Genomic DNA, 57,671 nt, shown 5'->3' on the forward strand with positions numbered 1-57,671 from the left:
CAGTCAGGCGTGTGAGCACTTCTCCCGAGCCCCATTCCTTACTTCTTTCCGGGTTAGAGAACCACTCTTTTACAGCCAATATCTTATAAATGTACTTGGCCGTTTCTGAGTTCAGACGTAGTTTGAAGAAATCGTCTTTGTTCTGAGAATCCATTCTGTTCTGAATGTGTGTTGGCCCCGCATTGTAGGCAGCAGCTACAAGCGTCCACGAGCCTAATTGGCGATGCAATTCTCGCAGGTATTTGCCGGCAGCATGCGTGGATTTCACGAGATGCTTGCGGTCGTCCCTGGTTTCATTTACTACCAGACCAAGATATTTTGCTGTGGAAGGCATAAACTGCCAGTATCCTCCGGCGCCTTTATGTGAAGTAACCTGGTTACTCATTGCGCTCTCGATGAGCGGGAGGTATTGAAAATCGGCTGGTACTCCGTACTTTTTAAGAATAGGCTCAATAACGCGCATTCTTTTTTGGGTCTTTGTCATCAGCTTACGAAAGGTAGGATTATCGTAATTTCTGATCATGTTCTGGTATCGCTCAGCAATCCGAAGCTCCGATAACGGGATGGCTTCTCCACAAAAGTCAATAGCAAGAAGATCTGAATCAATGATTGTTGTTTCTTTCAGCTCCTTCTTTTCCACTTCCACCTCGCTCACAGGATCTGGCCCCATTAATGCGATTGAGAAAGCCATAAAGATAAGTTTAATCATTCATTTTGTATTTCGTGAAACATATTACTAGGCTGTAAGCCGGGGTGCAAAGATAACGGAATAGAATTTAAAATATTTGATTGCTGGGTAAAAAACTGATTTTCAGCATCTTAAACATTAAAATATAGTACAAAACAAAGGAGGCTGCATTTTGCAACAACCCGCGTTATCAATCTATTTACCTGTGAATCGGCCAACTCCTGAAATTTTAGTCGGCTAATGCAGGTGTACGCAAAACGTAAAATTCTATGCCAGATATAATTTTAGTAAGGGGCGTAAATTTAAAAGTGCCATTTCGGGTCTGATTTTCAACTATTTAGGCAAATAATAGCCTATGTAGAATTAGTACTAAACAGCTATAAAGTTCAGTTTTTGAAGATTTTGTACACAAACTGCCCACCAAAAAGCTTTTACAGGGCCTAATATTTTAACTTGCATTTCTTCATTCTAAAGATATGGTTACAGTAAACGAGGCGAAGCATTTAATCGTTACCCAGGCGGCGATTCTACCAACGGAAACCCGCAAATTGGGCGATTCTGTGGGGTATGTGCTTGCTGAAAATCTCAATGCGCCTCTTTCCTTGCCAGCATTCCGGCAATCTTCCATGGATGGTTACGCGATACTGCACTCGGACATCACTGCTTTGGGTACCGGCTTGAAATTGAAGGGTGAATCCAAAGCCGGCCAAACGGACCTGGAAATCCTCGATTCCGGTCTTGCAATGCGCATTTTCACCGGCGCCCCTGTACCCGACGGTGCCACTGCGGTGGTGATGCAGGAGCATACCCGCATTGAAAACGGGATGGTTTTTATCGATGAATTTCCGGTGCCTGAGGGTAAGAATGTGCGACGGATCGGTCAGCAAATTATGGCCGGGACTGTTGCATTAACTGCCGGAACATACCTTTCTCCCGGCGGTATTGCGTTTTTACAGGGATTGGGGATTACTGATATTCAGGTATGCAGAAAACCCAAAATCGGCCTCTTGATCACAGGAGACGAACTTTTGAAACCCGGGGAAGTGATGGTGCCAGGGAAAATATTTGAATCTAACTCAGGAATGCTCGCGGCGGCTTTGAAGCAGGAGGGGCTCGGGGAGGTAGAAATAGGCTATGCTGCCGACGATCTCCACGCAACCATTGAGGCACTTGAAAAACTTGTAGAAAAAAACGACATAGTGCTCGCTTCCGGCGGAATTTCGGTAGGCGATTATGATTTTGTAGGCGATGCGGTAAAAGCAGTTGGCGCAGATACCGTTTTTTACAAGGTCAGACAAAAACCAGGCAAGCCGCTGCTCTTTGCAAAAAAGCATGAAAAGTTATTTTTCGCGCTGCCGGGGAATCCTGCATCCTCTCTGGTGTGTTACTATGAATACGTGCTGCCGGCGATCCGTAAAATGACGGGCAGGACGGATTTATTTTTAAAAGCATTGCAACTGCCGATTAAATACGGATATGCATTCGATGGCGAGCGGGACGAGTTTTTGAAAGCGTCAATAGCAGACGATCATGTAATTCCGCTCGACGGACAGGAATCGTTTTCCATTCGTTCATTTGCGCTGGCAGATGCGATAATTTATTTGCCTGTAACTCAGAACAAGGTGGCAGCGGGGGATTTGGTAGAGGTGCATTTGCTGCCTTTTTAAGATATTCAGATTAGATATTGAACAGAAAATATATGGGTTTGCACGTGCAGTATTACGGAATGTTGGCGGAGGTAACCGGGCAGGCAGAGGAAAACTGGCTGGAAAGCGGTCGGCTCACAGTAGGCGAATTTCGCAAGCTGGTTACCGATAAGTATCCCGAACTTCTTGGGAAAAAATTTAAAATTGCAGTGAACCGGCGGATATCCGAAGATCTTGCGCCCATTGATCCACAATCAGAAATAGCACTTCTTCCACCGTTTGCAGGAGGATAACAGCAGGTATGGAAAAAGAACACAAGCCCAGGAAAGTATTTGTCGAAGGGCCGATCAGCCCCGATTTTATAGCGAAATCAATCGCAAGTCATCAATCCAAAACAAACATAGGCGCTCACGCTATCTTTCTGGGGCAGATCCGCGCCGACGAAAAGGAGGGCGGTGTGGTTTCAGGGATTGAATATACTGCCTACGAAGAAATGGCGAACGACGTTTTCTACGAGATCCGCGAAGCCGCGTTCTCCAAATTTGAATTGACTTGTCTGCACATTTACCACAGCCTGGGATTGGTACCAACCGGAGAGATCAGCCTGTTTATATTCGTTTCATCCCCACACCGCCGCGCCGCATTCGAAGCGTCGGAATTTATAGTTGAGGAAATCAAAAACAACGCCCCGATTTTCGGGAAAGAGTTGGTGGGAGAAGGCGGGGACTTTCAGTGGAAAGAGAATAGGTAAAAGGGGAGGAAGGAGGAAAGGGAGGAAGGAGGAAGGGAGGAAAGGAATATTATTCACTCATTCACCGTTCCACGGCGGCTCATTCAATCATTCAGTCATTCAATCATTCAATCATTAACAATGGTCGATATTACGCATAAGGCTAGTACACTTCGGGTTGCGACGGCGCAGGCGGTTGTTCAAGTGAGCAAGGTTGAGACGATCGAGGCGATTACTAACCGGACTGTCCCGAAGGGTGATGTATTTGAAATGGCGAAAGCGGCTGGTTTTCTGGCCGTTAAAAAAACGCCCGACCTGCTTCCCGATTGTCACCCGATTCCGATTGAATATACTGCGGTTAATTATCGCGTTGAAGGTTTGGAAATTGTGATCGAGCTGATCGTCAAGACGATATACAAAACTGGCGTGGAAGTGGAGGCAATGCACGGCGCGTCAGTAGTCGCATTGACGATGTACGATATGCTTAAACCGATCGATAAGGGTGTTGAGATTAAAAATATTCGTCTACTCGAAAAGAAGGGTGGAAAAAGCGATCGTAAAGCCGCTCCTGGTGATTTAAAAATTGCGGTACTGGTTTGCTCAGACAGTATTTCAAATGGAAATGGAGAAGACAAATCCGGGAAAAAGATCATTGAAAAACTGGAAACGTTCCATCTTTCCGTCGCAGATTATGTAGTGGTACCCGACGACAAGATCACAATCCAGCAGCAGATATTGCAGTGGACAAACACAGGTTATCAAATGATCCTGATCACCGGCGGAACCGGTTTGTCACGCAGGGATGTTACACCGGAGGCAGTGGCGGAATTGATTGATCGCGAAATACCCGGAATCGCCGAAGCGGCGCGTAGTTATGGTCAGGATCGAATTCCTACTGCCATGCTTTCACGTTCAGTTGCAGGTTTTTCAGGAGATACGCTGGTTTTGACGATGCCGGGAAGTACCGGCGGTGTTACCGAATATATTGATGCGCTGTTTCCGCATATTTTGCATGTTTTCAGCGTATTAGAAGGCGCTAAGCATTGATTTTTTAATATAAAATCTAAATGTCACAACCTATTATAGATACTTTCGGGCGCAAGCATACTTATCTGCGGATTTCGCTGACGGATAAGTGTAACCTGAGATGTACCTATTGCATGCCGCAGGAAGATATGCAGTTTATGCCTTCCAAATGGTTGATGCAGGCAGACGAGATTCGCACGCTCGCGGAGATTTTTGTCGAAATGGGTGTGGAAAAGATCCGGCTGACAGGCGGGGAGCCGCTGATCAGGAAAGACGCGCACCGGATTATTACAGAGCTGGGCCAGTTACCTGCCTCGCTTACTCTCACAACCAATGCAGTTTTCATCGATCAGTTCATTCCTGTCTTGAAAGAGTCTGGGGTTAAGTCGCTGAATGTGAGTTTGGATACTTTGCGCGAAGACCGGTTTAAGGCAATTACAAAACGCGAGCATTTTGGAAAAACGCTAGGTCATATCCGCATGCTTTTGGCGCAGGGTTTTGTGGTAAAGATCAATATGGTCGTGATGCGCGGGATTAATGATGATGAGGTCAATGATTTTGTGAGATTAACGATCGATGAACCTAATCTCCACGTCCGTTTTATTGAATTTATGCCTTTTAAAGGTAATCAATGGGATATGTCAAAGATCGTGTCGCACGCGGATCTGTTAACGCAGATCAGCACCGAATTTGATTTTGACGCCATTCAGCCGGAACAAAATGATACTGCTCGTCGCTACCACGTAAATGGAGCCGGCGGGACTTTCGGCGTGATCAGTACCGTTACCCAACCCTTTTGCGATGGCTGCAACCGAATCCGGCTTACTGCTGACGGTAAGCTGAAAAATTGCCTTTTTGATACGACCGAGGCCGATTTACTCACTCCGCTTCGCCAGGGAAAAGATGTGCGCGAACTGATCCATCAGCATTTCTATAAAAAGCATTTCGCCCACGGCGGTCACGCCGGCTTCTCCGAACAGCAGGCCAAGTCTGAATATGAAACCAACCGCGAGATGATCGCGATCGGCGGCTAACCATTCAACACGTAATTTTTCCGTTCAAATAACCCGTGCAACAATGCCCGGGGGGCGATACTCATTGGGAAAACTCAACCAATTTATCACCCACATTCAAACCTTCGGAAAGCCATGAAAAACGTTTTGAAATGCATTGCCGCGCTGACATTCAGCATTTGTGTCCTAAACCAATCCGCATTCGCGATCGATCCCGTTGAAGCCAAGACGGAATGTAAGAACAATACCTGTGAAACATTCAGAATAGGAATGTACCGCGTTCGCAACACAGAAACGATGAACCTGCTTCTTGAAAAGGAAAAAGGCGAACGTTTATCGATTAAGATAATGGATGTAAAAGGGAAAGTCCTGCACGAAGAACTTGTAGGCAGGTGGGCGACCAAGTTTGGCAAAAAGCTGAATTTTGCCGCTATGCAGGATGGAACGTACACAGTGGAAGTGTCCAGCGATCGCGAGAAAGTAGTCAAAAATATATTTCTCTCAACCGACGAAGTTCGTGAGGTTAATCGATTATTAATGAGTGCAAATTAAGGTTCCGACTGGCGGGGTTGCAGCTTCCCCGCCAGCAGATCGTAAATCATTTTACCCCAAACTAAAATACAGGGCACCACCTTCACCACGTACGGTTTCATCCATTCATTCCGGATAAATCTCGGAAACAGATCGGTAGGTGAGAGGATTGTGAAAATAAGGGTCAATATCAGTAAAATGTAATTGGCCCGAGACGGAACCTGGGCATAATACCAGAGCGCGACGCCGGTTACTGCAATGATAAACGTGGGCGATTCGGCGCGGTGATTAAAAATTACTACCCAGATCAGCACGGACGCCAGCATCAATATCCGGAAAGTAAAATTTGAGTAAGCTTTTATTCTTAATAGCGGAATGCAGAAAAGCAATGCGCCCGCGACACTCACATAAGTTTTATTCATTTCAAGGCCAAACCAAGTTCTCAGCCAGCCTATTACGGAGATTCCATCGGAGATCGAATGGTCGTTGGAAAGCAGATTTCCCCAGCTTTTATACAAAAATAAAAACTGCTCCCAGTCAACAGCTACCAGCGGGAAAATCGTGAAAATGACGACCCAAAAGGCTGTCGTGTAGGTCAGTTTCAGTTTGTCCGGGTACAATAAATACAGCGCCAGTCCCACTATTCCAAACAGCTTGATGTAGATCGTCGATACCAGGCAAAATGACGCCAGCCAGTAACTCCTGCGTTCAAGTGCGCCGAAAGTGAATAGGAGCAATCCGGCGATCAATGCATTACTCTGTTCATTCTGAGTGGCTGTGAGCATTTCTACCGCCACAAAAACGAGTATCAATCCTTTGGTCCGAACATCAAATTTTGGAAGATAATACACTGAATACAGGAGCACGACCACATTGAGGATGTTCCAGAGCGAAAGTCCGAGCACGTCGGGCATCAGTCCAAAAATGCCGAAAAGGATCGCGAACGTCGGGCTGTATTTAAACAGGTCTCCCTGCTCGTCGAGGTATTCAATGTACAGGTCTTTTCCTTCCAGGAAGTGAAAAAACGACTGTTTGAAAATGATATAGTTATTATAAGCTGTGTAATGCCTCCCGCCTTCCGTAAAGGTTTTTAATGGCGAAAAGTAAGATTGCAGGCTCGCGAAAACGGCGATCGCAAGGAACAAAAACAGCAGGTATTTCTGATTGGATAAAAAACGGTTGAATGCGGTCATTTCAAATATACTACTTCATATAGCCCATCGCTTTCAGCCAGCCTTCCATGGCGGCGGGCCAGTTGGCAAGAGAACCTTTTCCTTCGGTGCGCATACCGTAACCGTGGCCGCCTTTTGGGTAAAGGTGCATTTCAGCAGGGATTTTTTTGTTTTTTAATGCAAGATAATATTGAATACTGTTTTCAACGGGCACGCCGGTATCGTCCATCGCGTGCACCAGGAATGCGGGCGGCGTTTGGTCACTTACCTGCATTTCGTTGCTGTAATATTTGATCAGCTCTTCCGATTTTTCCGAACCCAGCAAATTATCACGCGAGCCGCCGTGGGAAATGGTCGGCTGGAAAGAAATCACCGGATAAAGCAAAATAGAAAAATCAGGTTTGGCGTCGGGAGAAGCTTTCGGGCCCATATTATGGTGAGTGGAAAGCGTCGCCGCCAAATGTCCGCCGGCCGAAAAGCCCATGACACCGATCTTATTTTTGTCGATATTCCATTTGCCTGCGCCTTCGCGGACCAGTTTCATTGCCTGCATTGCGTCCATTAAAGGTACTTCGTGCTGGTGTTCCATCGCTTTTGCATTGGGCAAACGGTATTTTAATACAAATGCTGAAATACCGCGGTCGTTGAACCATTTGGCAAAATCGCTTCCCTCGTGTGAAGCCGCAAGGATACCGTAACCGCCTCCCGGACAAATCACAACAGCTGCGCCGGTGGCTTTTTCTTTCGGGGCAATGTAGGCGGTCATCGTAGGTACCGTCACGCCGCTGATCCGCAGAATGCCACTTGCATCCGTCTCCGATTTTTCCTGAATATCGCTGGATTTAAAGTTGGGGACTTTGCCTTCCGGCCAAAGATTGATCGTTTCGTTTTGTGCCATGGATTGATAAGAAAGTGCGCACAGGCTCAGGGAGGCAATACTATGGAATATTTTTTTCATATGAGGTTTTTATATCTGTTAAAAGGTCAGGGCTTGGCCGGGTTTATCATGATATGTGCCCGGTGGGTACCTGGGTCCATGATCCAGGGCATTCCCGGAACATCCGGTTTGAGTGGTAGGCCGGAGCTTTCAGCAGTCGCAAACGGGATATACACTACGTAGCGTAAATAGCTGTTTTTGAGCGTTCCCGCTGCTTCATCGTAATTGTCTTTCGTCCCCGAAAGCACAAAAAGTGTCGAAGATTGTTTCGGCATTTTCAGTGTACCGTCTTTTGCTTCTTTTTCTCTTATATCAAAAATCGCCTTCGCATTCTTGCCTTCTTTGGTCAGTACGCGGCCGCGTTCCATGAATGGTTCGAGATCAGCGTGGTAGCAGGAAACGCCAATATCGTCCTTTTTCGGATCGTCGGCAATGCACACGTAATCATTTGTACCATCCCGCAATACCTTGAACGTTCCGTCAGCCGAATAGCCGTAGACCTTCGCGCCGGCCTGTTTTTCCGACGGAGCAGCGAGTACCGCCGTCTTGATCTGAATATCAGGTGAAAGGATTTTCTGAGCCGCCGCCGGAAGTGCCAGTGCGACAGCTATTAAGGAAAAAAAAGTCTTGTTCATGATAGTAAATGACAGGTGGATTGGCTCTTATTACTTTAAAAATAGCAATCTTTAATTTAAGAATAGCACAATTCGGTCCTGCTTTCCCGACCTATATTATTTCACCTCATGAACTTCAAAAAATCACTGATGCTATTTCCGGCAGGCTGCCTGCTGGCTGGCCTGTTGGTCGCTACTTACCAGCGTACCAATCCAAGTACTTTACAGAGTGCCGCACTCGACAGTCTTTATAAAGATCTGACCGAAGAGCAAAAAAGGTCTCCTAAATATGCAGTAGCGGGACTTTCCGTGACAAATGGGTTAGAAGCGTCCCTTTTTGCATCAGAACCCACTATTACAAACCCTACCAATATTGATGTGGATCATTTGGGCCGTGTGTGGGTGTGTGAAGCTTATAATTATCGACCCGCTATAAACGGGAATCCTACTAATAATGAAGGCGACCGGATTGTGGTGCTGGAAGATACCGACGGCGACGGAAAGTCCGATAAGACCAATGTTTTTTACCAGGGAAAAGAAATCAATGCGCCGCTTGGGATCTGGGTGATGGGCAATAAGGTAGTGGTTTCCCAGAGTCCGTATGTGTGGCTTTTTACGGACGAAGACGGTGATCTAAAGGCAGATAAAAAGGAAGTGATATTCGAAGGACTGGGCGGCGAGCAGCACGATCACGGCATGCACGCATTCGTTTTTGGACCAGATGGAAAGTTGTATTTCAATTTTGGAAATGAAGGCGGCCAGTTGCTCGACGGAAAAGGCAAGCCGGTTGTTGATAAAAATGGTCAGGAAATTGATTTCAAAAAGCTGAAACAGGGAATGGTTTTCCGCTGCGATCCTGATTTCAAAAATATTGAAGTATTGGGTAACAATTTTAGGAATAACTACGAAGTGGCCATTGATAGTTACGGTACCATGTGGCAGTCAGATAATGACGATGACGGAAACAAAGGCGTGCGGATCAACTATGTAATGCAATATGGTAACTACGGCTACACCGACGAAGTTACCGGCGCAGGCTGGCGGGCCAACCGGACCAATATGGAAGATTCCATTCCGCAGCGTCACTGGCATTTAAATGACCCGGGAGTGGTACCGAATTTGTTGCAAACCGGCTCGGGTTCACCCACGGGTATGGTCGTTTACGAGGGTAAGTTGCTGCCAAAAGAATTTCATGGTCAAATGATCCACTGTGAGCCAGGGTACAATGTTTTGCGTTCCTATCCGGTTGAAAAATCAGGCGCAGGCTATACAGCTAAGATCGTCAATATCGTCGATGGAAAGAGAGACCAGTGGTTTAGGCCGAGTGACGTTTGCGTCGCTCCCGACGGTTCGCTAATCGTTTCGGATTGGTACGATCCGGGCGTGGGTGGTCACCAGGCTGGCGATCAGAAAAGGGGAAGAATTTACAGAGTTGCGCCTGCAAATGCACCTTACCGGTTCAAAAAGGCAGATTACTCAACCACTGCCGGCGCTGTGGAAGCATTGCAAAGTCCCAACTTATCGGTGCGTTATCAGGCTTGGAATGCATTAAATGCAATGGGCGAAAAGGCAGCTCCGGCTTTGGAAAAGTTATTTAAAGATAAAAATACAGATTACAGAATGCGGGCCCGGGCTCTCTGGGTTTTGAGTAAATGGCCTTCATCTGCCAAAAAGAACATTGATCTGGCTGTAAAAGACACGAATCCTGACATGCGCATTGCCGGGCTGCGCGCTGCGAGCGAGGCGAAGGGAGTGGACATTTTGGCTTATATTAAATTATTGGTAAAAGATACGGAGCCGCAGGTTCGCCGGGAATGTGCATTGCTATTGCATCACAACAAAGCTACCGTTTCTCCCGAACTATGGGCAGAACTCGCCAAACAGTATGACGGAAAAGACCGCTGGTATCTTGAAGCACTCGGTATTGGTGCTGATAATCAGTGGGATTCGTTTTTTAGCGCCTGGGTAGCGAAAGCAGGTAGTAACCCTATTGCCACGCAAGCGGGAAAGGATATTGTGTGGCGGTCGAGAGGAAAAGAATCTTTACCGTTGCTCGCCTCGCTTGCGGGGGATTCCAAAGCAGATTTGAAAAGCAGGTTGCGCTACTTCCGTGCATTTGACTTTAACCCCGCAGCTAATGAGAAATCACTGGCGCTGCTTCAAATCATGAAAGGTTCGGGTAAGGATCAGGACAAAGTGAACGAACTCGCACTGAGGCATTTGGATCCGGGTTTTGTAAAACAAAATGCAGAAGCGATGGCGTCGCTCCAAAAACTACTTGATAGCAACTACGGAACGCCGGCGTACCTGGAACTCGTAGCGAAATACGAGCTGAAATCCGAAAATCAGCGTCTGCTCGATCTGGCAATCAAAGAGACTTCCGGCCGCACAGGTCCGGCCGCCGCTGCCCAGCTGATGAAACAGGGCGGGGGAGAGTTGGTCTGGAAGACGATCAAAGGGAGCGATACCACGAAAAGCGAAGCGATCCTGGCTGCACTCAGATCGGCCGGAAGTAAGGAGTCGCTGGATATATTGAGAGAAGTAGCCACCACAGAAAGTTACCCGATCGCACAGCGTACAGTGGCGGCACGGTCACTTGGGGGCACGATGAGCGGCGAAGATCAGGTTCTGGTCTTGCTGAAAGAAGGGAAATTGACGGGTGATGTGAAGGTCGCCGCGGTGAAAGGACTGAGCGGCGCGTGGCGGAAAGCGGTTAAAACAGAAGCCGCTAAATACCTGGAAGGCAGCGTAACCACAGCCCGCCGGCACCCTGAAATGAAGGAGCTGATCGGTATGAAAGGTGACGCGGCAACAGGCAAACAGGTATTCGGTACCTATTGTGCAGTATGTCACCAGGTGAATGGGGAGGGAATGGATTTTGGCCCGAAACTGTCGGAAATTGGTAGTAAGCTACCTAAGGAAGCTCAATATGCCGCTATTTTCGAACCAAGTGCTGGTATTGGTTTTGGTTACGAAGGTTTCGAGGTCACATTCAAAGATGGTTCGGTGATAACCGGCATTGTAGCCAGCAAAACAGAAACCGACCTGATATTGAAATTTCCGGGAGGCTCGACGCAGGAATACAAAATGTCTAAGGTAAAATCGATGAAGCAGCTCAAAGAATCCATGATGCCGGCTGGCTTGCAGGACGCAATGACCACAGACGAGCTGGTCGGGTTGGTTGATTATCTGAGTGGTTTGAAGAAGAAATAAAATAGAACATGGAGCAACGATCAATTGCTCCATGTTTTTTTGTAGAGGGGTTTATTGAAGGGCTAGGGCACTTGTAATTTGACTTAGTGCTGATAACCCCTAAATCCCCAAAAGGGGACTTGTAGCTTTTTATTGTTTAATGAACTTTCAACATTATTTCTGATCAACGTTCTCCCCTTCAGGGGTCGGGGGAATTTGCAGAATCCTTACAGCAATGAATTGCATACATACCCAGTAATAATATACACAACTTTACATCTTCTCTCCATTATTCAGGAGCTGCGGCGGGCTTCTTGATAAATTAGCAAAAGTTTGCTAGGTTTAAATTATGAACACACTCAGAATTGACATACAGAACGAGAAAGATATTTCCGTTCTCGAGAAGCTGTTGACAGAGTTAGGCTTTGAATATAGGCTTGAATCTGAACGTCATGTATTCGAAAATATCACCGAGGCGGCTGGATTAGGAATTGCCGAAGGATTAAGAGATTTACGCGATGGCCGGATCGTGGAAGATAAGACCGCCCGAGAGAGAATCGACAGCAAAATTTCTGAAATGAGAAACAGAATAGCGAGCCGGTGAGGCAGATTGATTGGACTGAGCGCGCAATTTCTGACTATGAATTTTTGACCGAATATCTCTTTGAAACCTGGGGTGAACACATCGCGATGAGGGTTTTGTCGGAAATCGACTATCAGCTTTCGAGAATTCAAAAGGTTCCGATGCAGTTTCCGGTTTTTATTCGGGAAAACGAGATCCGACGTTGCGTTGCTTCTCCTCAAACCTCTATTTTTTTTGTAATAAGACCAGAAAGTGTATTAGTACTGTCAACTTTTGACAATAGACTGAATCCACAAAAACATCCCTGGTAGATATTTTTTCTAACCTCTCTGCTTCAATTCTTTTCCGGACTTCCTTTCCTTATTCAGTAAACATAAGGTATTTTTATACGTTTATTGAGAGTTTGAAATCTTAGAGGTCGTTTTGAAATATATCCATTTTTTTAAGTCTGCATTTCGCTTTACCGTAGTAGCTGCCCTTCTTCCTTATTACGGTTTTTCCCAGGTTACCGATACATTAGTTACTGAGCCAGTGGTTGTTATCGACCCGGATAGCGCTTATGCAGCTCTTTCTGAGCCGGAAAAGCGTTTTTCACGGAATGCAGTCGCTGGTATCAAAGTTGCCGACGGACTCGAAGCGACATTGTTTGCTTCCGAGCCGAATGTGATTAATCCGATCAATATCGATGTGGATCACCGTGGCAGGGTTTGGGTTTGTGAAGCTTATAATTATCGCCCGGCCGTCAACGGAAAATCCGAACTGGGAATGGGCGACCGTATCCTGATCCTGGAAGATAAGGATGGAGACGGAAAAGCCGATGTTACCAAGGTTTTTTATCAGGGACCGGAGATCAATGCGCCGCTCGGGATCTGGGTAATGGGCAATAAAGCGATCGTTTCTCAAAGTCCGTACGTGTGGCTTTTTACAGATACAAACGGCGACGATAAGGCTGATACCAAGGAAATTCTCTTCAAAGGAATAGGCGGCGTGCAAAGTGACGCAGGTGTACACGCATTCGTTTTCGGGCCCGATGGAAAATTTTACTTCAACTTCGGAAATGCCGGAAGACAGCTGGTAGACGGTCAGGACAGGCCTCTATTGGACAAATATGAGAGACCGATCGATTTCAGGCAATTCAAACAAGGTGTAGTTTTTCGCTGCGAGCAGGACTTTACCAAAGTTGAAATTATGGCTGAAAATTTCCGAAATGGTTTTGAAGTAGCCGTCGACAGCTACGGAACCATGTGGCAGTCGGACCAGGAAGAGCCGGGTAACGGAAGTGACCGGATTTCTTATGTGATGGAAAATGGGAATTTCGGGTATATCGACGAAATGACTGGCGCAAGCTGGCGACTTAACAGAACTAATCTTGAAGACGAAATACCGCGGAGGCACTGGCACCAGAACGATCCGGGCGTAGTGCCAGATCTGTTGCAAACGGGTTCAGGGTTTCCGATGGGAATGACCATTTACGAAGGCGAATTGCTTCCCCGCCGCTACTGGGACCAGATATTGCTCGCCGACGCAGGTCAGCGCTACGTGAATGCATTTCCCGTCGAAGTTGACGGAGCGGGCTACAAATCGACTGGAATCCTGCCGATCGTGGAAGGTACCCGCGACAAATGGTTCCGGCCTACGGACGTTTGCGTTGCGCCCGACGGTTCCCTCATTATTTCCGATTGGTACGATCCTGTGATCGGCTCGAATCAAATGAAAGACAAAAGTCGCGGGCGGATATTCCGCGTGGCGCCTCCGGGAGTACCGTATACCATTCCCGTTTTTGACCTTACTAATCCGGAGGAGGCGGTGAAAGCATTGCAAAGCCCCAACCTATCAATGCGTTACCTGGCCTGGAATGCCTGTGTAAAGCACGGTTGGAATGCAGAACCATTTCTGGAAGAGCTTTTTAACAGATATAATGCAAACCCGAAGCTGCGCGCCCGGGCATTGTGGGTACTTAACCGCATCGAAGGTTTTAACTACCGCGCACTGGATATTGGTTTCAGACATTTAAATCCAAATATCCGTATTACGGCATTACGTGCTGTGCGTCAGCGTAATAGCGACCCAACGGAATATATCAAAAGACTTACAGCAGATCCAGATCCGCAAGTGCGTCGCGAATGCGCGCTTGCGATCAATCATAACCACACTTATGAAGCGTTGGATGTGTGGCTGCAATTGGCGAAACAATATAAAGGAAATGACCGCTGGACTGTGGAGGCACTCAGTATCGGTGCATTCGATCAGTGGGAGCGGATTTTTCCAGCCTGGTTGGAAAGACAAAAGGGTAAACCGACTGCTACCGACGCAGGCAAAGATATTATCTGGCTCGCCCGGACCCGGCAGGCGATCCCATATTTGACGGAAGCCGCGGCCGACACTTCTGTCGATTTCAAAAGCAGGTTAAGGTATTTCCGCGCATTCGATTTCTTCCGTGCCGGTTACGAAAAGTCACAGGCGCTGCTGAATGTGCTCTCAGTTCCGGCAAGCGACCGGATTGAAGTGAGCAAGCTGGCACTGCTGCATTTGGATAAATCATTTGTAAAAAACTCCCAGCAGGGATTATCCGCATTGAACAAATTGCTCGACGAAACCTATGGTACCGAGCATTACATTGACCTGATGACGCGCTACGAGCTCGAATCTGAAAATGACCGGCTGCTTAAAATGGCGCTGGACAAATCGGACGAAGTGCTCGGGAGAGACGCGGGTGCATTATTGTTGGAACAAGCGGGGATTTCTTACGTAACCCAAAAGCTGGCCGGCATGAATGATGCGAAGAAAATCGCTTTGCTGGCTTCTATTCAAACAGTAGGAAGTAGTGAGTCCGTGTACCTGCTGCGCTCCGCTGCCGTCAATCCGGACGAATCAGTGGCTGTTCGCAAGAATGCTGCTAAGTTCCTGGGTGCGAGCTGGCCAGGTGAAGAAGCGGTTGTGAAGCTACTCCTCGACGACCGGCTTGCGGGCGAAGTAAAAGAAGGCGCACTGGACGGGGTAAGAAACGCATTCAGGGAAGATATCAAGGCTCAGCTCGCTCCTTATTTTCCTAAACCGGCAGTGCAGGAAGCCGAGGCTGCTCCGCAAAAGCCAGCTTCCAGGAAGGAACGCCGCAAAAGGAGAAGATCTTAGTAAAAGTGCATTTGTAAAATAATAGAAGTGCTTTTGAGGTAAATCAGTGCATTTCGTTTCTTTACAATTCAAACATAACTTAAGAAAAAACATGCTTCGTAGAAATTTCGTAAAATCTACATTAGGTCTGGCGGGTGCAGCAGTAGCAGCTGATAATGCTTTTGCCAACCAGCCAGCCCCGACCGCCAAGAATCAGTTCAAGCTCAAATACGCACCCCATTTCGGAATGTTCCAGAACAAAGCCGGAAAAGGTGTGATCGACCAGTTGAAATTTATGGCCGATAATGGATTTATGGGTCTTGAAGATAATGGTATGATGGGCCGCCCGGTGCAGGAGCAGGAAGCGATCGCGAAAGAAATGACGCGCCTGGGAATGGAAATGGGGGTTTTTGTGGTAGATAAAGGCGGAAACGGAGCAAATACGCTGGCAGCTGGAAAGCAGGAATACATTGATATTTTCCTCAATGGCTGTAAAAAAGCGGTCGAAGTGGCTAAACGCGTAAATGCGAAATGGATGACGGTTGTTCCTGGCGATTTTGAAAGAAACCTGCCAATAGGCGTGCAAACCGGTCACGTGATCGACGCATTGCGCCGCGGCGCCGAGATCCTGGAACCACACGGGCTGGTAATGGTTTTGGAGCCGCTCAGTGATTCACCAAACCTTTTCCTGCGTACTTCCGAGCAGACTTATGAAATATGCCGCGGGGTAAATAGTAAATCGTGCAAGATCCTGTATGATATCTATCACATGCAGAAGAACGAAGGTCGCCTGATCTACAATATCGACAAAACTTGGAGCGAGATTGATTATTTCCAGATCGGTGACGAGCCGGGAAGGAAAGAGCCGACTACCGGCGAGATCAATTACAAAAACATATTCAAATACATTTACGACCGCAGCAAAAAAGAAAATAAATCCTTTATCATGGGCATGGAGCACGGGAATTCACAAACCGGAGCCGAAGGCGAAGACGCGCTGATCAAGGCGTATGTGGAGAGTGATGCATTTAAGGTTTAGCTGTTGGCTATTAGCTATTGGCTATTGGCTGTTAGGTATTAGCTATTGGTTTAAGAATGAATTTAGAGACAACAAAAAAACCGGAGTAGATCACCTACCTCCGGTTTTTTTATTCTAACAGCTAACAGCTAACAGCTAACAGCTAACAGCTAACAGCTAACAGCTAACAGCTAACAGCTAACAGCCAACTAGCTGCAAACAACCACTGAATTTTCAGCTAATTCGTCTACACCTGCTGGTACGTATTTGTCTGCTTCCCAGTCATTTTCCCATTTCTCGCCATCCAAAATATAGCGGAACTGGTGCTCCCCTGCGGCTAGTTCTACAATGCCTTTGAACGATCCGTCTTTTTGTTTTTTAAGCACAACCGCCTCAGGATTCCAATTGTTAAATTCGCCAACAACGGCTACTGTCTTCGCGTCCGCAGCGGCTTCCGCAGGAACTGTAAATGTTACTTTGTAAACAGACTTGCTCTTTACAAATTGTTTTGCTAATGCCATAATCAAGTAGTGTTAAATAATCGATGGCACAAATATACAATCAAAAATTATTCAAATCAATGAATATCAATACTATATACGTTTTTGGTCTTCGAAAAATTATAAACGCTCGTTTTCGCTCACTTTTTTAGACGCCAGATTTTCAGCGTCTTACCTCAACGTATATCGCATACCCAGAAACACTCGGCGCCCCTGATTAGGTGCGTAAACGTAAGACGGATCGAAGGTCAATCGGTACGGATTTTCGGGAGTTGCAACTACCTGTCCATTGTCATCGAACCTCACATTTTTGTCAAAAGGATCATTTGACCGGGCAATGGAATTGGCTGGCGGAGTGAAGTTGAGCAGGTTTTTTACACCCCCGTAAATTTCCAGACCGTTGTCAAACTTCTTGGTCGCCTGGATATTTTGCAGTGACCAGATCGGTGAAACGCGCGCGCGCGGATCCTCTTCGCTCAACACCGGCAGCCGCATCGGTCCGTACATATTGCCCGTGTAATCGAGCGAGATGCCCGCTTTTTGAATCTCATAATTGACTGACCAGACACCCGTGAATCTTTCCGTCAGCACCGGCCGGAAACGTACGCCATTTTCTTTCTGGAAATTGTCCATTAGAGTGCCTCCGGCAATTATTTTCAATGGAAAAGGGAAGTTAAAATCCAAATTCAGGCTAACTCCTTTTGAAACTGCATATCCATCAAGGTTATCGTAAATGATCTGATTGGGATCGGTGTCGTAATCGGGCAGGATCCGGTTTGTGAAATGGGTATAGAAAACAGAAGCGTCAAAACCGATGAATGAGCTTCCGGTCACGATCTTTTTCACGAAATTAATATTTGCATTCCAGCTTTGCTCGGGGTTAAGTGCCTCTTTCACAATCACCTGCCGGGAGCCGGTTAATGCTGCGTGGTCTTCGGTGAACAAATTTACGATACGGAAGCCGCGACCCACATTCAGGCGAACGACATCCGTTTGGTTAAACTTGAATTTGTAAGCGGCACGTGGCGTGAAAATGCTTCCGTGCCGGCTATTGAAGTCATATCTCGCGCCAAGCAAAAGCGAATGCGGCCCCGAACGGATCTCATCCTGCACAAAAAAACCGGGCAGATAAATCTTGTCAGCGTGGTCATTTCCATCGAGATAACGTGTTGCCGGAGTATTGTCGTTATAAAAGGTGTATCTGAAAGGGGTACCAATCAACAGATTATGCTTCCCGATTTCCTTGTCCCAAAGCAGCTGGGCAAATGCGATTTTCTGGTCGGCTAGAAACGGCACATTCCCATAAACTGAATTCTGATGATGCGAACTGAATGAATATTGCAGGGTGATCTTTTCCTCGGTAGGCAACTGATAATTTCCGAGTACTTCAAATCTGGAAGTATAAATGCTTTCTCCGTAAACTTCGTCTCCGCCGCGGAAAGACTTATTCCAGTTCATTTGCCCGCCCCAGCGATCTTCATAATAGTACCGCGCAGCAATATTCGCCTGCTTGTTATTTTTTAGGTTAAATGACCATTTGTTGAAAATCGAAATGCGTTTTTGCAAGGTAAGATCCGTGAATCCGTCACCGTTACGGTCGAGCGGATTTTGGTAATTGAAATAATTCACCCCGATCAGCGAGCTCACATTTTTTCCCGCAGTGAGCTTCATACCAAGGTCCAGATTGTAATCGAGCCAGCTGGTGCTGAATGCATCCGCTGAGAAAACAGGCGCTTTCGAAGGATTTTTGGTAATGATATTGATCAATCCGCCCACAGCCTCCGAGCCGTAAAGTGTTGAAGCAGGGCCTTTTACAAGCTCAACTCTTTCGATTAAACTATTGGGTATCCCTGAAAGCCCGTAAACCGTGGAAAGTCCGCTCACCATCGGCATCCCGTCGATAAGCACCATCGTGTACGGACCTTCCAGGCCATTCATGTGAATATCGCCGGTATTACAAACGTTACAATTCAGCTGCGGCCGCACGCCGTTTACGTAGCTTAGTCCTTCAAAAATACTGGGTACCGGGTTTTTATAAAGGAATTTGGCAGTGATAATATCCACCGGCACCGGGCTGTCGAGCTTTGAAACTTCCTTCATCGTTCCCGAGATCACAACCTCGTCTAATGCATTGGCACCCGATTTCATGACGAAATTCTTTACCAGATCCTGTTTAACGGAAACGTTTTTCTCGGTGATCGTGGGCATTGAAATATAGCTGACCCTGATCGTATACGTTCCGCTCGGGATATCTGAAATGCGATAATTGCCCAAAGTATCTGCCGTGGTACCGATTTTAAGCTGGTCAATATAAACCGACGCGCCGAATGCACTTTCAGACTGGCCTTCCAGTGAAATTTTTCCCGAAAGCACAAATTGCGCCTGAGAAGCCGAGGTTAAGATGCACAGAATGAATAGTATGTATAGCTTCATAAGTGTTCAAAACTATTATTTAATTTACTCTGAAATATAATTTAGGTAAATCTAAAAATATAACTTGGCAAATAAAAATATGATTCCATGGCGACACGAAATTATTTATGAAACTATCTCGGCGGTTTCTGCGGTTAGGTGAAAAGAGTTATTTTGGCCATGAATGCGGCCAGGGATTATTTATTCACACAATAATAAATGTATGTTGAAGAGATTCTTGAAACCTATTAAACTGCCCGCTTCGGCGGATTTTGGTATCCTGATCCTGCGGGTTGGTATATCCTGTTTAATGCTCACACACGGATATGCAAAGCTTTCCGGCTACCTCGGAGGCGACAGTTCTTTCGCGGATCCGATCGGTATCGGAGAAGAATTATCCAAGATCCTTACCATTCTTGCAGAATTCGGCTGCTCGATTCTGCTCATTCTGGGGTTATTCACAAGAGCCGCATTGATCCCGCTCATTATTACGATGATCGTTGTCGTATTCATCGTGCACGGACCCGATCCATTTGCCGAAAAAGAACACGCAATTTCATTTCTGATCACTTACCTGACCCTTTTCTTCACCGGGCCCGGAAAGTACTCGATCGATAATAAGTTATATAGATAAAAAAAACCCGCTTCTGATCTGGAAGCGGGTTTTTTTCTATTGTGACCATTGGGTCGGCTGCCTGTCCCAGCGGTGGGTTTTCAGTTTTTCAGCTATTTCGGGGGAAAGTGCGTTTCCGTCGCTTACGGCTACATTTGATCTTACGTGCGGTAATTTCCGCATGCCGGGAATCGTAGTATGTACGTCCGGATTATTAAGGATGAAACGCAATGCGAGTTCCGGCATCGTCATACCAGCCGGAATATCGGCTTTCAATGCTTCTGCGTGATCTACGCTGGAATTCAGGTTTTCTGGAACGAAATAAGTGGATCTCCAATCGTCGGCCGGGAAAACGGTTTCCTTTGTTAAAGTACCCGTGAGAGTACCTTCGTCGAAAGGAACGCGCGCGATCACGGCAATATCTTTTTCGCGGCACAGCGGGAAGAGGTTGTCTTCCGGCGCCTGGTCGAAAATATTGTAGATCACCTGTACAGCATCTATCAGCCCGGTTTTTAAAGTTTCCAATGCATTATCCGGCTCCCAGCGGTTGATACTGATTCCCCAGGCGCCTACTTTACCTTCCCGAGTCAGTTTTTGGATCGCCTCTTTCCATTCATCTTCCTGCGCCCAGTTATCTTCCCAAACGTGAAACTGTAACAGGTCGATCTGCTCGGTACCGAGGTTTTGCAGGCTTTTCTCTGTGTATTCAATAATATAATCCGCAGGAAAAACATCGGCGAGCTTAAACTCCGGCTTCGAAGGCCAGGTGCGGTTTTTCGGCGGGATTTTCGTGGCGGCGTATATTTTTTTGTCAGGATATCTTTTGATAAGGTCTCCCAGAATGCGCTCGCTCAATCCTTCTCCGTATCCCCAGGCAGTATCAAAAAAGTTTACACCCGATTCCACGGCCAGATTCAATGAATCATCGGTCTCTTTGCGGTCGGAGCCGGTCCAGCCTGCGAGCCCCCACATACCATATCCAATTTCACTGACTTGCCAGTTTGTGCGTCCAAAACGACGGTATTGCATTGTGTTTTTGTTTAGTGTTCCGGGTTTAAAGGAAAGCATAGAACCTTTTTAATGCAATAGAAATACATTTGTATTGTTTTAATTTAAATCCGGCGCTGGCCGGAATACAAACCAATCTGTTCGGGGAAAGAGGATTCATGACAAAAATGTTTTTGATGACAGTTAAAAGAGTGGCTGGGCTGCTGTTGATCGTCAGTATTTCAGCCTTTATTAATGAAAGTGAATCTTCCACACCACTAGCCGACTATTGCGCCGCATTCAATCAGGTACAGCTTGATATCCGCGACGGCGCTATTTCACCCGATTCTGCCCGGAATGCTTTCAGTGAAATCATGCGGAATATCCGAAAAATAGTAAAGCCCGACACCTGCCGCGGCATCGACTCCGCCTATTTCGTTTATCCCGTCGAATCCTATTTGCCCAGGGAATCCGTCGGTTCGAGAGGAAGAGGATTTCGGCCAAATGGTTTTGATCTATTTGATCGGGAAGTAGCCGGCAGCCACCCTGCACATGATCTTTTTGTAAGAGATAAAGACCAGGATAACCTCGATGACAGAACGTGGAAGCCTATTAACGTCCTTTCATTTTCATCAGGAATAGTATTGGCCACCGAAACCGGCTGGAAATACGACAGCGAACTCCGCGGCGGAAACTGGATCTGGGTTTACGATCCCTGCCTCGACGGGCTGTTTTACTACGCACATAACAATATCGTGGAAGTGCAACCCGGGCAAAGCATAAAAGCGGGCGATAAAATTGCCGAAATGGGACGCAGCGGCTATAATGCTTATAAGAAACGCTCGCCTACGCATGTGCATTTAATGTACCTGCAATTGGATAGTTTAGGTATGCCCGAGCCTTATGATACCTACGAGTGGTTGTTGCAGGCTGTGGTAAAAAGCGATCCTGAGATGTAATTGGGATTTCGGCGGATTATCAATAAATTGTAGCTCACTCAGTTACTATTTCCTAACCCAATTTTATGAATAATCGCCGTTCCTTTTTCAGAAAGAGCGCTGCCCTCGGCATGGGCGCGTTCGGTATTGACAGCCTTTTTAACCAACTCCACGCAGAGCATTTCAGCAACGCGGAAAAATACTGGAAAGCCGACAGTAACGACAATGAAGATTACTGGTCCGTGATTCAGGACGCTTACACAGCCAGCAAGAGTGAAATTATCATTTTAAATAACGGCGGCGTTTCGCCTTCGCCGCTCGCAGTGCAGGAAGCTTTGGAGAAATACAACAGAGCAGCCGCGCAAGGCCCTTCCTATTATATGTGGCGCATTATGGATAAAGGCCGCGAACCTCTCCGCCAGCGCCTCGCCAAGCTCGCAGGTTGCGACGCCGAAGAAATTGCGATCAACAGAAATGCGACCGAGGCTTTAAATACCGTCATTTTCGGACTTCCGTTGCAAAAAGGGGACGAGATAATAGGCACGATCCAGGATTACCCGAATATGATCCAGGCCTGGAAACAGCGCCAAATGCGCGATGGGCTGGTTTACAAACAATTATCTTTTGATTTCCCCATTGAAAACGACGAGCAGATCGTGAAAGCATTTGCCGATGCAGTTACGCCTAATACCAAAATCATTCACGTAACCCACATTATCAACTGGGTCGGGCAGATTATGCCGGTGAAAAAGATCTGTCAGATGGCGCATAGCAAAGGGATCGAAGTTGTCGTCGACGGAGCGCATACTTTTGGTTTACTCGATTACAAGATACCTGATCTCGATTGCGACTATTTTGGTACCAGTCTGCACAAGTTCCTGAGCGCGCCGGTGGGCAGCGGAATGATGTGGATTAAAAAGGATAAGATTGAGAAAATATGGCCACTGCTTTGTAATAGTCAGCCCAAAAGTGCCGATATCCGGAAATTTGAAACATTAGGCACCAGAAGCTTTCCTATCGAGCAGGCGATCGGGGAGGCGATCAATTTTCAGGAAGGGATCGGGTCGAAACGTAAACAGGAGCGGGTTCATTTTCTCAAAAAATACTGGGCAGAAAAAGCCGCACAGATCCCCGGTGTGAAGATCCATACTTCGTTGAAACCAGAATTTTCCTGCGCGATCGCCGGTGTAAGTGTCGACGGGATGAAGCCGGAAGAAGTGGACGCGAAGCTCATGAAGGACCACAAGATCCACACAGTAGGTATTAACTGGGAAAATATACATTGTGTAAGGGTAACCCCGCACGTTTATACCAAACTCAGCGATTTGGACAAGCTGGTGGGTGCATTGGAAAAAATTGCCAAGAAAGCGTAGCGGCGGCACTATTTTTACGGACTAAGGCATGATCTTTCAAAGGGTTATGCCTTAATTTTTGTGGAAGTACTTAAAAACCGCTGGTAAAGCATTTGTGCAATTTAACCCTGTATTATGTACCATTTGAAAGATTATAGCAGATTACCGCTGCCAAAAAGTGTATTTTTAGATATTGTCAGCATTAAAAACCCAATAGTATGACACAAATAAGAAAAGGTTCTTTTATTAAAAGCGTGAAGGATATCAGTATCGGAGGCGCACTGGCTATTGCATTGCTCTCGGGCATTTCGCTGGGCAGCTGCTCTTCCAATGAGGAGGATGAAGCGGCTTACAGCTACGAGGAGACCACTTTTACAAAAGGAATCCGCTCGCATATTAAAGAAGTAAAACCAGGAGAATTCAAGATCATCAGCGAAGATAATGTACCGCCAGACAGCTCAGGCGCAGTAGTGACATACCTCGACGGGCATTCGGACAACCTGAGCCCGGAAGCTGCGAAAGCGTTGATCGATGAGGAAATCCGTACAAATCAATCTTCCGTTGGTCATCACAGCGGCTTGTCGACCATGCTGCTTTATGGCGGAATGGGCTATTTGCTGGGCCGGAATAATAATAACGGGTACATCAACAATTACCGGAATTCCGGCGGAGCCAACGCAAGCGGAGTTTACAGTAACCCGGCAGCTTACCAAAAATCACAGAATACTTTCAGGCAGGTTGACGCTTCGCGTACCACGCGGACAGTGAATACCCGCCCAAGTGGAGGCAGAAAAGGATTTTTTGGACGCTCCTCATCGAGAAGCGGAGGCTAAACGAAATTTGAAATGGTAGAAACTAGAACATTGGTAGACGGTCCTGAACGTGCGCTTCAAAATGCCGGCTGGGACTGGATGTTGGGGACAGATACTGTCCCTTATGTTGTTAACGACGTAGTGATAATCAGGGAAGAGCTGGCGAATCAATATTATGACGCTGCCAATACCTTATATGATATGCTGGTCGAAGCCGGGCAGTATGTATTTGATAATAAGATTTACAAGGATCTCGGAATACCTGAGAACCTCATCGAGCTGATCGAGCTTTCCTGGGAAGACGACCGGCATATTCATTTATACGGGCGTTTTGACCTGGCCGGCGGATTTGACAACGATCAGATCAAGCTGATCGAATTCAATGCCGATACTGCTACCTGCATTCCCGAAACTTCCGTGGTACAGTGGGCGCATTTGCGCATGAACGGGCTCGACGAAGCGAAGCAGTTCAATACCCTTTATGAAACGCTGGTAGGGCAGTTTCAATACCTGAAAGATGCGAACCCGGACCTGACACCTTCGATCCTTTTCTCAACCATGCGGGATTTTCCCGAGGACGAGACGAATGTAGCAGTACTGGCCGCCGCAGCAAGTGAGGCAGGTTTTGATACCGAATTTGCTTATATCGACGATGTGGAGTTTTCAAACGGTGACGGGATTTTCTTTCAGGATACGACGACAGGGGAATTTGTCCGCTTCGATTTCTGGTTCAAACTCGTTCCTTGGGAATACATCGGTACGGACGAGCCCGAACTGGCCGGAATGCTGACCCAAATTGTCAGAAACCGGAAAGCAGTCATTCTGAATCCGGCGTATACACTGTTGTTCCAATCCAAATACATTTTAAAAGTTTTGTGGGATTTGTACCCTTACCATCCTCTTTTACTGCAAACGGAACGTTATGCGCTGCCGCACAAGCAGTCGGTGAGCAAAGTTTTATTTGGACGTGAAGGTGCCAATGTTTCCATCCTGGAAAAAGGAGGCGCTGTATTGGAGCAGGTCGAAGGTGAATATGGTAAGCAGGCGAAGATCTACCAGGAGTATTTCCCGTTTCCGGCTGATGCAGAGGGAAAAAATTATCAGGCAGGTGTATTTTACGTTGGCGAAGCTTGTGCGCTGGGTTTGCGGCGCGGGGGAAATATCCTGGACAATACCGCGCAGTTTATCGGGCACGTAGTTGAGTAGCCTGGTTTCTATCGCTTGTTAGTCAGTTTGTTGTAAATACTGTAAACCTCAATATCCTCATAATCGACCGCAGGCTAACATATTCGACCGTTGGCTAAACTTTATGAAGAAAAATAAGTTCGTGATGTAATGTTTGCAAATATTCTTAAACGTAGCCGTTATGATACACGAAAAAATTTTTCATCTAAAAAGTGGCAGGGAAGTTAAAGTAGTCGTCAAAGGCTATTTTCTGAATGACAATCCGCAGGTTAGTACTGACTATGAAGTTTTTATAAAAGACCCCAAAGAGACATTCTTCCGTACACCGATCGGTGCAAATCATCCTCAATATTGGAAAATGCGACGATCGACACCGCAGCAAGCGAAAGTGCTGCTACTTGAATACAGCGGAATATCCCAGAGGCAGGTTAGTCAGGCAATTGCGGAATTCAACAAGATTGCTACCTTTCCTCCCGCACAGATTGGGCTGCATTATGAAAATGAGCTTGTGTAAGAGAAATACAAAACATATATGTAAACCGGCATCTACACGAGTAGTGCCGGTTTTTTTTATTACTGACTATTCTTTTCGAGCTCAATAAAATCCTGGCGCGCGGGTGTGAAACAATCTATTACTCTGCACAGCGTATGTGCAACTGCGGAATGCGGCGCATTAGAAGGTATATAGGCGGTCATTCCGCTGGTCAGCAGCATTTTTTCGCCGTCAATCTCAAATTCCAGTTCGCCTTCCAACACGTGGCACCATTGTTCGTGAAAATGGCTGTGTTCCGGCAGTACCGTGCCGCTGTCAATCGTGAAGTGACCGAAAGTCTGCTGTTCGGAGTGAGCCAGCGTACCATAAATCCCGTCCCAGATTTTTATAATTTTCTTCGAATTGAAATCAACAAATGGCATAAGCTATAATGATTTTTGATGTAACCACATTTGTATAACATGTGATATTGCCGGGCAATTAGTTCAACAAGTCAAATGTCATCAAAAAGGATAATTTACCGTTAGTTTAATGCTGCCAACCGGTAAAAAATCCTAAGTGTTGATTGACTAGAAAGGGTATAGTAATCTATATCAGATTATAACATCGGTCTATTTCCTAAGCTTTTATTTGCCACGGGAATGCATCGGTCAGTTACTTTTTTTCATCAAAACCGATTTAATCATGAAAGCAAATCATTTGTTGCTCACACTATCTGCTTCGTTTTTCCTGTTTACCGGGTGCAGAGACAAAACAGTATGGATTGAAGATTCTCCATTCATCACAGTCACTTCTCCAACTCAAAATCAGGCAATGGAGGATAACGATAGCATCCGGGTCGAGGCACTTATACAGCCAAAGTCAGCTCCGATAGTTAGTTATCACATTGTAATGATGGGCGAAGAAAAGGAAGTGATCCTGAATTACAAGACAATTTGCGACTGCAAGGATAAAAGCACTGTTGCGATAGATACCGCATTTACTTATGACATTAAAAAAACTTCAAACGTGTTGCTCCACGTCTCAGCTGAGCTTGAAGACAGAACGCATATTCGGGATGAAACCAGATTCAAGCTGGTAGATACTAAAAAGTAATTCTTTTATCAGATAGGTCAAAAGCACCTACTCAATTCTCTGCCTGGCAGCTTGCGTTTAACGCTAGGCAAGTTGCCAGGCAGCTCTATATTCAGTATTTATTTAAAACAATTACTCTACTCAGGCAGGATAATGTGGGCGCGATAAAAAATAGCCGCAAAAGCATAAAATCCATCGAAAGCTTTTTATACATTTGCACAATCTCAAAAATTTCAATATTTAAACATTGCGCAGGATTTTATCCATACTGCTCTTTGGGCTCTTGCTCTACAATATGATCGGCTATTCAATAGTCTATCTGTCGGAGGGAAGCTATAAGATTAGTAGCGCCAACAAGGACCTGATCGAACAATCGACTGGCTCTGCGGATATTGTGATTAAAATCCCGGTAAGTGTTCCTTACCAGACCGACTGGAGTGCGCCGGAAGCTGCGGAAGGTCAGATTCAGCACGAAGGCCATTTTTACCAGATGAAGAGCCAGCAACTGCTGAATGATACAATGTACGTGCATTGCGAGCTCGACCAGCATGCGCGCGACAGGTTTAGCGACCTTGTTTCGAAGATCAATGATCAGGTTACCGGTCAGTCGGCGGATGATCAAAAAAGTCAGCATTCTAATCTATTAAAGAACTTTCTGAAAGAATATATGGGGCAGGACAGAAAGCACGTGTTTTATGTGCTCGAATGGACGCCAGCCCGGGAATTAGTTGCTTCAAACCTGCCAGCTTTCATCTCTGAAAGCCACTTTTTAATACCATCTCCGCCGCCTGACCAGGCTTAGTAAATTTTTTATTCTTTCCGTAAAGGTCTCAATGTGATTAAGATACAGTGATCATTTGACTATTTGTCTGTATCTGTGCGGAAGGAAGAATTATCCATTTACTAAACTGTTCTTTCCTCAAATGGCACATATTACCCTGCCCGACGAATCGCTTCCGGGTATTGTTGGACTTTTCAATTTCCGGCCCGAAACCGCCGAACCTTTGCAATTACTTGCCGAAACGCTGCTCCGGGGCGATTCTCCACTCACTAGCGGTGAACGCGAACTGATCGCCGCCTACGTTTCGCATTTGAACAACTGTCATTTCTGTCACACTTCGCACGCTTCGGCCGCGATGGCACATTTGAATTGCGACCTCAGTTTGATCGACGATATCAAGAACGGATTTCAGCAAATTGAGATCTCCCCAAAACTACGGGCGCTCCTGCATATTGCCGCCAAAGTGCAGAAAAGCGGCCGGGAAGTACAGGCGGAGGATATTGCTGCCGCAAAAGCAGTAGGCGCGGCAGACAAGGAAATCCACGACACTGTTTTGATCGCTGCGGCATTTTGCATGTTCAACAGATATGTGGACGGGCTGGGTACCTGGGCGCCGAAAGAACACGAGGCTTACCGCGAGATGGGGCAACGTATGGCCTTCACAGGTTACGTCAGATTTTCGGTTCCTCAGGACTAAAACAGCTATATCGATATGCCACATATTCCACTACCCGGTCATTTGCCGGGTATTACCGGTTTGCTCGAATACAGCAAGGATACCGCGCATCCGATCCGGGTGCTGACCCAGTTTTTATTAAGAGGGAAAAACAGCCTGGCCGAGGGCGAGCGCGAGCTGATCGCGACTGTCGTTTCACATTACAACGAATGCAAATTCTGTACGGCGGCGCACACTGCGATTGCGGATTTGCTGCTGGGTGAGACCGAAACCTGCGAGCTGGTTAAAAAGGATATTGACACAGCGCCGATAAGTGAAAAAATGAAAGCGCTGCTGAAAATCGCTGTAATGGTGCAGGTGAGCGGGCAAGCTGTTACCCCGGAAGCTATAAACGTCGCGAAACAATCCGGCGCGACGGATATTGAGATCCACGATACGGTATTGATCGCCGCCCTGTTTTGCCTATACAACCGCTATGTGGACGGAATGGCAACTGTCGCTCCTACCGATCCTCAGTTTTACCTCGGGCTCGGACAACGTTTAAAAGAAAATGGTTACAATCGTTTGCCAAACGGTTATGATCATTTGAAAAACTAAAAATCAACCTTCCTGCTATAAAAAACGCTCTATGAAAAAACATTTACTCCTGTTATCCCTGCTTTTGTGCATTGCTTGCTTACAAGTCACGCTGGCGCAATCGACTAAAATTCAGGGACATATTTTTGATAATGAATCTCAAAAACCCGTTTCGGGCGCTTCTGTTTCTGTAAAAGGAAAGAATACCGGCGCGGTCACGAATGCTGACGGTCTGTTTGAATTGAATACCTCACTTCCGGCCACGCTGGTGATCTCACTGGTGGGATATGCTCGCCAGGAAGCAGTAGTGGCAAGTGCCGAAAACCTGCGTTTCAACCTGGTACCGGCTATTGAAGAACTGAACCAGGTAGTGGTAACTGCGTCGAGAGTAGAAGAAAGCATACTCCGCTCGCCGGTGAGCATTGAAAAAATGGATGCACGCGCCATTCAGCAAACGCCTTCTGCCAATTTTTACGACGGTTTGATCAATATGAAATCGCTCGATATGGTTACCAGCAGCCTTACTTACAAGCAGATCAATACAAGAGGTTTCAATACAACGGGCAACAGCCGGTTTTTGCAGCTGGTCGACGGGGTTGATAACCAGCCTTCGGGGCTGGGTTTTGCGATGGGAAACCTGTTTGGCCCGCACGATATCGATGTGGAAAGTGCCGAGCTGATTCCCGGGGCCGCATCTGCATTATACGGCCCGATCGCATTTAACGGAATGCTGAACACGCGCACAAAAAATGCGTTTGAATACCAGGGACTGAGTGCGCAGACCAAGTTTGGCGTCAACCATATTAACGACGGCACCGACCTGGGGGCGAAGCCGATGTACGATCTGGCAGTGCGGTATGCAAAGGCTTTCAACAACAAGTTCGCATTCAAGGTCAATGCTTCTTATTTAAAAGGAACGGACTGGTATGCAAACGATTACACTGATATTGACCCTAATACACTTGCTGCGAACCGCGGCCCGAATAATCCAGGCAAAAACCAGCTGAACATTTACGGGGACGAAGTAGCGCAAACATTGCCGGAGATCGGAAGAGTGTCGCGGACGGGGTATGAGGAAAAGGACCTCGCTACTTACGGGGTTTACAGTCTGAAACTCAATGCAGCTTTGCATTACCGCATTACCGACAAGCTCGAAGTGATTTACCAGGGAAATTTCAATCAGGGAACTGCGCAGTACACAGGCAGTAACCGGTTTGTGATCAACGATTTCAAATTTATTCAGCACAAACTGGAACTGAAAGGAAGCAACTTTTATGTACGTGGTTATTCCAATCAGGAGATTTCGACCAACTCTTACAATACCCGCGCGCTGGGCCAGCACATTAACCGTACCTGGGTGAAAGACCTTAACGGCGCCACGGTATCTCCCGACAAAGCCGATGCGACTTGGTTTGAGAGATATGCAGCAGCTTACAATGGCGCAGTGACCGGCATTATCAACAAAGACCACAATACGGCGCGTTCCTTCGCTGACGAAGGCAGGATATTGCCGGGTTCGGATGCATTCAATTCATCCAAAGACCTGCTGATCAAGACGAGGGGACTTTCGGGAGCGGGGATATTGAGCGAATGCAGCCTGCGCCACGTGGAGGGAATGTACGATTTCAGCTCTGCCGTGAAGGTTTTCAACTTGCAGATAGGAGGTAACTACCGCAAATATTACCTCGATACCGGCGGGACACTTTTCGATGATAAGGATAAAAACCTGACCAATGAAGAGTACGGCGTATTCGCTCAGGCTTCGAAATCACTTTGGAAAGAACGTTTAAAATTTACTGTTTCAGGGCGTTACGATACGAATGAGAATTTCGACGGGCGGTTTACGCCCCGCGCTTCCGCCGTTTTTTCACCCACAGAAAACCACCATTTCCGCGCATCCTACCAAACCGGATTTCGTAACCCGACTGTCGCGGATCAGTTTATCAAGCTGAATGTGGGGCCGATCATCATTCTGGGCGGCGCGCCTGTCAATTCGCAGGGACTGAATGCTTATGAAAATTCGGTGACCATCGCCTCTTTCGGCGCATTTGCGGGTGCTTTCGGTGCAGATATGGCGAAGGGGACTCCTTTCCCTCAGGCAGTTGCGAACAATAAGGACAAGCTGGTTAAGTCTAATGTGCCTTATATCAAATCGGAAAAGGTAAAGAGCTTTGAAATTGGCTATAAAGGCTTGATCAGTAAGAAGTTGTTGTTTGATGTAAATTATTATTACAGCCAGTACACCGATTTTATGATCAATACCGTGGTCGCCCGGGCCAAATCAGATATTCTATTAGCGAATGGATCGGTCAACCCTGCTGCTGCCGCCGAGTTACTGGGAGCCGACAGGCAACTGTTCCAGCTGTATACCAATGCAGCTGATCAGGTTTCCATTCAAGGCGTCAGCGCAGGTGTTACCTATTCTTTGCCCCGCAATTTCAAGCTGAGCGGCAATGCGACGTGGATCGATTTCAATATCGGCGAGGCTGATCAAAACAATATTCCCGCATTCAATACGCCGGAGTGGAAGTCAAATGTGATTTTCGGAAACCCCAGACTGACAGACAAACTGGGCTTCAATATCGCGTGGCATTGGCAAACAGCATTTGAATGGTATGGAACATTCACCGAAAATAACCCCGGCAAGGTACAAGCTTACAATCTGCTCGACGCGCAGGTGAGTTACCGCATTCCTTCGCTGAAAACGACGGTTAAAGTGGGCGGCTCCAATATTACCAACAAGTATATCGTGCAGGCTTACGGTTCGCCGGCAGTCGGCGGGTTGTATTATGTGAGTTTGAATTTCGACCAGTTATTCAGATAAGATCAGCTATGCAGACTTTGGAAATAACAAATATCGAATCGAAAAGTGTAGCTGGAAAGTGGCTGGCATTTGGCTTGTGCTTTGTGACTTACACGCTCAGCGGCACCGTGTCGACTTTAATGTCGGTGTACCTGCCCGTCGCTATTCGCGAATTGAATGGCGGCGCGGTGAGCGAGGAGCAGTTGGGCGAGATCGGCGCTTATATTAATGCATTGTACCTGTACGGCTGGATGTGCGGCGGGCTGCTTTTCGGAATGATAAGCGATCGCATTGGGCGCGTGAAGTCGCTCACGCTGGTCACTGCACTTTATGGGATATTTACGTGTCTGGTCACGATCGTTCCAAACTGGCATACATTGCTGGCCTTTCGTTTTATGACGGGAATGGGCGTGGGCGGCGTTCTGCTGATCTCAACTGTCTATATTTCTGAGATTTGGGAAGAAAAAACAAGAGCGGTCATGCTTGGGATTCTGGCAGTTTGCTTTCCGATCGGCATTGTCACGACAGGCAGCATCAACCTGCTTTTCTCCAACTGGCGCAGCGCATTCGGCATTGGTATTGTACCCGTTATTACTGCATCGCTCATTTATCTGCTCGCGCCGGAATCGGCCAAATGGCGGAATCTGAATGTATCTGACAAAAAATCAACCACATTATTTACAGGTGAAAATCGCGCGAACCTGATCTCCGGCTCGCTGATTTTCGGCTCGGTACTAATCGGACTTTGGGGGATATTCTCGTGGCTTCCCACCTGGGTGCAGACTTTGCTCGCAGCTGGCCAGGATGGGCAGAAAGAACGCGGTTTAATTATGATCCTGCTCGGTTCGGGCGGAATCTTGGGGGGACTTTTCTCAGGCGTATTGCTCAATCGTTTTGGGAAAAAAAGAATACTGACCGGCGTCTTTGCAAGCTGTCTGATCATTTGCTGCGTCCTGTTTTTGACCAATACCCAATTTTCAGCAATCGTCTACCTCGAAACTGCGATGCTCGCTTTTTGCTTTGGGATCAGCCAGGGCGCGTTGTCGAGTTACATTCCGGAGCTTTTTCCGGTTTCGATCCGGGGAACAGCTACGGGTTTTTGTTTCAACGTCGGCCGGTTTTTCACAGCCACGGCGGTGTTTTTTATCGGCTCGCTGGTCAGCGTACTCGGCGGTTTCGGGAATGCGCTGCTGGTTTTTACATTGCCATTTGTGATCGCGCTGGTGGTAACCGCGCGCAGCAGATGATTTTAGTTTTGAATATCATAGGTTAATATATTAAGCAAACGGGTTTGCCACCTGGCGAACCCGTTTCTTTGTTTTAACGCCAACACTGGCATCAAATCGATATAAACAAATGAAAAAAATATTTTACATCGGCATCGTTGGGATCCTGCTTTATGAGATCGCGAAAGTGTATTTCATTATGCCCATGCCCGGCAGTCAGCGAATGAACAGCATTGATGCCGCCTACTTTCTGCATACCTGGCGCTGGGCTTTCAGGATCGTGTTCTGGGCGATGATATTGGTTGGGTCAGTTTCTGTTTACAGGGGTAAAACAAAATGGCTGCCCGGCTTGCTGCTGCTTTTAATAGCCGCAATAACTTACGCTACCAACTACGAAATGGCGGCTGACACGATGTTCTACCAACCCCAGACCGTATTGATGCAGCATGCAGCTGCTAATAAAATCGACCCGGAAAGGCTCGTGATCGGCGCGGAAGTGAACGGGGAAGCGAAAGCATATCCGATTCAGTTTATAGGTTACCATCACCAGGTGCGCGACACGCTGGGCGGGAAGCCGATCATGGTTACCTATTGTACGGTTTGTCGCACGGGGAGGGTATTTGAGCCGGTAGTGGATGGAAAAGTCGACAATTTCAGGCTCGTCGGGATGGATCATTTCAATGCGATGTTTGAAGACGAAATGACCGGCAGCTGGTGGCGGCAGGCAAACGGAGAGGCTATTGCCGGACCTTTGAAAGGAAAAACTTTACCAGAACTCGCTATTTCGCAAACCTCACTCGGACAGTGGCTTAAACTGCATCCGCAAAGCAGGATCATGCAACCGGACCCGGTTTATCAGGCCAAATATGATTCGATGAGCCGCTATGAATCCGGGAAAAACAAGTCGCTGCTAACGCGGGCGGACTCACTGCCGTGGAAAGAAAAATCGTGGGTTGTGGGCGTACAAACGAAAGACGGAAGCAAGGCATTTGACTGGCGCAGACTTGGGAAGGAAAAGGTAATTAACGATCAGGTAGGCTCAGTACCGGTTTTTTTAGTGATCGCGGGGGATAAAAAAAGCTTCTTCGCATTTGAAAGACCAGATATGCAGGAACGCTATTCGATCAGGAACGATACCATTTTTGGAAAAAACGGGAACTATGATCTGCTGGGAAAAAGGCTCGACGGTTTAGGGCAGAATCTGGCGCGGATCAATGCATACCAGGAGTACTGGCACAGCTGGCGCACATTTCACCCGGAAACCAAACAGTATTGAGTAGTTAAGCAAATGAGTATCCTGAATGAAATCGGAATGAAATACATTTTTTACACCCTTTCACTTTTTGTAACAAGTTTCAGCGCTTTTGGTCAAAATGGAAAAAAGGAAAAGAGCGACTTCGATAAAGTGCTTGACCTGAACGAAGTAACCATTGAGCAGCGCAGGAATATCATCCACACAGAGCGGCTTCCCGATGTTCACAATACCTATATAATGGCCGGCAAAAAGAGTGAAGTAGTTCAGCTGGAAGGAGTTAATGGAAATATTGCTGAGAAAACCGGGCGGCATATTTTTGCCAGGATCCCCGGCGTATTCGTTTACGACATGGACGGAAGCGGAAATCAGATCAACATCTCGACACGCGGCCTTGATCCGCATCGTTCGTGGGAATATAATATCCGGCAAAACGGTGTGATCACAAACTCGGATATGTACGGTTACCCGGCGAGCCATTACAGTCCGGCGATGGAATCGATCCAGCGCGTGGAGCTGGTTCGCGGCACTGCTTCGCTGCAATTCGGCGCTCAGTTTGGGGGTATGATCAATTATGTTACAAAAGGTCCTGACACGACGCGTGCATTTGCATTTGAAACCATTAATTCAGCGGGTTCTTTTGGGCTTTTCAGCTCTTATAATGCAATCAGTGGAAAGGTGGGGAAGCTGACTTACCAGGCATATTATCAAACGCGGCATTCGAATGGATATCGTAAAAACGCCGGATCTAACGCGCAGTCGCAGTTTGTGAGTTTATCTTACGAGGTGACTCCGACCCTGCGCATCAAAGCCGAATTGGGCCGATCGAAATACATTTACCAGATTCCCGGCCCACTTACCGACGCCATGTTCGACGCAGATCCAAGGCAGGCGACGCGCTCGCGGAATTATTTCAATCCGGATATTTTCATTCCATCCATCGTGATCGACTGGCAAATCAGTCCCGCGACGCAGCTCAAATTGACCAATTCGGGCGTTTACGGCGCGAGAAATAGTGTGATGTTCGATGCATTTGCCAATGTGCCCGACACGATCAGCTCGGTTACCAAATCTTACCGCGCACGTCAGGTTGATATTGATAACTTCAAAAGCTTTACTTCCGAGCTGCGTCTTTTACACCAATATCAAATCGCCGGAATACCCAATATCGTTTCCGGCGGCGTGCAATATATGCACAACAAGCTCCGAAGAAGGCAGCAGGGGAAAGGAACGACCGGCAGCGATTTTGACCTCACCCTCACAGATCCGAACTTTGGCCGCGACCTGTATATGAATACGGATAACATCGCGATTTTTATCGAAAATATGATCCTGTTTACTCCGCAGTGGTCAGTTTCACCCGGTTTCAGGATTGAAAGCGGCAAGACGGATATGACGGGAAAAATCAGTTATTACGATCCGCAGAATCTTCCCAACACCATTAAGCACAAATTTCCGTTGTTCGGGATCAGTTCTCAATACCGGATCAGCAACAATAACCGCGCGTACGCAGGATTTTCCCAGGCTTACCGCCCGGTGGTATTCAAGGATATTATCCCTGCTTCGGTGCTGGAACGCGTGGATAAAAGCTTGAAAGATAGTTACGGGTATAATCTGGAAGCTGGCGTGAGCGGGAATGTGAGGGATGTTTTAAAATATGATATCAGCTTGTTCCAGGTGATGGTGCATCACAGAATGGGAACTGTTTCTATGCGTGACGAGGCGAATAATGCATATTTATTGCGTACGACTACCGGTGACAGTCGCACGCGCGGCGTGGAAGCTTATCTGGAATATACAGCAATTCAGACGGGTGAAACTTTGCCGACAGAGCTTTCCATTTTTACTTCCACATCTTATTTTGACGCAAAGTACATGAAAGGAAATGCGGTTGTTAATAATGAAAATACCAGCGTCGCGGGAAATAGGGTAGAGGGAGTTCCCACCTGGATTTCGAGAAATGGTATTCAGTTTCAATACAAAAAACTAGCCTCTACACTTCAATACAGTTACGTAAGCTCCAATTTCGCCAATCCGCTCAATACCATTGAACCCTCCGCAAACGGAACGATCGGGAAAGTGCCGGGTTACGGTTTGCTTGACTTCAATGCCACATTGCGACTTGGAACTGCCTACACTTTACGAATGGGGATCAACAATATCACCAACAAACAGTACTATACGAAGAGGCCGACAATGTACCCGGGAGCCGGGATCTGGACTTCCGATGGTCGTAGTTTTCAAATATCGGTTGGTATTAAAATTTAAAACATTTACCAAACCAGATATCTCAGATAAACCTGTCCATTCAGCGTTTTAACCGGAAACTGCGAAGACTTTGAGATATTGGACAGAGGCAAAATGACGTTCAATCCCGCTTGAAAACGCCCCGGAGTAAGTGCAATCCCTGCTTTCAATGTGAATAGGTAGGGGTTGATGTAAGGCGATATTTCGGTTGATTTTTTCAGAGTCGTCAGTTGCCCGTCCAGGAGTTTTCCCTGCCAGTTTTGCGTTTGCGGCCTGAAAAGTGCTGAGGTGAAAATGGTGTAAGATGCACCCGCATTTAAAGCAAAAAATTGGGTGACGTGATATTGATATTGCGCACTGAAATTCATTCCTACTGCCTTGATGAATAGTGCGTTAGTATATGTTTTTATTGAGTCGGAATTGAGAGAATCTGCGATTTGGCGCACCAGTTTATTTCCTCCGAAATAGGATTGGTATGGCAAAAAACTGACTGTAATGCTGCTTTTCGACCAGTTCTTTGTTGCAAAAATACCAGGTATCAGCAGCCGCGCGACGCGTGGGATACTGTCAGCGCCGGTTGCAATGTAAGCTGTGGATTTCAGAGAAGAATTCAGCGCCCATTCCAAGCCCAAATGAAAAGATCTGTTCGTTTCACTCGTTTTACTTTCTGGTTGTTTTGCAAGATTTTGGATCACTACCCTTCTGCCCAGATCAGTTTCGATACCTCGAAAATGTACATTCAAAGGTTTCAGGCTGCGAACGTTGAATTGTTTTTCTGGATTAAGTGTCGGAGCTGTTTCCAAACTTTGTGAATCTTCACTGGATCCAAAGGTTTCATTTTCTTTTTTGATAGCGGGGATTAGCGGAATTTGTGGTGAGTTTTCTTTCCCCTGCCTTTTCGGCTTCGAGTTTTTCACTCGCGAACTGTTATTGCTGAACTTTTCGGATTTAGTGATCAAAGACTCAGCGTTTACTTTCAATCCGGTCACTTCTGATTCCCTACTCGCTGCGGTTGTGGATCCTGCCAGGCGCTTTTGGTATTCGCTTTCTGGTTTTGGATTTTCCGGGCTTTGGTTGAGTATGGGTTCTTTTTGTTCGGGGTTGTTCGGTATTGTTTTGTTTTGTTCTTGTTGTTCGGGGTTGTTCGGTATTGTGTTGTTTTCTTCGATTTTTTCCGGTACTGCTTTTAGTATTGGTTCCTTGCCGTTTTCAGTTTGTTCTGACTGCGTCAATACGGGTGCTGGTTTTGAAGTTGAGACAGGGGATTTTGATAGCTGATAGATCACAACGGCAGTAACTGATACCAGCGACAATGAGGTCAATATCAAGCCTTTAATTTTAACCAAACCTGAAAACCACTGTCCGGCGTCTCCGTTTACCGGCGTTCCGCCTGCGGCTGCGCCCAGCATATCACTCATTCCCGCCCACGCGTCATCGGCCGGTACTTCCGGTTCGGGAAGCGGGTCGCGGAAAAATTTGCTGATATGTTTTTCTGTCTTTTTCACACCTTAAAGTGATTTTTCAAAAATAGTCCTGAGCCTCACCCGACTTTCGCTCAAATGCCATTTAACAGTACCTTCACTGATACGCAGTGCTTCTGCAATTTCCCTGACTGAAAATCCATCCAGGTAAAACAACCCGCATATTCGTCTTGTAGCGACGGGCAGTTGCAGTAAATAAATGTGAATATCACCGGCTGCCAGCTGCTCAAATGGATTTTCGCCGGATTCGAAACCCATATAATCCGAAATTTCTTCGTAATAGAAAGTCTGCGTTTTGCGGTCTCTCAGCAGCGTCAATGCCGCATTTCTTACCGTTGTATACGTCCAGTTAAAAAATTCGCCTTTCGCAGGTTCGTATTGGTCGATATTTTGAAAAACCTTTAACATCCCGTTATTTATGGCGGTGAGAATGTCGTGCTTTTCCTCAAAGAAATTCCTGCAAAGCGCAAAAAGGACAGGATAAAACTGGCGGTACAATTTTTCCTGACTTTTGCGGTCCCTGCGACGGCAACCAGCCAATATTTTTGTGAGGTTCTCCAAGCTGAGGGATTAGAGTGGGCTGGCAACATGACATCGCCAGCCTGAATCTGTATGCAAATCGACTATATGGATTTGGTGGTGAATATCACACCGCTTTCGTAGGGCCAGTCAAATTCATACTTGTTACCAGTTTTCACAAAGGAGCCATAGTATGTTTCATTGTTGAACACAATCTGAAATTTTCCTTTAATTTTTTCGGCGACCGGATTCACGAGATATAATGTGACTTTGGGTTTATTTTCTCCCTTTTCACACATCAGGTCTGTCGCCACGCGCGCGAAATCAATGTCAAAATAGGGGTTCCCAAAGTTATCTCTGGGCCTTGCTGCCGCAACGAGCTTATTATTCTGGCAATTGTAGGTTCCGTCGGTAACCGCATTTAGTACCAGTATATTAGCAGAATCAGGAGATACACTCGGGGTTATCCGCATGATCTCATCTTTCCTGAAAGTCTGTTCGCCGGAGGGAATGGTATTAACTTCATCAGTTACCCAAACATCAATAAAAGCCGTATCCAGGCTCATACTATCGATGGCGTAAACTCGATAATTTCCAGCTTTTTGAAAGTGTATAATACTTTTTACGCCAAAATTGATCACCGTTTCGGCCGGTATTACGCGCCACATTACAAATTCACTTTTTGGATCTTTCAATGTGAAATTGATCCCTTCCTTTTGCTTGATGCCGGTTGTTTTGTCTGCAATAATTCTACCATCCGTGGTTGAATCTGTATCGACGCCTGTCCGGGCATTGGACAGAGCGGGAAGTACTTCATCCATTTTATTTCTTTCGCAGGCAACCAGCTGGAAGAACACCAACACAATGCATAATAAAATTAACTTTTCGGTCTTCATGACTTTCAGATTTAATGTTGAACAAAAAAGTGATCAGTGGCGCCCTGTCAATAAAATAAACTGCATAAGAGTACCCCAAGGTTGGGTAGAGGTTGGAAATTATTTTTTCCAGCTAATCAGCTCCGCGAACCGTAAAATAATTGGTTATCTGCACCAGCTTTATTGTCCGGCTTTTTATAATATATTTAGAGTTACACTCTCTTTTGTCTGCCATGCAGAAATGCTGCATTAGAACTTTAAAAGCACACTATGCTATTCAACAGTTTTGAATTTGCCCTGCTCGTTATCGCCTCTCTGGCTGTGTATTACCTTCCGGTAGCCCGGAAAATTCAGGTTCATTTGCTGATCATCGCGAGCCTGGTGTTTTACGGATATTCCAATCCAAAGCTGCTGGCGCTATTTCTGTCGTCAGTTGTGATCAATGTCACGACGAGTTATCTGGTCGTATATGCACGAGCGGATCGGCAGAAATTGTACGCGATCATTGGCGTTGTGGTCAATTTGCTCATACTGATCTTCTTCAAATACGGGTCTCTCGTTGGCGGACTTCTGTTCGACGTTAATCACGGAGCAGGCGCTTTTCTGGCCAATATCCCGCTGCCGATCGGTATTTCATTTTTTACATTTGAAGGGATCAGTCTCGTAGTGGATGCTTACAAAGGCAGGGATATTCCGCAGTACAGAAGCCTGGTGGCGCGTTCCATCACGAAGCACGCGCTCAACACCACTTTTTTCGTCGCATTCTTCCCTCACCTGATCGCCGGGCCGATCCTGAAAGCGCACGATTTTATCCCGCAGATCAGCGAAAAGCTGTTGAGTCGCATTGACTGGGAATACTGTTACAGAAAGCTGGTAACGGGTTATTTTCTAAAAATGGTTATTGCGGACCAGATTAGTCAGCACACTTTCTGGATCAGATATCCTTTCTTCGAAGCGCATTCTTCGCTGGTATTGATCACATTGCTGTTCGGGTTCTCTATGCAGATTTTCGCGGATTTTGCCGGGTATTCTTTGATCGCCCAGGGGATAGCAGGTTTATTTGGTTACAAACTGATGGAGAATTTCAATTTTCCATATATATCCACTTCTTTCTCTGAATTCTGGCGTCGCTGGCACATTTCGCTTTCATCGTTCCTGAAGGAATACCTCTATATCCCGCTGGGAGGAAACCGGAAGGGTGAATTTCGAACCTACTTCAATCTGTTCATTACGATGGTGCTGGGCGGCTTGTGGCATGGTGCGGCATGGAGTTATGCCGTTTGGGGTACTTTTCACGGACTCGCTCTGGTAGCAGAACGCTTGATTATACAAGCAACGTTTAAAGATAAGAAAGCCGGGATCGTGAGAAAATTGATTGGGGGCTGTATCGTTTTCTCACTGGTAACCTTAGCCTGGTTGCTATTCAAGTTGACAGATATTCAACATGTATATAAATATCTGGTTGCTATCATCAATAATCAAAGCAAGGACACTTCGTTTAAGATCATCGTTTATATCCTCATTTACTCTATACCGGTAGTGGTATATCACGGGATTTATTTGATTAAATCACATTACAGTAAAGCACACAGATTTGGCTGGGCAGAGCCGCTTGCGTTGGCCATTATGCTTTTTATGATAGTCACAAATACAGGAATCGGCGGCGATTTCATTTACTTCCAGTTTTAAATCAAAGCTATTCAGCACACATTTTAGACGATGATCAAATACTCCCTGCTCACTTTTTTGCTCCTGTTTATAGGGTACGAAATAATTGTCCGGTCAACCGATATTTACTGGACGATCGGCCAGAATCAGTGGCAATCCAATATCATGCGTGCAAACACCCTGATCTACGACGGCGGCCGGTACGACAATATCATGGTAGGCTCTTCGATCGCCAACAAGCTAAGTGCTAAAATTTCCAGAGACAGCCTTCCGGAAAGCTTCTATAATCTTTCCTTCGACGGCCAGTCGTCATTTGATGGCCTGCGCATTCTGGAAAACCTCAATTACAAGCCAAAGCGACTTTTTATAGAGATGAATATCATTTCAAGAGAAGAAGATAAAAATTTTACCGGCGCATTGTTTTCGCCCGTTTTATTTCCTGCAAAAAAATATTTCAAATCCCTGCGTGAAAACTACCAGCCGGTGGAAGTGATCGCGAGAATGAAAAACCGGCGCAAAATGCACCTTGATAGTCTGGCCAAAGAGCCGGTAGCAAAATTTGAACGTGACGAATCAACTTTCCAGCATTTTCTCAAAGTGCGCACGCAGGATAATAAACAATTACTGACGGCTGAGAAGGTCCGGACGCAAATTGGCAGGTTGAAGGAAATCGTCTCCCGTTTTCAGCAAAAAGGTGTACAGGTCGTGTTTTTCGAAGTACCGGTCGATCCCCTTGTTTGTGACCTGCCCCTTCCTGTGCAAATAAGGAGTGCGCTCGAAGAAAATTTCGAACCGATGGGTTGCAAATTTATCAGAATACCGGATTGCAGCGGATATTATACTTCCGACGTTACGCACCTCGAGCGCGGCAGTGTGTACAGGTATCTGCGTTATTTCAGAAATGAGCTCGACAGGCAGCATATCTGAAAAGGTATTGTCCGGGATAAATCCATGCTGGCACTATTTTGATATCTGCTATTAGAAAATCAACAAACTGAGATCATGGCAGAAAAAACATTGAAGGACGTCGCGGAGATCATGAAGGATCTCGATATATGCATGCTTACTACCACTACTTCCAACGGAATGCTAGCCTCCCGGCCAATGAGTAATAACGGGCAGGTGGAATACGACGGGAATTCTCATTTTTTTACATGGGAAAATTCAAGAATGGTTAGTGACATAGAAATGGATAACGGCGTAAATCTCAGTTTCCAGGGCAAAAAGGACATTTACATTTCCATAACAGGAAAAGCAGAAGTAACCCGCAGCCGCGAGAAAATGGAAGAGCATTGGGTGGAAGAACTCAACGCCTGGTTTGAGGACGGACTTGATACACAAGGTATTGCGATGATCACGGTCGAAGCGAAACAAATCAAGTATTGGCAGGGCGAGGAAGAAGGCGAGGTTAAGTTTTAAATAATTCAGTAAATAAGACGAAGCGGTGGTTTTTCTTTATATATGGAAAACCACCGCTTTATGTTTAGATCGATCCGTTTCCTGCCTGTGCTGCTAGTCGCATTAACCAGCGTGCATGCCCAGAACTATGACGAATCCAAAGTTCCTTCTTACACATTGCCCGAAGTCCTCAGGACAGTTTCAGGGAAAGAGATCAAGAACAAAAATCAATGGGAAAAGACCAGAAGGCCGGAAATCCTCGCGCTTTTTGAAAACAATATATACGGACAAATGCCGCGTGCAGTTGATAGCATCAGGCATTCTGTTGTAACGGAAGACGCGCAGGCGATGTCTGGAAATGCGACTTTGAAGGAGGTCGCTATTGACGTATTCAGGAACAAAAAGTCGGTACGGATTAATTTGACGCTGTTTATCCCTAATAAAAAAAGCGGCCCCGTTCCGGTATTCCTGTTGATCAACAATCGCCCCAAAAGTAATACAGATCCTACCAGACAAAAGAAAAGTGAATTCTGGCCCGCCGAAATGATGATTGACAGCGGTTACGTCGTTGCTGCATTCCATGTAAGCGACCTCGCTCCTGATGATAAGGATAATTATGTGAATGGCGTACTTCAAATGTATCCGGAGCAACTTTCGGCCGATAATGGCATGAAAGCAATAGGCGCCTGGGCCTGGGGCGCGAGCCGGGTGATGGATTATTTTGAAAAAGACCGTGCTATCAATGCCAGAAAAGTGATCGTCGTCGGGCACTCTCGGGGTGGGAAAGCTTCACTTTGGGCGGCTTCGCAAGATCAGCGGTTTGCGGCTTGTGTCACCAATTGTTCAGGCAATACTGGGGCTGCGCTGGCCCGCAGGCAATTTGGCGAGCGGATTACCAAGATCAACACAACGTTCCCTCACTGGTTTAGTAATAATTATAAAAAATTCAACGATAAGGAAAACGAGCTTCCCGTCGACCAGCACATGCTCATTGCATTGATCGCGCCGCGGCCGGTATACGCTACCAATGCTTCCAAAGACCTTTGGGCCGATCCGACGGGTACATATCTGGCATTGAAGCATGCAGAAAAGGTTTATGGTTTGTATGGTAAAAAGTCTGGCTTGCCCGCAACTCCGCCGGGTATCAACCAGTCGCTTCCGAAAGCGCCGATGGGATATCATAACCGGGAAGGCGAGCACGATATGACCAACTTTGACTGGGCCAATTTTATCGTTTTTGCAAAAAGCTTCTGATAGTATGAATAGTAGCCAAACTCCATCTTGCAGCTTTCGAGGCATCGCAGGCACAGAAATTTAGCCTGTTACTGCATCATTAACAGCTATAACCATGGATCAGGGAAAAAACCTATTATCAGACTCCGGGAAAGTCGGTTTATACGCGATCGCGGCATTGGGCTTGTTCACAGCCGCAAGGAAAATTTACCGGAATATCACCAAATACGATTTCGATAATAAAGTGGTGATCATTACCGGCGGAGCGAGGGGTTTGGGATTGATACTCGCGCGCCAGCTGGCCGACAAGGGAGCTAATCTGGTGATCTGTTCCAGAGACTCGGAGCAGCTGGATCAGGCGGAGCAGGAGCTCACTGCAAGCGGAGCGAAGATACTGGCACTCGCAGCCGACGTAAGTGTGCCTCAGGATGCGCAACGTATAGTAGAAGCAACTATAGGAGCATTTGGTAAAATTGATGTATTGATCAATAATGCAGGTGTGATGGTGGTGGGGCCGCAGGACGCCATGGAAATCAATGACTACAAAGAGGCGATGGATGTGAACCTTTGGGGTGCGTTATATATGATTAAAGCCGCGTTGCCGCATTTGAAACAGGCTGAGGGAAGGATCGCCAATATTTGCTCAATAGGAGGGAAGATCTCAGTACCGCATTTGCTGCCTTATAGTGTGAGTAAATTTGCGATGGTAGGGCTCTCAGAGGGGCTGCACGCAGAACTGAAAAAAGATAATGTACTGGTTACCACGGTTATTCCTAACCTGATGCAAACAGGTAGTCCGAGAAATGTATCGGTTAAAGGCGACCACGAAGCGGAATACGCCTGGTTCAAAACGATGGCTTCATCACCGCTATTTTCGCAAAAGGCCGAGAAGTCTGCCTCTCAGATCATTGAAGCTATTGAACATGGGGAAAATGAAATCATCCTGACATTATCGGCAAAACTGGTAGTTGCGTTACAAGGCGCAAATCCCGGCCTGGTATCAGCACTTTCGGCCGCCGCAAATAACTTCATGCCTAAAATGACGCCCGACGGATTCACAACCAAAAGTGGTTATGAATCAGAATCTGAAGTTTCCCAATCAGACATTAACTACCGCACAGAAGTGGCTTCTGTTGCCAACAATGAGATTTAAAAATCAATGATATGAGAAATGAAAAGTTGCCCGAGGACCAATCACTGGTTCTTTTTACGGATATCAACGGGATAGCCAGAGAAGGTGTTTACAAAAAAGGATCGAAAGCTTTTGTAGAGGCGCTTGGCGATGAAGGTCCGGAGGATACCGGGAATATTTACCCGGAAGAAGATATAGTTTCCTGGGAATATCTTGAGAAAAAAGATAAGCCCAATTCTGACATCATGGTGATCCTTTAACTACCGCAATACTGCGTCGCCATTTGCAGAAAATTGCTTCGTGGAGACACTAGTAGTGGCTGGCTGGAAATGCTGTCTGTAAAATTGCTTTTTGAAATCTTTATAGGCAGTTACGGCACCGATACTTTTCATAAACCGGATATAGTACCAGGCCAGATCGATCTGGTGCGGTTTGAAGCCACTTCTTGCGCTCCGTGGGTATAAATGGTGGTTATTGTGCCACTCGCCGGCTACTATACCAGGCCAGATCTGGTTGATAGAGTTGTCTTTTTTGTAAAAATCAACCCCTTCAACCTGCACCTTTTCGCCCTTTCCGTGCCCTTCGTAATTGAACGTGCGAACACCAACTGCCCAGAAACCCGCTGCCCCGAATATCGTGCAGGCCAGGGCGTGGCCGCCTATTAAATAGCATACGCCGTACCAGAATACCCAGTTGATCAGGGTGGAAACAATCGCAGTCCGCGGGTGAACGTAGGAGCCCCATTTCAGATATTGTGCATAAGTATTGCCTTTCACACCCGTGTGGCTCATCAACCGGCGAACCTTGTTGTATTCCGCCTCGGTAAGTTCTTTTGAAATCGGCTGGTGATTTACATCAGCCAGAAAGCAGTACAGGAAACCCGCCTGCGCATTATAAGGATCTCCCGGCTGGTCGGACTTGGCATGGTGGACGTGGTGAGAAATCGCATAAATTTCTTCCGGTACCATGGTAACTGTCAGGTTTTTGGTAAAAAAGCGCCAAAAGGAGTTACGAAAAGTATAAGCAGCGTGGGTACAATACCTGTGATGCCAGATCGTCCCGTGCGTTCCCATGATGATCATGCTGTACACGAATGCAACTGCGAGTAACGGCCAGGAAAAATATTTGAATAGGAACAGCGCCAGGAAGGGGATCATGATCAGGACTTTCATCCAGCCCATAAAAGGCAGCCAGTTTTTTCGGTCGGCAAACACATTAAGACGGGTAAAAAATTCCCTGAGAATCTCTCCGCTGCTTGGCTTTATTAAATTGCCATTATTGTCTTTCCATCCGTAGGAGGGTGTTTGAAGTACAATATCTAAAAATTGGGCACCTCCTGTTTTTGTCATTCTCCTCGATAAATACTTGTGTGATAGTTGCTTTTAAATATTCCGGGAGAGCTGATCAACCGTATAATAATTTGTAAAAGGTAGTGATTTTCAAGGTAAGCACAGCAAAAAAGCTGACAGGCATAAATTTTACGTGTAAAGTCAGGTCAGGTATATTAGCCGTAATTTTTATCCATAGACTTAATGAATCCTCACCATATAGTAGCCCTTGGTGCATCAGCCGGAGGACTTGATGAGTTAATTACTTTTTTTGAAAATACGCCGTTGGATGGTGTCGCTTACATTGTGGTCCAGCATCTTTCGGCTGATTATGAAAGCCGCCTGGCAGAAGTACTTTCCCGGCATAGCAAGCTGGCGATGGTCACCGCAGAGGAAGGTATGCGTGTGGGTGCAAATTTCGTTTATGTGATCCCGGGAGATAAGTTTATGAGCATTCAGGGGGGCTTACTTCATTTGAGTGGAAAAGAAAATCAGCGGGCGCCGCACCTGACAATCAATACATTTTTCAACTCTCTTGCTGCCGACTGTGGCCCCAAGGCGATCGGGATAATCCTGTCAGGAATGGGCTCGGACGGGAGCGACGGGATAAAAGCGATTAAAAAATCCGGGGGAATGGTCATTGCCCGAAACCCGGAGACGGCGGAATTCAACAGTATGCCCTACAATGCCGCAGCTACCGGTATGGTCGATTTTATTGTTGAACCCGAGGTGATGCCGAGCGTTGTAGAAGATTATGTTACGCGGGAAATAGAGCTATTGGCAGCCGGGATCTCCGATGGTGAAAATATGGCCAGCCTTTTAGAACTTATCAGCCAGCAGCTGCCCCTTGATTTTTCAGACTACAAACAAGCGACCATTCTCAGAAGAATTAAGAGAAGGGCTGCCTATAATAATTTTGACCGGCTTGAAAATTACCTGGAATTTGCCAGGAAAAGCCCGGGAGAAATCCAGACGCTCGCCCAGGACTTTCTGATCAGCGTTACTGATTTTTTCCGTGACCCGGAAGCCTTCGACTACCTGGAAGCGCGTGTGCTCCCTGCTATTATCAAAACTCTTATTCCGGGCCAGGAGCTCAGAATATGGGTAACCGGTTGCGCGACCGGCGAAGAAGCCTATTCAATGGCTATATTGGCTGCCGAGCTGCTGGGCGACGATCTGGAAGAACATCCGGTAAAAATCTTTGCAACCGATATCGACGCTGCCGCCCTGGCCCATGCAGGTAAGGGTGTATATTCGGAAACGGTTGTTTCACTGATCCCGAAGGCGCGCCTGCAAAAGTATTTCGTGCCGGAAGGAGACAACTACAGAGTGAGCGACGAACTACGCAAGATGGTCATTTTTTCAAGGCATGACCTGGTCAAAAACCCGCCTTTTTGCAATATGCATCTGATCAGTTGCCGAAACGTTTTGATCTATATGACAGCTGCATTGCAGCAAAAAATTTACCGTACCCTACTGTTTGGCCTCAAATCACAGGGTTATCTTTTTTTAGGTGTCAGCGAGAGTCCGCTGGCTATATTAAAAGGTCTGGAAGTGGTAAGTAAGAAAGCGAAGATTTTCAAAAAAGTTATTTCAGAACACGGTGTGGGCATTGACAGGTTTACCATCCCGGAACATACCTACTTCAAACCGACTGTTACCGGCCCGGCCAAACCGGAAATAACAAAATCACCGGACAGGACGCTCGACGGCGCCATTAACGAAACCCTTTACAGTCAGGAACAGCGGCTGCTGGTTTGTATCGACGAAAATAATAAGATAGTTAAATCCTACGGCCCCACCGGCCGGTTTCTGCTGCAGCATAATTTTTTCACAAATGACCTGACCGAACTCTTGCCGGGGGCTTTGAGTATTGCATTCAAAACAGCCTGCAACAAGATGAAACAGACCCAACAAACGGCGACCGTCAAAGGGGTCATGATCGAGCAGGCAGGACAGACAATCAATGTGGGCCTTTCTGTCAGTCCCATGATTTTCAAAGGCAGGCCCAATGGATTTTTGCTTGTTCAATTCAGTGAAGAGGAACAAGCCGGCTCCGCCGCTCAAAGCGTCATGGTTTACGACGAAAAGCTGTACCTGGATGATTATACCAGGACTTTGGAGCAAGAAAACAAAGACCTGAAAGAAGAACTGGCCTCAGCCAATGAAAAGCTTTTTTCACTAAACGAAAACATGCAGTCCTTCAACGAGGAGCTGCTATCGGCCAATGAAGAGCTGCAAAGCACGAATGAGGAAATGATGTCGGTCAATGAAGAATTGCATACGTTGAACTCAGACTATCTGCTAAAAAACAGGGAGCTTTCTGAGCTCAACGATGATCTGAACAATTATTTCAGGAGCAATACCAGTGGCCAGCTTTTTGTTGATTCCGACCTTCGGCTCATACGGTTTTCACCAGGGACGGTCCGGCACATCAATTTGCTGGAAACCGATATCGGCAGACCGATCACCAATATCTCGACCAACTTCAGGTTTGAAACGCTGTCCGAGGATATTGATAAAGTGCTTGAAGATGGACAGTCGGTGAGCAGGGAGGCGCAGGCCAATGACGGGAAATGGTACCAGGTGACGACTATGCCTTACATTCGCAGGCTGGGAAATAAAACGACAGGTGCTATTATTACTTTTAATGACATTACTAACCTGAAAGAAATCCAGCAAGAGCTTGAAAAGAGAAAGTAGCGATTGAGACTTCAGGGCAATTTTTTAGGTCGGATATCCAGGTTGTGAAAGACAAATACCCTTAACACATTATTACTGTTGAAATGATTGCCGGAAGGAAGCTGCTGGAACTGGTTCATGTAACCTACCTGCATATTCAAGCTTTTGGTAAACTGGTAGCCAAGACCGACGAAGAGGCGGTTTTGATCAAATATATTGTAAGTAATCTGCTTGCCTGCATTAATATGCACTTCATCGTTGAATGCAAAGAACAGCGTATTAGGCTCGATGAAATCCCTGTTCAGTGGCACCATTAAATTGATTAAATACCGGAAACGGAAGTTGAAATTGTAGCCGTCTTGCAACTTGTCGTTAACAATTTTCCGGTTAAAGCGTTCTTCCACCCTTATCCATTGCTGGGTTTGCAGTCTCTTTTGCCGGCTTGTCCAAAGTACTTGTTGCCAAAGCCTGTTTTCGGGCCGCACTGTATGCAAGCCAGGCGCGGGATAGCTTCGCGCATAAGCATAACCGGCTGTAAACCTGAGATGGTCATTCGCGTAATAGGTAATGCCCGGCCTGATGATCTGAGTAGACCAGCGTTCCAAAAAGTCAGTTCGGCGCGCATGCAAATCCAGCCAGATACCCCATTTATCTGAGATCCTGGTCTGGTTAAAATAGCCCAGCCACACGCTGCTGTGTTTATTGACCTGTTTCTGGCCAAGCGATGGAATTGAGACAATTACAAGCAGGAGTAAAGTGAGTTTCTTCATAAAAAACGGGCAAAAGTATATTTATAGGTAAGTTTTAATGCAAAAGCCCAGTATAGCCGCCGCTAAAATGACGTAAGGTTCTTGTAGTTTCTTAATGTAAATCAGTGCAAGGATGGTAATGATGGCAATGAGCGCAGATGCTACATCGACGATCGAGCGAGTAGCGATGACGAAAACGGAACCTACCAGCGCGCCTACGACAGCCGCTGTGATCCCGTCCACAAAGGCTTTAATGCTTGTATTTTTAGATATCTTCTTGAAATATGGCGCAGGCAAAACTGTAAAAACAAAGCAGGGGAGAAAAACGCCCAACGCGGCAACAGCCGCTCCCGCAAACCCGGAAACCAGAAAGCCGATAAAGCCAACTGTGATCACCACGGGCCCCGGCGTGATCATGGCGACAGCGACAGAATCCAGGAACTGCTGCTCATTGAGCCAGCCCATTTCACCAACAACTCCTGCCTGTAAAAACGGAATAATTGTAAGGCCACTGCCAAATACAAATGCGCCTGCCTCAGTGAAAAACAGCCCCAGTTTGACTAGCTCGCCGGGCTCATATTGCCAGAAGCCGGTTCCTACCAAGAGAACCACAGATAAAGAAGTATCTCTTCTTTGCAACCACTTTGGCGGCGCTTTCACGACCATATAAATGAAGCCGAGCAGGATAAACAGCAACACTTCTTCCCTCTGGGTGATGGCGGTTACAATGGCCATCGTCAAAAAGAAAATCCACAAAAGCCACCGGCTTTTGATCGCCTGCGGCTCAATTTTACTGATCGATTTCAGCGTTAGCTTGTAGCAGCTCAGTGAAATAATACCAATCACCGCAGCGCCCACGCCGTAGAAAACAGACTGCATCCAGGGAAGCCCACCGTATAGTTTGTAAGCCATACCCAGCAAAACGACCATTATAAAAGATGGCAGTACAAATGCAAGGCCGGTGAGCGTAGCACCCCAAACGCCATAATGCACATAACCCAGATAGATGCCGAGTTGTGCAGCCAGCGGGCCCGGTGCCAGCTGCGCAAGTGCCAGACCTTCCCTGTATTCATCCTCGGATATCCACTTTTTGTCTTCCACCAGATCGCGGTGCATGTAGCCGATTAGCGCCACCGGGCCTCCAAAGCCGAGTGTTCCGAGTTGAAGGAAATATTTGCCCAGATCAGATAATTGATAAACGGGCTTTGGGTATACCGTCTTTCTGCTTTCTTCCGTCACGTTGTTTGCTATTGAAATGCAATTCTAGCGCGGGCAACAACAAAATGATAGAACGAAAATGACGGATTTGTACAGGGATTACTTTTTGAGCAAATTTTTCCGGAATTCTGATGGATTTACGCCTGTATGCGCTTTGAATATTCGGTTGAAATGGCTTTGATCTGAGAAACCGGTCAGATAAGCAATTTCGGATAAGGTATGATCCGGATTTCCGAGCAGATCTACGGCTTTTTCGATCCGCAGTTTACGGATGTATTCACCAAAGGAAAGGTTACTGAAATATTTGGAAAACTCACGGGATACATAAGAAGGATGGATTTGCAGCCCCTCTGAGATTTCTTTCAGGCTTAAACTCAGGTTGGTATCAATCTGATCCTGTATGATTTCTTTGAGCTCTTTGGCCCATTTCGGTGTTTTGAGGTTCTCAGTTTTCTGTTTGTCCAGGTATGTATTGAAAACAGCGAGCAGTAGCTTTTCTGTGGGGCTTTGCGTGTGCTTTTGCTTTTGCAGATGTGCAGCCCAGCTGTAAAGCGCATCGTAGATCAGCATTCCTTTTTCAAGCAACTCCTGATCGTCGGTAATGTTGTAGGCGAGGCCGGCCGAAATCGCCCAAAGTCCTGACGACTGCGCAGCAAGTGAATGGTTATCCGTATCCGCGCCGCGTATGATAACCGCCATATCTTTTAATGCGGGATCTTCAATTTCATATCGTTCCAGAAAAAAATCGAATGTACACCGGTCTTCGTAATGTGTAAATTCCGTGTCGGGGATGTCAAAAGGTGTGGCTTCGAGCTCCGCTGCCCTGACTTTAACCTGGTTAAACGGGACGAAAAATATTTGTGCATCTGGATCAATGAACCTTATGATCAGCCAGGGGCAGGCGATCCGGTCAATCTTGGGTCGGTCACGTGTAATCCAGTTCATTAATTCAAATTGCGATATTCATTAGGCGTAACGCCAGTCTTTTGCTTAAAAAGTCTTGTAAAGTGTTGCTGATATTTAAATCCCAACTCATACGCGATCTCGCCTAGTGATGTATTTGCCTCAAAAATTTTCACTTTCGCTTCGTCGATCAACCTGGATTGAATAAAGTCCAAAGCCGTGTTTCCCGTTTCTTTTTTAATGAGATCCCCAAAATAATTCGGCGATAAATGCAGACTTTCCGCGCAGTAAGCCACGCTCGGCAGACCTAGTGTTTGTGCTTTTCCTGACTTGAAATAATCATTCAGCAGTTCTTCAAAACGTCCCAGAATATCCTTATTGACATTGACCCGCGTAATGAACTGCCTGTCGTAAAACCGCATGCAGTAATTGAGAAACAATTCGATATTAGAAACGATCAGCGTCTTACTGTGTTTGTCAATGTTCTGGTCTATTTCAACTTTTATTTTCTCGAAAGAATCAATGATTGTCTCCCTTTCTTTTTTGGATAAATGCAATGCTTCACTCACCTCGTACGAAAAAAAAGTGTACTCTTTGATCATTTTTCCCAGGTGTGTACCCGCGATCAGGTCGGGGTGGAAAATGAGCGCGTATCCTGACGGTTTCGTGGCAATTCCCTTACTATCAATACCATAAACCTGCCCGGGCGCTACAAAAACCAATGTGCCGTCTTCATAATCGTAAGGCTGGCAACCATAGGTCATATCGCCGCATTTGATATTTTTCAGGAACACGGCATATACACCCATATAGCGCCTGAAATGCTGCACGGAGGGTATTTCATTGAAATTAATCACACTTACCAGCGGGTGCAGCGTGTCGGTTCCGATCCAGTTATTGTACTGCTTTACCGAATCTATCCTTTCTACTTTTTCCATATCCCTGAGAATTAGGTTTCAAATATAGTGATGCGCTAACCGGTATATTCTTATAGCAGGTTGAATCCGTAAAAGTGGTTAATAAAACAGTGATCTGTATAAAAATGGAAACTGCCCTGGATCGACCTTTGCTATACAGATTAAGGACAAATATTTGATTATGAGAAATATACTTGGCATGTTGCTTTTTAGCACAACAATAAGCACCGCACAAACGATGATGGTACGGATCTCCGAAATCGAAATCCTGCCGGAATATCTGACCGAATATAATGCGATTTTGAAAGAGGAAGCCGCTGCTTCTGTCGAAAAAGAGAAGGGTGTGGTAGCCATTTTTCCAATGCGCATCAGGCAAGAGCCCACCCAGATCAGGATCGTGGAGATATATGCCGACAGCGCTGCGTATCAGGCGCATTTAAAGACCCCGCATTTTCAACATTACAAAACAACCACCCTGAAAATGGTGAAAGCGTTGAAGCTCATTGATATGGACGCGCTCGATCCAAAAACGATGTCGGCAATATTTACCAAAAGTAACTAGGAGATGAAAATGAAAAATCTGATAATCCTTCTAATGGGACTTTTTTTCGTAACAGGAAGTATAGCCTGCAAAACAGACGAGCCGGCAATTCCTGATGTGAATGTGGAGAACAATGATGAAAATACCCGCGATACGATGAGCAACCAGCTGAAAATCAAGATCGGTTCAAAAACGTTTAATGCAACTCTTTTTGATAATGCTACGGCGAGCGCTTTTAAAGCAAGACTGCCACTGACTATTTCCATGAGCGAGCTGAACGGAAATGAAAAGCTTTATAATTTCCCTACAAACCTGCCAACCAACGCATCAAATCCTAGAACGATAAATACGGGTGACTTAATGATTTACGGTTCAAATGTGCTTGTACTGTTCTACAAAAGCTTTGCAACATCGTATTCTTACACCAGACTGGGGCGAATAGCAGATACTTCCGGGCTCGAAGCGGCATTGGCAGCATCGGCTGCCGGTTCGGGAAATGTGACAGTGATATTTGAACTGGAGTAAAAAAAGAACTATGAACTATCAACCAACAGACGCAGATATTTTCGACCGAATGAAGGCTGGCGGGCCGATCCGGAAAGATGATCCGGAATATGGCAAGTTTAGCGAAGTGGTTTCCCGAACCATCAGGCTTTGTGTTGAAATGAACGCGGAAGTGAAAAGTCCGGATGATGTGCGCAGTAGGCTGGGGGAGATAATAGGAACTGAGATAGACCAATCTACCACCATATTCCCTCCGTTTCACACCAACTTCGGTCGGTCAATCCGGCTCGGTAAAAACGTTTTTATTAACCATGCCTGCTCATTTCTGGATATTGGCGGGATTATCATTGAAGATCATGTGCAGATCGGGCCGCGGGTGAACCTCACCTCCGAAACTCATCCGCTCGATCCCGCAGATCGGAAAACTCTGTTACTGGGCGCGATTATTGTTAAGAGAAATGCCTGGATCGGCGCTGGTGCTACGATCCTTCCCGGAGTTACGATTGGAGAGAATGCAGTGGTCGCCGCTGGCGCGGTAGTGAGCCGGGATGTGCCCCCAAATACTGTTGTGGCAGGAATTCCGGCCAAAGTTGTCAAGCAAATTCTGTAAGCAGGAAACCCCTGTTATTAAAAATATATCACCATGGACAAAAATAAATCTAACAAAAAGCCTGAAAAGGAAGATCATCAGGAGTCCAGGCGGGACTTTTTGAAAGCATCTTCTATTCTGACTGCGATTGCCGTCGCGCCTGCCACAGTCGCCAAAGCGGCGGAATATAATCTGGGAGAAAAGATCAGCGCGGCATTTGAAACCACTCCGGTGAACCTGACGATCAATGGTGCGAAAAAGCAGCTGGCCGTTGAGCCGCGCTCCACACTTCTGGACGTCTTGCGTGAACAGCTCAATTTAACAGGGACTAAAAAAGGATGTGATTACGGTCAATGCGGCGCGTGCACAGTGCATGTAAATGGGCAGCGTGTACTGTCGTGCCTGAGCCTTGTGGTAATGCAGGAAGGTAAAGAAGTTACTACTATCGAGGGAATTGCAAAAGGGGACGAGCTACACCCGATGCAAAAGGCTTTTATCAAACATGATGGTTTCCAGTGTGGTTACTGCACGCCGGGCCAGATCATGTCCGGGATTGCCTGTATTAATGAAGGACATGCAGAAACTAAGGAGGATATAAAGGAATTTATGAGCGGTAATATCTGCCGCTGCGGTGCATATCCCAACATTGTGAAGGCGATTCAGGAAGTTAAAAACGGGGGGCAAAAATCATGATACAGTTTCAATACGAACGCGCATCGACGGCGCAAGCCGCAGTAAATGCCCTGACCAATAATTCCAATGCAAAGATTATCGCCGGAGGTACGAACCTGGTCGATCTGATGAAACGGAATGTAATGGCTCCCAACAAACTGATTGACATCAACGCATTGCCGCTCAGGGAAATCCGGCAACAGGACGGCAAGATCAGCATTGGCGCAATGGCGCTCAACAGCCAGGTAGCGGATGATAAACTGATCATGGAAAAACACCCGCTGCTTTCACAGGCCTTGAATGCAGGCGCTTCGGCGCAGATCAGGAATATGGCAAGTGTGGGAGGTAATATCATGCAGCGCACGCGTTGCCACTATTTTTACGATACTGCATTGCCTTGTAACAAACGCGAGCCTGGTTCCGGCTGCGGCGCATTGGAAGGGATGAACCGGATGCACGCCGTTTTTGGAACGAGTGAACAATGCATTGCCGTGCACCCAAGCGATATGTGCATTGCTCTGGTCGCGCTGGATGCTACGGTATTGGTAGCGGGCCCGAAAGGGGAGAGGCGCATTCCGTTTGAAGAATTTCACCGGCTACCTGGCAACCAGCCGGAGAAGGATAATACGCTTCAAAACAATGAAATGATCCTTTCGGTAGAGATACCAGATAATGCATTCAGTAAGAACAGCCACTATATGAAGATCCGCGACCGCGCTTCCTATGCATTTGCACTGGTATCGGTGGCGGCGGCTTTAAATATCGACGGAAAGGTGATCAAGGAGGCGAGGCTGGCAATGGGCGGAGTTGCACACAAGCCCTGGCGCTTAAAAGAAGCTGAAAAAGCATTGGTCGGAAAACCTGCTACTGAGGAGACTTTCCGCCAGGCAGCCGAGATAGCTATGCAAGGTGCGAAGGCTTACAAGCACAATGCATTTAAATTAAAGCTAGGACCAAATGTGATTGTGGAAGCGCTGAAAAATGCCGCTGGCCTGGTATAGTCCCCAACCTGAACGACAAGAAATCATGAATGAAGCATTTTTCGATAAAAAAGAATATAAGCCGCTCGATCGGGTGGACGGCCGGTTGAAAGTGACGGGAGCAGCCAAATACTCCGCTGAATATCCGTTGCCGAATATGGCTTTCGCTGTACTGGTCGGCAGCCGGATCGCCAAAGGGACTATCAAAAGCATTGATTCCAAGGCAGCCGAGCGTGCGCCGGGTGTACTGGCTGTGATTTCGCATTTGAATGCGATTAAAGTGCCTGGTTACCAGCCGAAAGGCGAACACCCTTCCGAACCGTCTACAAATGGTCAGCCGCTACGGGTGTTTTTTGATAATAAAATCGTCTCTAACGATCAGCCGATCGTGGCCGTGGTCGCCACCAGTCTTGAAAAGGCACAGTTTGGTGCTTCGCTGGTTAAAATCCAGTACACCAAAGAGCAGCATAAGACAGATTTGGAGGCAAATGCCGGTGATGCAAAGCTGGCCGCTTCCGCAAAGAAGAACCCAAAATCGCCGACGGCAGATTATGAACGTGGCCAGAAGGATGCATTTGAAAGTGCCCCGGTGAAGTTTGAAGCGGAATACGTGCTGCCGACCGAGGTGCACAACCCGATGGAGCTGCAGTCGATCATTGCGCACTGGGAAGCGGACAATAAGCTGACGGTTTATGACAAAGTTCAGGGTACCAAAATGACCCAGAAAAACTTTGCCAAAGAATGGAATATCCCTGAGGAGAATGTAAAGTGCATTGCAACTTTTGTGGGAGGCGCATTTGGGAACGGACTGCATAACTGGCCGCACGAAACAGCCGCAATTATTGCTGCCAAACAGGTTAAACGGCCTGTGAAGCTGGTTTTGACCCGTGAGCAGATGTTTACTATGGTGGGATACCGTCCGCGTACCTGGCAAAAAATACAGGTAGGGGCAACTAAGGAGGGAAAGCTTGTGGCTATTAACCACCAATCGATAGGACAAACTTCGAGTTATGAAGAATTTACCGAATCGACCCTGATGCAGACCAGGATGATGTACGCGTCGCCAAGTGTAAGTACGCGCTACCGCATTCTGCCGCTTAACCTTGCTACACCTATCTGGATGCGCGGGCCGGGGGAAGCGACCGGGGCTTTTGCATTGGAATCAGCAATGGACGAAGTGGCGCACGCTATTGGAATGGACCCGATCGATTTCAGGCTGGCCAATTACACCGAATCTGATCCGGACAAGAATATGCCGTGGTCGACCAAATACATGCGGGAATGTTATGAAGAAGGTAAAAAACGCATTGGCTGGGAAAACCGCAAGCTGAAACCCGGTGAAGTGCGTGACGGAGAATGGCTTGTAGGTTACGGAATGGGAACCGGTACATTCGGAGCAAACCGGAACTCAGCTACTGTGCATGCGGAACTTGACAAAGAAGGTAACCTCGTAATGCATTGTGCGATCACCGACATTGGCCCAGGAACTGGAACAGCGATGGTGCAGATCGCGTCAAACACAACCGGAATCCCTACTGACAAAATAACCTTTCACCTCGGTAACTCCGAGTTTCCGAATGCCGGATTGCAGGGAGGTTCGTCAACCGTGAATAGCGTGGGGCCTGCGGTACTGGCGGCTTGCAACGCATTGAAAGAGCAGCTTATTACTATGGCCGCAGCGAAGGGAAATTCCGCTTTTACTTCCGCGAAGCCCGATGATTTAATGTTCGATAAAAGTGAATTACAGCTTGCAGGGAAGTCTGCGAAAACAACACTTGCCGATTTATTCAAACAAAATAACATTGAAAAAATAGAGACTACCAACGAATCCAAACCTGACGAAAACCGCAATAAATATTCAATGAATGCATTTTCCATGCACTTTGCAATGGTTCATGTGCATCCTTTCACCGGACAAGTGCGGGTCAAAAAAATCGTTTGCTGCGCGGATGCGGGAACAATCGTCAGCCCGAAAACGGCGGAAAGCCAGATGATCGGCGGGGCAACGGGCGGAATCGGTATGGCTTTGACGGAAGATGCTGTGATGGATCACCGATTTGGTCGCTACGTGACCAAAGATTTAGGCGATTACCA

General features: G+C 46.7%; 53 protein-coding genes (2 of these 53 only partly in view). 37 read left to right on the forward strand and 16 right to left on the reverse strand.

Annotated elements, in window-relative coordinates; translation table 11 throughout:
• Positions 1–691: the 5' portion of a lytic transglycosylase domain-containing protein gene (locus tag KOD92_RS15530; protein ID WP_229254692.1), read on the reverse strand. The gene continues 62 nt to the left of window position 1, outside the view; the window shows 691 of its 753 coding nt (coding positions 1–691); the start codon lies at positions 689–691; the stop codon falls past the left edge of the window.
• A gap of 473 nt (positions 692–1,164) precedes the next feature.
• On the opposite strand from KOD92_RS15530, the gene KOD92_RS15535 reads away from it, so the two are divergent.
• From KOD92_RS15535 to KOD92_RS15560, 6 genes are all read left to right on the forward strand, one after another.
• Positions 1,165–2,355: a molybdopterin molybdotransferase MoeA gene (locus KOD92_RS15535; RefSeq protein ID WP_215234497.1), complete on the forward strand. Its 1,191-nt coding sequence runs from the start codon at positions 1,165–1,167 to the stop codon at positions 2,353–2,355.
• A 17-nt stretch (positions 2,356–2,372) separates the two neighbouring features.
• A complete protein-coding gene (locus KOD92_RS15540) occupies positions 2,373–2,627 on the forward strand; it encodes a MoaD/ThiS family protein (RefSeq protein ID WP_229254693.1) in 255 nt (84 codons plus the stop codon).
• An 8-nt stretch (positions 2,628–2,635) separates the two neighbouring features.
• Positions 2,636–3,085 carry a molybdenum cofactor biosynthesis protein MoaE gene (locus tag KOD92_RS15545; protein ID WP_215234498.1) on the forward strand — a complete coding sequence of 150 codons (450 nt, stop codon included), beginning with the start codon at positions 2,636–2,638 and terminating at the stop codon, positions 3,083–3,085.
• Between the two features lie 120 nt (positions 3,086–3,205).
• On the forward strand, positions 3,206–4,111 hold the full coding sequence (moaCB, locus tag KOD92_RS15550) for a bifunctional molybdenum cofactor biosynthesis protein MoaC/MoaB (protein ID WP_215234499.1): 906 nt from the start codon (positions 3,206–3,208) through the stop codon (positions 4,109–4,111).
• A 20-nt stretch (positions 4,112–4,131) separates the two neighbouring features.
• Entirely contained in the window at positions 4,132–5,124 is a 993-nt protein-coding gene (gene moaA, locus KOD92_RS15555) for a GTP 3',8-cyclase MoaA (protein ID WP_215234500.1), read from the forward strand.
• Positions 5,125–5,238: 114 nt separating this feature from the next.
• On the forward strand, positions 5,239–5,655 hold the full coding sequence (locus tag KOD92_RS15560) for a T9SS type A sorting domain-containing protein (protein WP_215234501.1): 417 nt from the start codon (positions 5,239–5,241) through the stop codon (positions 5,653–5,655).
• Here KOD92_RS15560 and KOD92_RS15565 read toward each other — a convergent pair.
• The 3 genes from KOD92_RS15565 to KOD92_RS15575 are packed head-to-tail and all read right to left on the reverse strand — an operon-like array spanning position 5,652 to position 8,378.
• Entirely contained in the window at positions 5,652–6,827 is a 1,176-nt protein-coding gene (locus tag KOD92_RS15565) for a glycosyltransferase family 87 protein (RefSeq protein WP_215234502.1), read from the reverse strand. The two genes, KOD92_RS15560 and KOD92_RS15565, sit on opposite strands and share 4 nt — an antisense overlap.
• Before the next feature lie 10 nt (positions 6,828–6,837).
• Entirely contained in the window at positions 6,838–7,764 is a 927-nt protein-coding gene (locus KOD92_RS15570) for an alpha/beta hydrolase (RefSeq protein ID WP_215234503.1), read from the reverse strand.
• 26 nt (positions 7,765–7,790) lie between these two features.
• A complete protein-coding gene (locus KOD92_RS15575; protein WP_215234504.1) occupies positions 7,791–8,378 on the reverse strand; it encodes a hypothetical protein in 588 nt (195 codons plus the stop codon).
• 108 nt (positions 8,379–8,486) lie between these two features.
• Between KOD92_RS15575 and KOD92_RS15580 the strand changes: the two genes are divergently transcribed.
• From KOD92_RS15580 to KOD92_RS15595, 4 genes are all read left to right on the forward strand, one after another.
• Complete coding sequence (locus tag KOD92_RS15580) at positions 8,487–11,570, forward strand: PVC-type heme-binding CxxCH protein (RefSeq protein WP_215234505.1); 3,084 nt, start codon at positions 8,487–8,489, stop codon at positions 11,568–11,570.
• 328 nt (positions 11,571–11,898) lie between these two features.
• A complete protein-coding gene (locus KOD92_RS15585) occupies positions 11,899–12,153 on the forward strand; it encodes a hypothetical protein (RefSeq protein ID WP_215234506.1) in 255 nt (84 codons plus the stop codon).
• 402 nt (positions 12,154–12,555) lie between these two features.
• The gene (locus tag KOD92_RS15590; protein ID WP_229254694.1) at positions 12,556–15,264 is read left to right on the forward strand and encodes a PVC-type heme-binding CxxCH protein; all 2,709 of its coding nucleotides are present in this window, start codon (positions 12,556–12,558) and stop codon (positions 15,262–15,264) included.
• A gap of 91 nt (positions 15,265–15,355) precedes the next feature.
• Positions 15,356–16,282, forward strand: coding sequence for a hydroxypyruvate isomerase family protein (locus KOD92_RS15595; RefSeq protein WP_215234507.1), 927 nt, complete (start codon positions 15,356–15,358; stop codon positions 16,280–16,282).
• A 188-nt stretch (positions 16,283–16,470) separates the two neighbouring features.
• Here the strand turns inward: KOD92_RS15595 and KOD92_RS15600 are convergent, their stop codons facing one another.
• Both KOD92_RS15600 and KOD92_RS15605 read right to left on the reverse strand, forming a co-directional pair.
• Complete coding sequence (locus KOD92_RS15600; protein ID WP_215234508.1) at positions 16,471–16,782, reverse strand: isoamylase early set domain-containing protein; 312 nt, start codon at positions 16,780–16,782, stop codon at positions 16,471–16,473.
• A gap of 150 nt (positions 16,783–16,932) precedes the next feature.
• Positions 16,933–19,194: a TonB-dependent receptor gene (locus KOD92_RS15605; RefSeq protein WP_215234509.1), complete on the reverse strand. Its 2,262-nt coding sequence runs from the start codon at positions 19,192–19,194 to the stop codon at positions 16,933–16,935.
• Positions 19,195–19,396: 202 nt separating this feature from the next.
• On the opposite strand from KOD92_RS15605, the gene KOD92_RS15610 reads away from it, so the two are divergent.
• Positions 19,397–19,807 carry a DoxX family protein gene (locus tag KOD92_RS15610; protein WP_215234510.1) on the forward strand — a complete coding sequence of 137 codons (411 nt, stop codon included), beginning with the start codon at positions 19,397–19,399 and terminating at the stop codon, positions 19,805–19,807.
• A 36-nt stretch (positions 19,808–19,843) separates the two neighbouring features.
• Here the strand turns inward: KOD92_RS15610 and KOD92_RS15615 are convergent, their stop codons facing one another.
• Positions 19,844–20,815, reverse strand: coding sequence for an aldo/keto reductase (locus KOD92_RS15615; protein WP_215234511.1), 972 nt, complete (start codon positions 20,813–20,815; stop codon positions 19,844–19,846).
• Between the two features lie 155 nt (positions 20,816–20,970).
• Here KOD92_RS15615 and KOD92_RS15620 point away from each other — a divergent pair, with 155 nt between their 5' ends.
• From KOD92_RS15620 to KOD92_RS15640, 5 genes are all read left to right on the forward strand, one after another.
• Entirely contained in the window at positions 20,971–21,732 is a 762-nt protein-coding gene (locus KOD92_RS15620; protein ID WP_215234512.1) for a M23 family metallopeptidase, read from the forward strand.
• Positions 21,733–21,797: 65 nt separating this feature from the next.
• Positions 21,798–23,084, forward strand: a complete 1,287-nt coding sequence (locus tag KOD92_RS15625) for an aminotransferase class V-fold PLP-dependent enzyme (protein ID WP_215234513.1) — start codon at positions 21,798–21,800, stop codon at positions 23,082–23,084.
• Positions 23,085–23,281: 197 nt separating this feature from the next.
• Positions 23,282–23,896 carry a hypothetical protein gene (locus KOD92_RS15630; protein WP_215234514.1) on the forward strand — a complete coding sequence of 205 codons (615 nt, stop codon included), beginning with the start codon at positions 23,282–23,284 and terminating at the stop codon, positions 23,894–23,896.
• Positions 23,897–23,908: 12 nt separating this feature from the next.
• Positions 23,909–25,081, forward strand: a complete 1,173-nt coding sequence (locus KOD92_RS15635) for a glutathionylspermidine synthase family protein (protein WP_215234515.1) — start codon at positions 23,909–23,911, stop codon at positions 25,079–25,081.
• Between the two features lie 160 nt (positions 25,082–25,241).
• The gene (locus KOD92_RS15640) at positions 25,242–25,574 is read left to right on the forward strand and encodes a hypothetical protein (protein ID WP_215234516.1); all 333 of its coding nucleotides are present in this window, start codon (positions 25,242–25,244) and stop codon (positions 25,572–25,574) included.
• Positions 25,575–25,633: 59 nt separating this feature from the next.
• On the opposite strand, the gene KOD92_RS15645 is transcribed toward KOD92_RS15640, so the two are convergent.
• Positions 25,634–25,975, reverse strand: coding sequence for a cupin domain-containing protein (locus tag KOD92_RS15645; RefSeq protein WP_215234517.1), 342 nt, complete (start codon positions 25,973–25,975; stop codon positions 25,634–25,636).
• A 262-nt stretch (positions 25,976–26,237) separates the two neighbouring features.
• On the opposite strand from KOD92_RS15645, the gene KOD92_RS15650 reads away from it, so the two are divergent.
• The 8 genes from KOD92_RS15650 (at position 26,238) to KOD92_RS15685 (ending at position 36,209) form a co-directional block, all read left to right on the forward strand.
• Positions 26,238–26,648, forward strand: coding sequence for a hypothetical protein (locus tag KOD92_RS15650; RefSeq protein WP_215234518.1), 411 nt, complete (start codon positions 26,238–26,240; stop codon positions 26,646–26,648).
• A gap of 226 nt (positions 26,649–26,874) precedes the next feature.
• Complete coding sequence (locus KOD92_RS15655; RefSeq protein WP_229254695.1) at positions 26,875–27,429, forward strand: hypothetical protein; 555 nt, start codon at positions 26,875–26,877, stop codon at positions 27,427–27,429.
• A 121-nt stretch (positions 27,430–27,550) separates the two neighbouring features.
• Complete coding sequence (locus tag KOD92_RS15660; RefSeq protein ID WP_215234519.1) at positions 27,551–28,105, forward strand: carboxymuconolactone decarboxylase family protein; 555 nt, start codon at positions 27,551–27,553, stop codon at positions 28,103–28,105.
• Between the two features lie 15 nt (positions 28,106–28,120).
• Positions 28,121–28,681 (forward strand): carboxymuconolactone decarboxylase family protein, encoded by a 561-nt coding sequence (locus tag KOD92_RS15665; RefSeq protein ID WP_215234520.1) that lies wholly within the window; start codon positions 28,121–28,123, stop codon positions 28,679–28,681.
• 31 nt (positions 28,682–28,712) lie between these two features.
• Positions 28,713–31,484 carry a TonB-dependent receptor gene (locus KOD92_RS15670; RefSeq protein WP_215234521.1) on the forward strand — a complete coding sequence of 924 codons (2,772 nt, stop codon included), beginning with the start codon at positions 28,713–28,715 and terminating at the stop codon, positions 31,482–31,484.
• Between the two features lie 8 nt (positions 31,485–31,492).
• Positions 31,493–32,710: an MFS transporter gene (locus KOD92_RS15675; RefSeq protein WP_215234522.1), complete on the forward strand. Its 1,218-nt coding sequence runs from the start codon at positions 31,493–31,495 to the stop codon at positions 32,708–32,710.
• 109 nt (positions 32,711–32,819) lie between these two features.
• Entirely contained in the window at positions 32,820–33,965 is a 1,146-nt protein-coding gene (locus KOD92_RS15680; RefSeq protein ID WP_215234523.1) for a DUF3179 domain-containing (seleno)protein, read from the forward strand.
• Positions 33,966–34,001: 36 nt separating this feature from the next.
• On the forward strand, positions 34,002–36,209 hold the full coding sequence (locus KOD92_RS15685; protein ID WP_215234524.1) for a TonB-dependent receptor family protein: 2,208 nt from the start codon (positions 34,002–34,004) through the stop codon (positions 36,207–36,209).
• A gap of 5 nt (positions 36,210–36,214) precedes the next feature.
• Here the strand turns inward: KOD92_RS15685 and KOD92_RS15690 are convergent, their stop codons facing one another.
• The 3 genes from KOD92_RS15690 to KOD92_RS15700 form a co-directional block, all read right to left on the reverse strand.
• Entirely contained in the window at positions 36,215–37,693 is a 1,479-nt protein-coding gene (locus tag KOD92_RS15690) for a prolipoprotein diacylglyceryl transferase (RefSeq protein WP_215234525.1), read from the reverse strand.
• A 3-nt stretch (positions 37,694–37,696) separates the two neighbouring features.
• Entirely contained in the window at positions 37,697–38,230 is a 534-nt protein-coding gene (locus KOD92_RS15695; RefSeq protein WP_215234526.1) for an RNA polymerase sigma factor, read from the reverse strand.
• Positions 38,231–38,292: 62 nt separating this feature from the next.
• Entirely contained in the window at positions 38,293–39,084 is a 792-nt protein-coding gene (locus KOD92_RS15700) for a hypothetical protein (RefSeq protein WP_215234527.1), read from the reverse strand.
• A gap of 249 nt (positions 39,085–39,333) precedes the next feature.
• Between KOD92_RS15700 and KOD92_RS15705 the strand changes: the two genes are divergently transcribed.
• The 6 genes from KOD92_RS15705 (at position 39,334) to KOD92_RS15730 (ending at position 44,754) form a co-directional block, all read left to right on the forward strand.
• Complete coding sequence (locus tag KOD92_RS15705) at positions 39,334–40,752, forward strand: MBOAT family O-acyltransferase (protein ID WP_215234528.1); 1,419 nt, start codon at positions 39,334–39,336, stop codon at positions 40,750–40,752.
• A gap of 30 nt (positions 40,753–40,782) precedes the next feature.
• Positions 40,783–41,658, forward strand: a complete 876-nt coding sequence (locus KOD92_RS15710; protein WP_215234529.1) for a hypothetical protein — start codon at positions 40,783–40,785, stop codon at positions 41,656–41,658.
• A 75-nt stretch (positions 41,659–41,733) separates the two neighbouring features.
• Positions 41,734–42,150 carry a pyridoxamine 5'-phosphate oxidase family protein gene (locus KOD92_RS15715; RefSeq protein WP_215234530.1) on the forward strand — a complete coding sequence of 139 codons (417 nt, stop codon included), beginning with the start codon at positions 41,734–41,736 and terminating at the stop codon, positions 42,148–42,150.
• A 60-nt stretch (positions 42,151–42,210) separates the two neighbouring features.
• Positions 42,211–43,383, forward strand: coding sequence for an alpha/beta hydrolase (locus KOD92_RS15720; RefSeq protein ID WP_229254696.1), 1,173 nt, complete (start codon positions 42,211–42,213; stop codon positions 43,381–43,383).
• 94 nt (positions 43,384–43,477) lie between these two features.
• Positions 43,478–44,515 (forward strand): SDR family NAD(P)-dependent oxidoreductase, encoded by a 1,038-nt coding sequence (locus tag KOD92_RS15725; RefSeq protein ID WP_215234532.1) that lies wholly within the window; start codon positions 43,478–43,480, stop codon positions 44,513–44,515.
• Positions 44,516–44,526: 11 nt separating this feature from the next.
• Entirely contained in the window at positions 44,527–44,754 is a 228-nt protein-coding gene (locus tag KOD92_RS15730) for a hypothetical protein (protein WP_215234533.1), read from the forward strand.
• Here the strand turns inward: KOD92_RS15730 and KOD92_RS15735 are convergent, their stop codons facing one another.
• The gene (locus tag KOD92_RS15735; RefSeq protein ID WP_215234534.1) at positions 44,755–45,843 is read right to left on the reverse strand and encodes a fatty acid desaturase; all 1,089 of its coding nucleotides are present in this window, start codon (positions 45,841–45,843) and stop codon (positions 44,755–44,757) included. It abuts the gene before it with no gap.
• Positions 45,844–46,026: 183 nt separating this feature from the next.
• On the opposite strand from KOD92_RS15735, the gene KOD92_RS15740 reads away from it, so the two are divergent.
• A complete protein-coding gene (locus tag KOD92_RS15740) occupies positions 46,027–48,525 on the forward strand; it encodes a CheR family methyltransferase (protein ID WP_229254697.1) in 2,499 nt (832 codons plus the stop codon).
• An 11-nt stretch (positions 48,526–48,536) separates the two neighbouring features.
• Here the strand turns inward: KOD92_RS15740 and KOD92_RS15745 are convergent, their stop codons facing one another.
• The 4 genes from KOD92_RS15745 to KOD92_RS15760 all read right to left on the reverse strand — a co-directional run bounded on the left by KOD92_RS15745 (position 48,537) and on the right by KOD92_RS15760 (position 52,312).
• The gene (locus KOD92_RS15745) at positions 48,537–49,274 is read right to left on the reverse strand and encodes a DUF2490 domain-containing protein (protein ID WP_215234535.1); all 738 of its coding nucleotides are present in this window, start codon (positions 49,272–49,274) and stop codon (positions 48,537–48,539) included.
• Positions 49,275–49,295: 21 nt separating this feature from the next.
• Complete coding sequence (locus tag KOD92_RS15750; RefSeq protein ID WP_215234536.1) at positions 49,296–50,492, reverse strand: chromate transporter; 1,197 nt, start codon at positions 50,490–50,492, stop codon at positions 49,296–49,298.
• Between the two features lie 78 nt (positions 50,493–50,570).
• On the reverse strand, positions 50,571–51,416 hold the full coding sequence (locus KOD92_RS15755) for a chromate resistance protein ChrB domain-containing protein (protein WP_215234537.1): 846 nt from the start codon (positions 51,414–51,416) through the stop codon (positions 50,571–50,573).
• On the reverse strand, positions 51,416–52,312 hold the full coding sequence (locus KOD92_RS15760; protein WP_215234538.1) for a helix-turn-helix domain-containing protein: 897 nt from the start codon (positions 52,310–52,312) through the stop codon (positions 51,416–51,418). Before KOD92_RS15760 ends, KOD92_RS15755 begins: the two co-directional genes overlap by 1 nt.
• 160 nt (positions 52,313–52,472) lie before the next feature.
• Between KOD92_RS15760 and KOD92_RS15765 the strand changes: the two genes are divergently transcribed.
• The 6 genes in view from KOD92_RS15765 to KOD92_RS15790 are tightly spaced (at most 33 nt apart) and all read left to right on the forward strand, a layout consistent with a single transcriptional unit that may run on beyond the window.
• Positions 52,473–52,853: a putative quinol monooxygenase gene (locus tag KOD92_RS15765; RefSeq protein WP_215234539.1), complete on the forward strand. Its 381-nt coding sequence runs from the start codon at positions 52,473–52,475 to the stop codon at positions 52,851–52,853.
• Between the two features lie 9 nt (positions 52,854–52,862).
• Positions 52,863–53,357, forward strand: a complete 495-nt coding sequence (locus KOD92_RS15770) for a cyclophilin-like fold protein (RefSeq protein WP_215234540.1) — start codon at positions 52,863–52,865, stop codon at positions 53,355–53,357.
• 10 nt (positions 53,358–53,367) lie between these two features.
• The gene (locus tag KOD92_RS15775; RefSeq protein ID WP_215234541.1) at positions 53,368–53,946 is read left to right on the forward strand and encodes a DapH/DapD/GlmU-related protein; all 579 of its coding nucleotides are present in this window, start codon (positions 53,368–53,370) and stop codon (positions 53,944–53,946) included.
• A gap of 33 nt (positions 53,947–53,979) precedes the next feature.
• A complete protein-coding gene (locus KOD92_RS15780; protein WP_215234542.1) occupies positions 53,980–54,618 on the forward strand; it encodes a (2Fe-2S)-binding protein in 639 nt (212 codons plus the stop codon).
• On the forward strand, positions 54,615–55,598 hold the full coding sequence (locus KOD92_RS15785; protein ID WP_215234543.1) for an FAD binding domain-containing protein: 984 nt from the start codon (positions 54,615–54,617) through the stop codon (positions 55,596–55,598). Before KOD92_RS15780 ends, KOD92_RS15785 begins: the two co-directional genes overlap by 4 nt.
• A gap of 25 nt (positions 55,599–55,623) precedes the next feature.
• Positions 55,624–57,671, forward strand: partial view of a xanthine dehydrogenase family protein molybdopterin-binding subunit gene (locus tag KOD92_RS15790; protein WP_215234544.1) — the 5' portion only. It continues 199 nt past the right edge of the window; only the first 2,048 of its 2,247 coding nucleotides appear in the window; the start codon lies at positions 55,624–55,626; the stop codon falls past the right edge of the window.

Source organism: Dyadobacter linearis (genome assembly GCF_907165045.1).
In the GTDB taxonomy this organism is placed as follows: domain Bacteria; phylum Bacteroidota; class Bacteroidia; order Cytophagales; family Spirosomataceae; genus Dyadobacter; species Dyadobacter linearis.

Bases quoted from the DNA above. Each gene is read 5' to 3' on its own strand.
- KOD92_RS15535 (WP_215234497.1), top strand. From the start codon at position 1,165: ATGGTTACAGTAAACGAGGCGAAGCATTTAATCGTTACCCAGGCGGCG.
- KOD92_RS15545 (WP_215234498.1), top strand. From the start codon at position 2,636: ATGGAAAAAGAACACAAGCCCAGGAAAGTATTTGTCGAAGGGCCGATC.
- moaCB (WP_215234499.1), top strand. From the start codon at position 3,206: ATGGTCGATATTACGCATAAGGCTAGTACACTTCGGGTTGCGACGGCG.
- moaA (WP_215234500.1), top strand. From the start codon at position 4,132: ATGTCACAACCTATTATAGATACTTTCGGGCGCAAGCATACTTATCTG.
- KOD92_RS15560 (WP_215234501.1), top strand. From the start codon at position 5,239: ATGAAAAACGTTTTGAAATGCATTGCCGCGCTGACATTCAGCATTTGT.
- KOD92_RS15565 (WP_215234502.1), bottom strand. From the start codon at position 6,827: ATGACCGCATTCAACCGTTTTTTATCCAATCAGAAATACCTGCTGTTT.
- KOD92_RS15570 (WP_215234503.1), bottom strand. From the start codon at position 7,764: ATGAAAAAAATATTCCATAGTATTGCCTCCCTGAGCCTGTGCGCACTT.
- KOD92_RS15575 (WP_215234504.1), bottom strand. From the start codon at position 8,378: ATGAACAAGACTTTTTTTTCCTTAATAGCTGTCGCACTGGCACTTCCG.
- KOD92_RS15580 (WP_215234505.1), top strand. From the start codon at position 8,487: ATGAACTTCAAAAAATCACTGATGCTATTTCCGGCAGGCTGCCTGCTG.
- KOD92_RS15585 (WP_215234506.1), top strand. From the start codon at position 11,899: ATGAACACACTCAGAATTGACATACAGAACGAGAAAGATATTTCCGTT.
- KOD92_RS15595 (WP_215234507.1), top strand. From the start codon at position 15,356: ATGCTTCGTAGAAATTTCGTAAAATCTACATTAGGTCTGGCGGGTGCA.
- KOD92_RS15600 (WP_215234508.1), bottom strand. From the start codon at position 16,782: ATGGCATTAGCAAAACAATTTGTAAAGAGCAAGTCTGTTTACAAAGTA.
- KOD92_RS15605 (WP_215234509.1), bottom strand. From the start codon at position 19,194: ATGAAGCTATACATACTATTCATTCTGTGCATCTTAACCTCGGCTTCT.
- KOD92_RS15610 (WP_215234510.1), top strand. From the start codon at position 19,397: ATGTTGAAGAGATTCTTGAAACCTATTAAACTGCCCGCTTCGGCGGAT.
- KOD92_RS15615 (WP_215234511.1), bottom strand. From the start codon at position 20,815: ATGCAATACCGTCGTTTTGGACGCACAAACTGGCAAGTCAGTGAAATT.
- KOD92_RS15620 (WP_215234512.1), top strand. From the start codon at position 20,971: ATGACAGTTAAAAGAGTGGCTGGGCTGCTGTTGATCGTCAGTATTTCA.
- KOD92_RS15625 (WP_215234513.1), top strand. From the start codon at position 21,798: ATGAATAATCGCCGTTCCTTTTTCAGAAAGAGCGCTGCCCTCGGCATG.
- KOD92_RS15630 (WP_215234514.1), top strand. From the start codon at position 23,282: ATGACACAAATAAGAAAAGGTTCTTTTATTAAAAGCGTGAAGGATATC.
- KOD92_RS15635 (WP_215234515.1), top strand. From the start codon at position 23,909: ATGGTAGAAACTAGAACATTGGTAGACGGTCCTGAACGTGCGCTTCAA.
- KOD92_RS15640 (WP_215234516.1), top strand. From the start codon at position 25,242: ATGATACACGAAAAAATTTTTCATCTAAAAAGTGGCAGGGAAGTTAAA.
- KOD92_RS15645 (WP_215234517.1), bottom strand. From the start codon at position 25,975: ATGCCATTTGTTGATTTCAATTCGAAGAAAATTATAAAAATCTGGGAC.
- KOD92_RS15650 (WP_215234518.1), top strand. From the start codon at position 26,238: ATGAAAGCAAATCATTTGTTGCTCACACTATCTGCTTCGTTTTTCCTG.
- KOD92_RS15660 (WP_215234519.1), top strand. From the start codon at position 27,551: ATGGCACATATTACCCTGCCCGACGAATCGCTTCCGGGTATTGTTGGA.
- KOD92_RS15665 (WP_215234520.1), top strand. From the start codon at position 28,121: ATGCCACATATTCCACTACCCGGTCATTTGCCGGGTATTACCGGTTTG.
- KOD92_RS15670 (WP_215234521.1), top strand. From the start codon at position 28,713: ATGAAAAAACATTTACTCCTGTTATCCCTGCTTTTGTGCATTGCTTGC.
- KOD92_RS15675 (WP_215234522.1), top strand. From the start codon at position 31,493: ATGCAGACTTTGGAAATAACAAATATCGAATCGAAAAGTGTAGCTGGA.
- KOD92_RS15680 (WP_215234523.1), top strand. From the start codon at position 32,820: ATGAAAAAAATATTTTACATCGGCATCGTTGGGATCCTGCTTTATGAG.
- KOD92_RS15685 (WP_215234524.1), top strand. From the start codon at position 34,002: ATGAAATACATTTTTTACACCCTTTCACTTTTTGTAACAAGTTTCAGC.
- KOD92_RS15700 (WP_215234527.1), bottom strand. From the start codon at position 39,084: ATGAAGACCGAAAAGTTAATTTTATTATGCATTGTGTTGGTGTTCTTC.
- KOD92_RS15705 (WP_215234528.1), top strand. From the start codon at position 39,334: ATGCTATTCAACAGTTTTGAATTTGCCCTGCTCGTTATCGCCTCTCTG.
- KOD92_RS15710 (WP_215234529.1), top strand. From the start codon at position 40,783: ATGATCAAATACTCCCTGCTCACTTTTTTGCTCCTGTTTATAGGGTAC.
- KOD92_RS15715 (WP_215234530.1), top strand. From the start codon at position 41,734: ATGGCAGAAAAAACATTGAAGGACGTCGCGGAGATCATGAAGGATCTC.
- KOD92_RS15720 (WP_229254696.1), top strand. From the start codon at position 42,211: ATGTTTAGATCGATCCGTTTCCTGCCTGTGCTGCTAGTCGCATTAACC.
- KOD92_RS15725 (WP_215234532.1), top strand. From the start codon at position 43,478: ATGGATCAGGGAAAAAACCTATTATCAGACTCCGGGAAAGTCGGTTTA.
- KOD92_RS15730 (WP_215234533.1), top strand. From the start codon at position 44,527: ATGAGAAATGAAAAGTTGCCCGAGGACCAATCACTGGTTCTTTTTACG.
- KOD92_RS15735 (WP_215234534.1), bottom strand. From the start codon at position 45,843: ATGACAAAAACAGGAGGTGCCCAATTTTTAGATATTGTACTTCAAACA.
- KOD92_RS15740 (WP_229254697.1), top strand. From the start codon at position 46,027: ATGAATCCTCACCATATAGTAGCCCTTGGTGCATCAGCCGGAGGACTT.
- KOD92_RS15745 (WP_215234535.1), bottom strand. From the start codon at position 49,274: ATGAAGAAACTCACTTTACTCCTGCTTGTAATTGTCTCAATTCCATCG.
- KOD92_RS15755 (WP_215234537.1), bottom strand. From the start codon at position 51,416: ATGAACTGGATTACACGTGACCGACCCAAGATTGACCGGATCGCCTGC.
- KOD92_RS15760 (WP_215234538.1), bottom strand. From the start codon at position 52,312: ATGGAAAAAGTAGAAAGGATAGATTCGGTAAAGCAGTACAATAACTGG.
- KOD92_RS15765 (WP_215234539.1), top strand. From the start codon at position 52,473: ATGAGAAATATACTTGGCATGTTGCTTTTTAGCACAACAATAAGCACC.
- KOD92_RS15770 (WP_215234540.1), top strand. From the start codon at position 52,863: ATGAAAAATCTGATAATCCTTCTAATGGGACTTTTTTTCGTAACAGGA.
- KOD92_RS15775 (WP_215234541.1), top strand. From the start codon at position 53,368: ATGAACTATCAACCAACAGACGCAGATATTTTCGACCGAATGAAGGCT.
- KOD92_RS15780 (WP_215234542.1), top strand. From the start codon at position 53,980: ATGGACAAAAATAAATCTAACAAAAAGCCTGAAAAGGAAGATCATCAG.
- KOD92_RS15785 (WP_215234543.1), top strand. From the start codon at position 54,615: ATGATACAGTTTCAATACGAACGCGCATCGACGGCGCAAGCCGCAGTA.